Consider the following 57671-nt stretch of genomic DNA (forward strand, 5'->3'; position numbering starts at 1 on the left):
GCCCGCCGGCTGGGGCGACCACGGCCAGCCGCTCGACTGCTCCTACCCCACCGCCGACATGGCCTGGCCCGGCGCGCTCTTGCTCATCAGCGCCGCCGCCACCGCGACTACCCACCACCGCGAGCCACCCCGACCGCCGGCGCCGCCGGTCGATGAGGAGGACGACCCGCCACCCTTCTGATTGCCGCGCCGTCGCCGCTCACGGGCAGGCGGGTCGCCGGGCGCCACCGGTCGGCGGTGGCGGACGCGCCGGCACCTTGCGACACACAGTGCCCTGCGGCCTCCCGGTGACGGTGGAGCCAGGACGGGACGGTGTGCCGAAAGAGGTCCGGAGGAGGCCGCGGAGGCCGCGGAGGCCGCGGAGGCCGCGGAGGCCGCGGAGGCCGCGACGAGATGGCTCGCCCCGGAGCCCTGCTGCTGCCGGCCGGCGTCGCCCCGGACGTCCCCCAGCGGACACCGCGGGCGGCGAGGGCCGGGGCAGATCCGTGCTTGAGGGGGTCCGCAGGGAGGCCGCGAGGGCCACGACGAGGCGGCTCGCCCCGGCGCTCGGCTGCGGCCGGACTGCCCTCGAACCGGACGTTCCTCAGCGGCAGCCGCAGGCGGCGAGGGCCGCCGCGATGTCGTCGACGGCCCCGCGCGCCGGCTCGGTCGCGGGGACGGCGTCGGCGAGGACGGCGAAGACCAGGAGGCGGCCGTCGGCGTCGACGACGCCCCCGGCGAGGGCCGTGACACCGGTGAGGGTGCCGGTCTTGGCCCGCACGGTGCCGCGGGCGGCGGGGTCGTCCCGCAGCCGGCCCGTCATCGAGCCCGAGAGGCCGGCCACGGGCAGCCCGGTGAGGACGGGACGGAGCGCCTCCTCGCGACCGGCCACGGCGAGCAGCTGGACGAGCGCCGTCCCGGTGAGGGCGCTGCCGTCCCCGAGGCCGCTGCCGTCGGCGAGTCGGACGCCGTCCACGTCGACGCCGAGGGCCGCCACCCGGGCGACGACGGCCTGCGCCGCCGCGTCGGGGGTGACGGGACCGCCGTCCGCCCGGGCGACGAGCAGGGCGAGGACCTCGGCGGCGGTGTTGTCGCTCGCGAGGAGGACGTCCTCGACGACCTCGGCCAGCGGCGCCGAGCGGACCGCGCCGAGCACCGGGGCGTCGTCGGGGAGGGCGGCGGGGTCGGTGCGGGCGGGGTCGCCGACGACCTCGACGCCCCGCTCCGCGAGGAGGTCCCCGAGCCGGGCGAGGGCCGCCAGGCCCGGGTCGGGGGTGCGGGGCGCGTACTCGCGCTCGTCCAGCCGGCCGGCGTCGACCGCGACGCCGGTGACGTCGGCCGCGAAGCCGCCCCCCACGTCACCGTCGGTCCAGCCGGACGGGCGGACCGGACCCGTCGGGGCGAAGGGGTCGGCGAGGCGGAGCGCGACCGGGCGGGCGGGCCGCGCCGACGACGCGGCGACGGCGTCCGCGAGGTCGGCGAGCCCGGCGCGCCCGGTGACGGCGTCGCCGTCCCCCGCACCCGCCGAGAGCAGGACGTCGCCGCCCGCGACGAGGGCGAGCACGGGCACGCCGTCGGCGCCCGCGCCCGCGCCGACGACGGTCGTGGGCAGCGTCGTCGTCCCGCCCACGGCCGCGAGGGCGGCCGCCGCGGTGAGGACCTTGGCCGTCGACGCCGGCTGGTGGGGCACCGCGGCGCCCTCGTCGAGCAGCACCTCGCCGCTCGCGGCGTCGGCCACGACGACCGAGCGCGAGGGCCCGAGCTCCGGCGCGGCCACGAGCGGGGCGAGCACCGCGGCCAGCGCCGCCGGGTCCGGGGCGGGCGCGTCCGTCCCGGCGGCGGCGGCGAGGACGGGACCGGCGGCGGCCGGCGGCAGCGTCGCGCCGGGGGCGTCGGGCCACGGGTCGGGGTCGGGCGGGGGCGACGTCGTCAGCGGGCCGGGGACGAGGTCGGCGACGTCGGCCGCGGCGAGCCCCCCGGCGGCGACGACGAGCGCGAGCAGGACACCGAGCACCCGGGGCGCGCGTCGACGACGACGTCGGCGCGGTGCCGCCTCGCCGGAGGGTCCGGCGGGGCGCGACCTCGACGTGCTCACGCCACCTCCTCGGGGGGGCCGGACGGGCGATCCCTCGGACCGCGTCGCCGCCCGTGCGGGTCGTGCGCGGCGGGGCCGGCGCCCGCGCGGGCCCGGGCACGGGGGGCGGTGCGCCACACTACGCAGCGAGCACCAGCAGCCGATCGCAGCCGGGAGGGCACGCACCGTGGAGTTCGACGTCACCATCGAGATCCCCAAGGGCAACCGCAACAAGTACGAGGTGGACCACGAGACGGGACGGATCCGCCTGGACCGCACCCTCTTCACCGCCACGCGGTACCCGGCCGACTACGGCTTCGTGGACGGCACCCTGGGCGACGACGGCGACCCGCTCGACGCGCTCGTCATGCTCGACGAGCCCACCTTCCCGGGCTGCGTCGTGCGCGCCCGCGCGGTCGGGATGTTCCACATGCGCGACGAGGCCGGTGGCGACGACAAGGTCCTCTGCGTGCCGGCGGGCGACCCCCGCCTCGAGCACATCCAGGACCTCACCGACGTGGGCGAGTTCTACCGCCAGGAGATCGACCACTTCTTCCGGATCTACAAGGACCTCGAGCCGGGCAAGTCGGTCGAGGGCTCGCACTGGGTCGGCCGCGCCGAGGCGGAGGCCGAGATCGAGCGCTCCCGTACCCGGCTCGCCGAGAACGGCGGCCACTGACACCACCGCCCCGCCGTCCGGCGGGCACCCCGACCGCCCCGCAGCCGCCCGTCGGCGCGGGGCGGTCGTGCGTCCGGGCCCGACCCCGGCGGAGAGAGGTCCGGTCGTCAGGTCCGGTCGGCCCGGTCAGACGTCGTTGAAGCGGCCCAGGAGCCGCGCGAGCGTGCGGACGTCCTCGACGTCCCACTCCGCCAGCCGGTCCCGCATGAGCCCGCGCCGCTGGTCGCGCTGCACGGAGAAGCGTTCGCGGCCCTCCGCGGTGAGGCGGACGAGCGAGGCCCGGCGGTCGACCGGGTCGTCGGTCCGCTCGACGAGGCCGAGCGCGACGAGCTGCGTCAGCTGGCGCGACGTCGTCGGCTTGCCGATGCCGAGGAAGGCGGCGAGGTCCGTCGTGCGCTCGGCGCCGACGGACGACAGCCGCAGGAGGATGCCGTACGCGGCGGGGTCGAGCGACGGGTCCAGCGCCGTCGTCACCGACCGCCCGTAGAGGCGCGCCCGGCGCACGAGGAGGCCGATCTGCGCCTCCATGTCGGCGACGGCGGCCTCGTGCTCCTCGGAGAGCGCCGAGCCGGCGAGGGGGCCGGCGCCCTGCTCGCCGGGGCCCGCGTCGCCGGCGTCGCCCGCGGTCACGGCCGGCCTCCCCGGGCCGTGCGCAGCCGGCGCGGCAGCGTGGTCCGCGCGGCCCACACCTCGACCGGCCAGCCCGCCCCGCGCGCCGCGCGCAGCAGCGGCACGTCGGGCGAGACGGCCGTCGGCAGGCCGACCGCGCGCAGCAGCGGCAGGTCGGAGTGGCTGTCCGCGTAGGCGTACGAGCGCGAGAGGTCGAAGCCGTGGACCTCGGCGTAGCGCACGACCCATGCCGCACGGCCCTCGCCGACGAGCGGCGGGGCGGTGAGGTGACCGGTGGCGCGGCCGTCGGCGTCCACGGCGAGCCGGGCGGTGACGACCTCGTCGAAGAAGGGCGCCAGCGGTCGGGCCAGCTGCTCGACGGCGCCCGTCAGCAGGACCGTCCGGTGGCCGGCCGCGCGGTGCTCGGCGACGCGGCGCAGCGCCGCGTCGCTCGCCCGCTCCAGCAGCGCCGGGGCGAGGGCCTCGTCGGCGAGCCGGTCGAGCAGCGCCACGTCCGCCCCGCGGTACCGGCGGTAGACCTGCCGGAGGAAGTCGCTCCGGTCGCGGCGCTCCGCCATGAGCATCGACGGGAGCCGGCCGGCCAGCGACGCGACCTCGCGGGCGGCCCGCACCCCGCCGAGGCCCGGCAGGCGCGTCCACAGGTACGTCTCGACGACGTTCGCGGTCAGCAGCGTGCCGTCGAGGTCGAAGACCGCGAGCACGTCGGTCGGCGGCGCGTCCGGCGCCGCGGGGACGAGCGCGCGGCGGACGCCCGCCGGCCCCCGCTTCGCGCGCAGCCGGCGCAGCTCGTCCTGCTTGCGGACGGGCTTGGTGACGCTCGGCACGTGGACGTCGCGCATGTAGTGCGTCCAGTCGACGACGGCCGTGTCGAAGCCGAGGGCAGGCACGTCGGCCGGGTCGAGCGAGCGGTGCAGCGCCAGCGTGGCGTCGTCGACGAAGTGCAGCTCGGACTGCGTGTACGGCAGGTACAGGTCCGAGTACTGGCGCAGCGTCCGCAGCCGGGTGCCCAGCCGGTCGAGGTCGCGGCTCCAGCCGCGCACGCGCTCCGAGCGGGGCACGTAGGTCAGCACCTTCTCGGCGCTGCGGTGCAGCCCCTCCCCGAGGGCGAGCCGGCGCTCGACGCGGGCGGCGCCGGGGAACTCCCACGTCGGCAGCGGGCCGGAGGGCTCGCCCGTGTCGAAGGGGTGCGCGAGGAAGTGCTCGCGGACCAGCTCGTAGAGCCGGCGGAAGGTCAGCGGGTTCCGCGCGCCCGAGGACACGTGGAAGTACTGCGGCGAGCCGGGCTCCGGCGTCGTCGCGCAGACGGCGACGAGGGCGTTGACGACGTGGTCGACGGGGACGACGTCGATCGTCGCGTCGGGCGCCGCCGGGACCTCGGGGAGCTCGCCGCGGCCGTAGGCCATGATCAGCGGCTCGGCCATCTTGAAGCCCTCGATCCACCCCGGGTAGGGGTGCTCGAGCGCCGACTCGACGATCGAGGGGCGCACGACGCTGACGGGCAGGGTCGCGCCGGCCTCCTCGACGACGCGCTCCCCCAGCGCCTTGGTGAAGGTGTAGACGTCCGTCCAGCCGAGGCTGTGGCCGCGCTGGCGCCCGGCCTCGCGCTGCTCGGCCAGCACCCACTCGCGACGGCGACGCTCGGCGTCCGCGGCCACGGTGAGGGGCCCGGCGCGCCCGTGGAGGGCCTGCGCCTCGGCGTTCAGCCGGGCGAGGACGTCAGGGGTGCGGCTGTCCTCCTCGACGCGGACGGCGAGGCGCTGCGCCGCGGCGAGCTCGACCCGCCAGTCGACGGTGTGCTCGACCGGCGCCTCGGGCACCGGGCCGCGGCGACGCCCGGAGACGTACGCCGTCGACACGTGCACGTAGTGGACGGGACCGCGGTCGCCCCGCCCCGGGCCGGGGGCACCGGCCTCGACGACGCGGTCGAGCAGGTGCTGCGTGCCGACGACGTTGGCCGCGAAGGCCTCCTGGATCGGCGGGGCGAAGCTCACCTCGCCGGCGCAGTGGACGACGACGTCGAGGTCGCGGGGCAGCGCCGGGACGTCGGAGAGGTCGCCCTCGATCACCTCGACGCGGGCGGCCAGGGCCTCGGCACCGCCGGCGGCCTCGACCGCGGGCGCGAAGGTGCGGCGCCGCAGGAGGCGGGCGACGCGGTCGGCGGCGGGCTGCCCGGCCTTCGGCCGGACGAGCACGACGGGGCGCACCCCCGGCACCTCGACGAGCAGCGTGCGCAGCAGCGCCTCGCCGATGAAGCCGGTGACCCCGGTGACGAGGACGCGACGTCCGTCGAGGGCGTCCGTGAGGCGCACCTGCGCGCTCCCTCCGCTCGTGGCCACCCGGGCGACCGCCGCCCGGGCCGACGGGGCCGGGCCCCGCGGTCGTGCCGCGGGCCGTCCCGGCGCGCGGGTCCTCGCGCCGGCCGTCAGACCGGCGCCGACCCTACGGGAGCCCGAGACCCGCCCGGCGCACGCCGCGGCCGGGGAGGCGGGCCCCCGTGCCGGGCCGCCCCCCGCGCGTCGTCGTCCGCCGTCGCCCCGCCCGCCGGGGGCCGGCTCCCGGGGCCGTCACCGCCCGCCGTCAGGCGTCGTCGCCCAGCTCGGCGAGGGCGGCCTCCCAGCGCCGACGACGCTCGTCGTCGTCCTGCTCCCACCAGGGCGTGCCCCGCTCTCCGAGACCGGTCTTCGCCGCCTGCACGCGGGCGCGCGCGCGACCTACCGCCTCCTCGTCGCCCGACCTGCGGCCGGTCCGGACGCCGCTGCGGCCCACGCCGAGGTGGTGCAGCAGCCGCGCGCGGACGTCGTCCGGGAGCCCGGGGTCCTGCGCGCGCCAGCGGCGGCCGTCGACGACGAGCCACCGCCCGTCCTCGGTGCGCGTGACATCCCGGCCCATGCCGCCCATCGTGGGTCCGCGCCGCGGGGGCGGCCCGCCCGGGGGGCGCCGCTCGTCGGGCGGAGGGCCGGGGCCCGTGCCTACCGTGGCGGCGCAGGGGCGCCCGGCGCCCGCAGCGCGTCCGCCGGTGGCGGGCGCCGACCCGAGGAGATCCCCATGGCAGGACAGCTGGAGGGCGTGCGCGTCGCGTTCCTCGCCGCCGACGGCGTCGAGCAGGTCGAGCTCGTCGAGCCCCGCAAGGCCCTGGAGGCCGAGGGCGCGACGGTGCACCTGCTCTCCCCCGGCACGGACGCGATCCAGGCCATGAACGGCGACATCGAGCCCGCCGACACCTTCACGCCGGACCGCGCCGTGGCCGACGCGTCGGTCGACGAGTACGACGCCCTCGTGCTGCCCGGCGGCACGGTGAACCCCGACAAGCTCCGCATCGAGGAGGCCGCGGTCTCCTTCGTGCGCTCCTTCGTCGAGGCCGGCAAGCCGGTCGGGGCCATCTGCCACGGCCCGTGGACGCTCGTCGAGGCCGGCGTCCTCCAGGGCCGCCGCGTCGCGTCGTGGCCGAGCCTCGCCACCGACATCGCCAACGCGGGCGGCACCCGCGTCGACGAGGAGGTCGTCGTCGACGGCACGCTGGTGTCGAGCCGCAACCCCGACGACATCCCGGCGTTCAACGCCAAGCTCGTCGAGGTCTTCGCGGGGGCCCGGACCCCCGCCTGACCCCTCGACCGCCCCCGAGGGCCACGCAGGACCCACGACGACGGCGCGCCGCCCCTCCCGGGCGGCGCGCCGTCGTCGTCCCGCCGCCGCACCCGACCGTCAGCCGGGGCGGGCGTCCTCGACCGTCGAGACGACCCGCACGAGCGAGGGCGCGGGCGGGCTCGAGCCGAAGCCGAAGCGCACCGGCGGCTCGACGGGTGCCAGCGCGCCGAGGTCCTCGCCGTCCCACGTCGCCCGGGCGGCGACGACGGCGCGGACGTCCCGGGCGCCGTACCACTCGCGCCGGCCGCCGCCGGCGCTCCCCCGCGTCCGCACGCCCCGCAGGACGACCCGGGCCACGGGGTCCACCGCGGCGGCGAAGGCGGGGGCCGCCGCGAGCGGGCCGGGGACGCAGCGCAGCAGGAGGCCCAGCGGCGTCCGGCCGCCGAGGACCAGGCGGACGGAGAGCGGGCCGGCGTCCACGACCCACTCCGCCCCGGGCCGCACGGGCGGCGTCGTCACCACGACGTCGACGACCCGGGCCTCGTCGAAGGTGTAGACGCCCGTGACGTAGTCGGCGACCTCCTGCGTCGGGGCGAGGAGGACGCGGTGCCCGTCCGGGCGCTCGACCATGACGTCGGTGAAGGCGCCCGCCGCCCCGGCGCCGAAGGGCGAGCGGTGCCAGTGGCCGACGACGACGCGGGTGCCGCCCGTCGTGCCCAGGCCGGCGATGGCCCCCGTGAAGCGCCGCCGGGCCGGGGCGCCCGCGCGGCTCACGGCGTCGCCCCGGGGGCGCCGTCGCCGGCCGGCGCGAGGAGGGACCGGCTGCGGCGCAGCAGCAGCGCGAGGACGAGCGCCCCGAGCAGGCAGCCGCCCGCCAGGACGGCCACGCCGACCCAGCCGGCACCCGTCCACGCCGCCCCGGCCGCCGTGCCGCCGACGGAGGAGCCGGCGTAGTAGGCGACGAGGTAGGCCGAGGCGGCCTGCGCGGTGGCCCGCCCGCCCACGGCCGCCCGGGCCGCCACCCAGCCGCTCGCGACGCCGTGGGCGGCGAAGAAGCCCGTCGTGAGGACGGCGAGGCCGAGGACGAGGACCCACAGCGGGCCGGGCGCCGTGAGGGCGACGCCCGCCACGGCGACGGCCACGGCGACCGGCACGACGGCACGACGGCCGAGGACGTCGGCGAGGCGGCCCGCCGAGGTCGACGACACCGACCCGAGGGCGTAGACGACGAAGACGAGGCCGGCGAGCGCCGGCCCGAGGTCGTACGGCGGGCCCGCCAGGCGGAAGCCGACGGCGTTGAAGACGGCCATGAACCCCGCCATGAGGAGGAAGGCGAGCCCGTAGAGGGCGAGCAGCGCCGGGTCGGTGAGGACGCCCCGGGTGCGCCGTCCGAGCTCGCGCACCCCGGCGGGCGCGGGCACGAAGCGCCGGGACGGCGGCAGCACGCGTCGGACGACGAGCGCGCACCCCAGCGCGAGCAGCGCCGTGACGCCCGTCGCCAGCCGCCAGCCGCCGAGCTCGGCGAGGCCCGACGACGACAGCCGCCCGACCATGCCGCCGACGGCGTTGCCGCCGACGTAGAGGCCCGTGGCCCAGCCGGCCGCGGACGGGTGGACCTCCTCGCGGAGGTACGCCACGGCGACGGCGGGCAGGCCCGCGAGCGCCAGCCCCTGCACGCCCCGCAATACGACGAGCACGTGCCAGGTGGGGGCGAGGGCGCACGCCAGGCCGAGGACCGAGGCGGCGAGCAGGGAGCCGTGGACGAGCCGCGTGCGGCCGACGCGCTCGGACACCGGCGCCGCGAGCAGGAGGCCGAGGGCCAGGCCGGCGGTCGCCGCGGAGACGGCGAGGGTCGACGTGCTCGCGCTGACGCCGAGGTCGGCCGACAGCAGCGGCAGCAGCGGCTGCTGCACGTAGAGCAGCGCGAAGGTGACGAGCGCGGCGAGGAAGAGCGCCGTGGACGCGCGGCGCAGCCCCGGCTCGCCGCGGCGGTAGCCCTCGGCCCCCGACGTCGCGGCGGGCCCGCCCCCGGGCGGTGCGGCGGGCGCGGGGCGGCGGCGGGGCACGCCGCGACGCTAGCCCCGCCGCCGGGCGACGGCCCGGCGGTGGCGCACGGCGGCCGCGCCGAGGCCCTGCGGCGGCCCTGCGCGACGGCCCTGCGCGACGGCCCCGCGGGCGTCAGTAGCGGATGGCGTCGACGACGCGCGCCCGCACGGCGACGACCGCCGGCACCAGGCCCGCGAGCGCGCCGACCCCGACGGCGGCGACGAGCCCCTCGACGGCCGCCCGGACGGGGAAGGGCGGGACGTCCGACAGCGAGAGCCCGTAGCCGCCGAGGAGCTCGAGCGGGAGGTTGGAGACCACCCCGACGGAGACCACGACGGCGGCCGCGCCCGCCAGCGTCGTCGCGACGACGCTCTCGAGCAGCACGGCCGTGAAGACGCGTGCGGAGGTGGCGCCGAAGCTGCGTCGGACGCCGATCTCGCGCACGCGCTGGCGGACGGTGACGAGCCCGACGTTGAGGACGCCGAGCCCGCCGAGCAGCAGCGCGAAGAGGCCGGCCCCGCGCACGCCGTAGGCCAGCACGAGGTCGAGCACCTGCAGGCCCTCGGCGCTGTCGCTGCGGTAGGCGTTGACGTAGGTGCCGGGCACGGCGCCCGTCAGCTCGGCCTGGGCCAGCGAGACGACGGCGTCGGCATCGTCGTCCGGGACCCACAGCTCCCGGGTGACGCCGGAGCCGTCCTGCCCCACGGGCAGCCAGCGCTCGGCGTGGTCGGCGAGCAGGAAGGCCGACGGGTAGTCCTGGCCGTCGTCGACCACGCCGACGACGACGGCGGTCACCGGGGTCTCGCCGCCGAGGACGACGGCCGGCAGGCCGCCGGGGTCGGCGGCGGGGCCGACGGCGTCCGCGAAGGCACGGTTGACGACGAGCGGCGGCGCGAGCCGGTCGACGTCGTCGTCGGCGAACCACCGGCCGTCCTCGACGACGACGCGGTGGATGAGGCCGTACGCCGGGTCGACGGGCGTCATCTGGACCAGCTGCGTCCCGCCGGGGAAGCGCACGGGCGCCTGCGTGCCCCAGCCGCCGGACGTCGACCAGCGCACCTCGTGGCGGTCGACGAAGGTGTCGAGGGCGGCGGTCGCGACCGCCCGGTCGAGCTCGACCCCCTCCGGGTAGATCTCGACGAGCACCGTCGCCGGCCGGCCGCCGATGCGCTCGGTCTCCTCGGTGACGAGCTGCCGGCCCATCGCCCCGACCGCCGTGACCGTGGTGAGGGCGAGGACGGCGAGGAACACCCCGACGAGGGACAGGACGACGCGGACGCGGTGCACGCGCACCTCGCCCCAGGCCTCGGCCAGGACGCCGACCAGCGCCGTCACGGGAGCACCGGCTGACGGGCGGTCGTCCCGGTGCCGTCGACGTCGTCGGCCTCGACGCCGTCGTCACCGGGGGGCGCCGCCGGGCGCGCCACCCCGTCCGGCGCGCTGCCGCGGACCGCGGTGGCGCCGGCCACCTCGTCGCGCGGGACGGGCGTGAGGACGCCGCGCTCGAGGCGCAGCACCCGGTCGGCGCGGGCCGCGACCGACAGGTCGTGCGTGATGGTGACCAGCGTCGTGCCGCGGTCGGTGACGAGCGCCTCGAGGAGGTCCATGACGGCGGCGCCGGTCTCCACGTCGAGCGCGCCGGTCGGCTCGTCGGCGAGCAGCACGCGCGGCGCCCGGACGAGCGCGCGCGCGACGGCGACGCGCTGCTGCTCGCCCCCGGACAGGCTCTCGGGGACGGCCTCGAGCCGGTGCCCGAGACCCACGCGCGCCAGCGCCTCCTCGGCGCGGCGTCGCCGTCCCCAGAAGGCGCGCCCGCGCGCGTAGAGCAGCGGGGCCGCGACGTTCTCGACGGCCGTCCGCCGCGGCAGGAGGTTGAACTGCTGGAAGACGAAGCCGAAGGAGGCCCCGCGCAGCCGCGCGCGACGGCGGCCGGACAGCCCGGCGGCGTCGAGCCCGTCGAGCAGGTACCGCCCGGACGTCGGGGTGTCGAGGAGACCGAGGACGTTGAGGAGCGTCGACTTCCCGGACCCCGAGCGCCCGACGACGGCGACGTGCTCGCCGGGCTCGACGACGAGGTCCACGCCCGTGAGCACGTCGAGGACGCCGCCGTCGGGGAGGTCGACCCGGCGGCCGACGCCCTCGAGGCGGAGCTCGCCCGCCCGGGCGGGCACGGCGGGCCGGCGCCTCACCGCGGCCGTCCGACGAGGGCGCGGGCACGCCTCACCCGTAGGGCCCGAAGCCGTAGGGGTCCTCCGCCGCGTCGTCCTCGCCCGGGACGAACTGCAGCACCGCGGTGCCCTCGGCGAGCCCCTCGGTGACCTCGACGAGGGCGCCGTCGGTGAGGCCGAGGCCGACCGGCGTCTCCACCGGCTCCCCGCCCGCGGGGTCGACCACCCAGACGAGGCCCTCGGCGACGGTGCCGCGGACGGCCGTGACCGGGAGGACGACGACGTCCTCCGCGGTGCCGGCGGTCAGCGTGACGTCGGCCTGCAGCCCGGCGAAGGCGACCGCGTCCGCCGGCACGCGGCAGGTGATCTCCGCCCCCGTCGGCGTGCTGCCCGCCCCCGCGTAGGGGTCGAGGAAGGGGTCGACGGGCGCGGGCGCGGCGTCGCCCTCCTCCGGCGTGCCGGTGCGGACGTCGGTGCAGGCGAAGGGCGCCGGTCCGCCGGGGACGGTGACGACCGCCTCGGCGGGGGGCTCGAGCAGCCGGAACTGCTGCTCCTGCGTGAGCGGGGCCGAGACCGAGAGCGTGCCCGGGGAGACGGCGGCGACGACGTCGCCCACGGAGACCACCTGGTCCTCGAGGACGGCGAGGGAGGAGACCGTGCCGTCGCTCGTGGCGCGGACGACGACGGTGACCTCGCGCGGTTCCTGCGGGACCGTCGTCGTCGTGCCGTCCGGGAGGGTCTCGGTGCGGTCGGGCCGCTCCTCGAGGGTCTCGACCTCCACGAGCGGCGCGCCGACCTCCACCTCGTCGCCCACCTCGACGCGGAGGTCGGACACCTCGCCCGAGCCGGTGCTGCGGACCTCCGTGGCCGGGTCGGCCAGGACGGTGCCGGCGAGCTCCACGGTGTTCGTCACGGACCCGCGCTCGGCGGTGACCTCCGGCGGCGTGAGGACGACGGACGGCTCCTCGGCCGTGGTCCCGCCGAGGACGGCGGCCCCGCCGCCGAAGGCGAGCCAGGCCAGCGACACCGCGATGACCGCCCAGACGAGCAGCCGCAGCGTCGGGAACACGACGTGGCGCAGCACCCGCATGCGACCCCCCGGTGGCGTGGGCGCCCCCGCTGGCGCCGTCCGGACCGTACCGGCCGCGAGGGGCGTCCCGGGGCCCGTCCGGCGGGGACGCGCCGGGCCTCAGGCGGCGGCGCGGGCCAGGCCGGCGACGCGGACGAGCGCGAGGACGGCGCCGGGGCCGACGAGGGCGGGGCCGGCCCACCACTGGCCCAGGAGCGCCGAGACGAGGAGCGCGAGGACGGCGCCGACGAGCGCGGCCACGACGACGACCGGCAGCGCGCGGACGCCGTTGCCGGACTCGACCTGGGCGCCGACGAGCCGGCCGCCGAGCGCGCCCGTGGCCCCGCCCACGGCCGCCGACAGCGCGACCGCGGCGGCGAGGAGCAGGAGCCACCCCTGCGTGTCGCCGGCGACGACGAGGAGGACGGTGCTGACGACGCCGCCGACGGCCCCGAGGAGGGCGCCCGCGCGGGCGCCCCGGCTGACGAGGACGGGCGTGTCCCGGGCGGCGGTGCTCACGGGCGTCCCCCCGCGTCGGGCCCGGTGCCGGGCGCGGCGTCGTCGGCCCGGACGGGCTCGACGAGGTGCGGCCCGTCGTTTGCGACGTTGCCGACCTCGGGCCCCACGACGTGGGGGACGAGGTGCGGCTCGGGCAGCGCGGCGACCATGGCCCGCACCTCCTCGGCCTCGGTGGTGGTCGTGTCCAGCCAGGCGGAGCGGGCGTCCGCGGGCACGACGAGCGGCGTGCGGTCGTGGATGGCGCCGAGCGCGTCCGTCGCCGCGGTCGTGACGACCGACACCGACCAGAGCCAGCGCAGGGGGTCGTCGTCCCCCCGCGAGCGGTCCCGCCACAGCTCGTAGACGCCCGCGAAGGTCAGCAGGGCCGCGTCGGGGTCGCGGAGGAACCACGGGGTCTTGCGGCGCGTGCCCGAGCCGGGCTCGGGGGCCTGCCACTCGAAGTAGCCGTCGGCCGGCACCAGGCAGCGGCGGCGCACGGCCGCCGTCCGGAACGCCGAGCGCTCGGTGAGGGTCTCGGCGCGGGCGTTGATCATCCGCGCGCCGGTCGACGGGTCCTTGGACCACGGCGGCACGAGGCCCCACCGGGCCGTCCGGAGCTGGCGCCGCGGGGCGGCGTCGGCCGCGTCGGCGGCCTCGGCGCCGGGGCGCGGCGGGCGCTCGACGACGACGCGGACGTCGTCGGTCGGCGCGACGTTCCAGGAGGGCGGCAGCTCGGGGCCCACCACCTCCTCGACGGCCAGCTCGTCGACGACGGCGGCGTCCCGCACCGAGCTCGCGTAGCGACCGCACACGCGGGCCAGTCTGCCCGGGGGCGTCCCGCGCCGCCGCGCCGAGCACGAGGGGCGGGGGCGCGGGCCGGGCGGCCGACGGGGCGGCGGGGCCGTGAGGGGGACGACGCCCGCGGCCCCTCAGCCCGGGGCCCGGGCCGCCGACCGGGAGGCCAGGAGACCGTCCGGGCGGGCGGTGCGCGAGGAGGACCGCGTGGTGACGAGGACGGCCGTCGGGCCCGTGCTGCCCGAGGCGGAGGCGCCCCCGGTGGGGACCCTCCTCGACGTCGTGCCGCCGGACGGGCGGCCGGACGCCACCGGCCGCACCGGCGCCCGGGCGCTCACCGCCCGCGTCCTCGCGACCGCCCCCGACCACCTCGTGCTCGCGACGCCCACCGACGTCCTCGGCACCCCCGTGCCGGTCGTCCTCGGCGCCGACCTCGACCTCGTGTGGTCCGAGCACGGCGACGTCGTCGGCGTCGCCGTCCGCGTGGGGCACGTCGACGACGGCACCTGGGGCGCCGTCGCCACCGCCGGCCCGCAGCGGGTGCAGCGGCGCGACGCCGTCCGCGCGCCCGTGCAGCTGGCGGCGGTCCTCTCGCGCGACCCGGCCCACCGCGGCGAGGAGCCCGCCCCCGCGGACGACCCCGGGGCCCCGGCGACGGGCGGCGGCGCGCGGCCGGTGCTGCGGACGGTCGTCGAGGTGCCCGTCGACGACCTCAGCGAGAGCGGCGCCCGGTGCGTCGTCGACCCCGTGGCGCTGCGGCTCGAGCACGGGGCCCGGGTGCTCCTCGAGCTGCCGCTCGACGGGCTGCGCGGCCCCCTCACGGCCCGCGTCGTCCACCGGCGCTTCCGGCCGCGCGGCCGCGGCGTCCTCGTGGGCCTGCGCTTCGTCGACGTGGCGGACGCCGAGGCCGACGTGGTGCGCCGGTACGTCTTCGCCCGGCTGCGCGAGCTGCGGCGGCGCGGGGCCGTGTGACCCGGGCACGGCGCCGACGGACGGCGACGACGGGTCCGGACGCAGGAGGACCCCCGGCTCGCGAGGAGCCGGGGGTCCGGGTGGGGCCGCCTGTGGGAGTCGAACCCACGACCTACGCATTACGAGTGCGTCGCTCTACCGACTGAGCTAAGGCGGCCTGCGCGCCCGCCGGGCGCGACAGCAGAGGATGCTACCGGTCGCGGGGCCGTGCTCTCGACCCGTGGTGCCGCGCACCGCCCGACGTCCTCCGACCAGCGCCGCCGGCGGCGCGCCCCGGCCCGTCAGCCGGCCTCGCTCCTCCGCCCCGCGGGCACCGCCCGGCCGCTGCCGGCGAAGTCGGTGTCGCGGGTCTCGCGGGAGACCAGCAGCGCCACGAGCGTCACCGCGCCGACCACCGCGAGGTACGCGCCCACCCACGGCAGGCCGCCGACGCCGAGGAGCCAGGCCGCGAAGTAGGGGGCGAGCGAGGCGCCGAGGATGCTCGCGAGGTTGTAGGCGAGCGAGGCGCCCGTGTACCGGACGGCCGGCGGGAAGAGCTCGGGCAGCAGCGCGCCCATGGGGCCGAACGTCAGGCCCATGAGGCCGAGCCCGACGAGGAGGAAGAGCAGCACACGTCCCTGGCTGCCGTCGCCGAGGACGAGGGGGAAGGCAAGGCCGAAGGCGATGATCGCGACCGTCGTGAGGAGCAGCGGCCCGCGACGGCCGAAGCGGTCGGCGACGAGGCCGGCCACGGGCACGAGCGCGCCGAAGGCGAGGACGCCGACGAGGAGGAGGACGAGGAACTCCTCGCGGGAGTAGCCGAGCCCGCCGTCGGCGGACGGCGTCGTCCCGTAGGTCAGCGAGAAGACCGTCATGAGGTAGAAGAGCGTGTACGTCGCGAGCATCGCGCCCGTGCCGATCAGCAGCGGCCGCGGCGACCGGCGGACGACCGCGGCGAGGGGCAGCCGCTCGCGGGACTCGGTGGCCGCCACGCGGGCGAAGACCGGCGTCTCGGCGAGCTGGAGCCGCACGTAGAGGCCGACGACGACGAGCAGCGCCGACAGGACGAAGGGCACGCGCCAGCCCCAGGCGAGGAAGGCCTCGTCGCTCATGACGGCCGACAGCCCGAGGAAGACGCCGTTGGCGACGAAGAAGCCGATGGGCGCGCCCATCTGCGGCGCGGAGCCGTAGAGCGCCCGGCGGTGCCGCGGGGCGTTCTCGGTGGCCAGCAGCGCCGCGCCGCCCCACTCCCCGCCGAGGCCGAGGCCCTGGCCGAAGCGCAGGACGCACAGGAGCACCGGGGCCCAGACGCCGATCGAGGCGTACGTCGGCAGGAGGCCGATGAGGACGGTGGAGACGCCCATGACGAGCAGGGAGGCGACGAGCGTCGCCTTGCGGCCGACCCGGTCGCCGAAGTGGCCGAAGAGGGCGGAGCCGAAGGGGCGGGCGACGAAGGCGATGGCGAAGGTCGCGAGCGACTGCAGCTCGGCCGTGCCCGTCCCGTCCTGGGGGAAGAAGAGGACCGGGAAGACGAGCACCGCGGCCGTGGCGTAGATGTAGAAGTCGTAGAACTCGATGGCCGTCCCGACGAGGCTGGCCGTGACGACCCGGCCGCGGGGGTTGACCTGCGCCTCCGGGTCCGGCACGGCCCGCGGGGGGTCGACGGGGGCGGGCTGCGGCGTGGCGGGGGTGCTGCTCATGACGTCCTCTGCTGCTCGTGCGGTCGCCCGCACGCTAGGTCGCCATCCGCTCGGCGAGACGACGGTCTCGCGATGTGGATGCCCCGGGCACCCGCGGGCCGACCGTCAGGACGTCGCGGTCGCCGTCCGGCGGCGCGCCAGCCACCCGGGCACCTGGTCGCCCGGCATCGGCCGGGCGACGACGAAGCCCTGGACGACCTCGCAGCCGAGCGCCTGCACGCGCTGGCGGGCCACCTCGCTCTCGACGCCCTCGGCGACGACGCGCATGCCGAGGTCGTGGGCGAGCAGGACGATCGAGCGGACGACGGTCGAGTCGGTCGCCTCGCGCTCGAGCCGGCGCACGAAGGACTGGTCGATCTTCACCTCGTCGACGGGCAGCCGCTCGAGGTAGGCGAGCGACGAGTGGCCCGTGCCGAAGTCGTCGACGCTCACGCCGACGCCGAGGCGGCTCAGCGCCGACAGGACCTCGAGGCTGCGCTCGGGGTCACTCATGACGCCGCTCTCGGTGATCTCCAGCACGAGGGCGGACGGCGGCGTCCCGGTCGCGGCCAGCAGCGCCGCGACCGAGTCGGGGAGCGTGAGGTCGGAGATGTCGCGGGCCGTGACGTTGACGGAGACGTCGAGCTCGTGGCCCTCCGCCGCCCACGAGGCCCGCAGGCGGAGCGACTCCTGCAGGACGGCGAGCGTGAGCCGGCCGAGGTGGCCGGTGCGCTCGGCGATGGCCACGACCTCGGCGGGCGGGACCCACCCGTAGCCGGGGTGCCACCAGCGCAGGAGCGCCTCGACGCCCGTCACGACGCCCGTCCGGGCGTCGGTCTGCGGCTGGCACCACACCTCGAAGCCCCGGCGCTCGATGGCCGTGGGCAGCTCGCCCGCCAGCGCGAGGCGGCGGTGGACGGCGTCGGTGTCCTCGGGGACGTACGTCGCGACCCCGCTGCCGGTCGACTTGGCGGCGTACATCGCGACGTCGGCGTGGACGAGCAGCTCGTCGGTGTCGCGGGCGCCCGGCGGGATCGGGGCGACGCCGAAGCTCGCCGTCGTCGTGAGGGTGAGGTCCTGCATCGGCACGGGCGCGACCACGGTCGTGAGGAGGCCGCGCGCCCGGCGGAAGGCCTCGGCGGCGCTGACCCCGGGCAGGAGGACGGCGAACTCGTCCCCTCCGAGCCGTGCCACGGTCCCCGGCGGGCAGCCGTCGCCGGCGGCGGACGACGCCGCGACCGAGTCCCGCAGCCGTCGCCCGGTCACCTGCAGCAGCTCGTCCCCGGCGCGGTGGCCGAGCGTGTCGTTGACGTCCTTGAAGTCGTCGAGGTCCATGAGCAGGACGGCGCCGCCGCGGTCGTCGGCGAGGGCGCGGGCGACGGCCTCGTTGAAGGCCCGCCGGTTGGGCAGCCCCGTCAGCGCGTCGTGGAGCGCGTCGTGCTCCCGCTCGGCGGCCACGCGGCGCAGCCGGTCGACGAGCCGGGCGCGCTCCAGCGTGACGGCCGCGTGGGCGCTGAGGGTCTCGAAGAGCTGGAGGTCCTGCTCGCCGAGGTCCTCGTTGCCGAGGTGGCGGTCGGTGACGAGGAAGACGGCGCGGTAGGTCTCCGAGACGAGGTGGACGGCGATGCCGTCCCGCGGCGCCCCGGCGACCGGGCTGGGGTGGCCGGCGCCGAGCACCACAGGGGTCCCCGTGACCGCGGGCGCCCACCAGGCGCGCGCCACCTCGTCCGGCCCCACCTGCCGGCGCTCGAGCTCGCCGCCGCGGCGCAGGGACAGCGCGGTCCCGAGCCGCCAGTCGTCGCCGAGGTCCTCGGCCCCGCGGAGGACGACGAGCTCGGCCCGTTCCGTCCTCAGCAGCCCCGACGCCTCGCGCAGGACCGACGACAGGGCCTCCGGCAGCTCGGCGGAGGTGCCCGTCGACCCGACGAAGCGGTAGAGCGCCTGGACGCGGGTGTACCCGTCGACGAGGGAGATGTAGTGGCGGTAGCCGACGCCCACGGCCGCGAGGACGACGACGAGGACGAGCAGCGCCAGGGGCCGTGCCTCGATCAGCACGACGACGAGGACGGCGGCGGCCGTGTTGATGACGGCGGCGAGCAGGCCCGTGCGCGCCCACTCGGGGACGCCGAAGGTCGGCGGTCGTCCCTCGGAGACGGCGATGGCACCCGTCACGGCGACGGCGGCCACGACCTCGGTGCCCATGACGGCGAGGAAGGAGGCCAGCCACGCCTGCGGCTCGGCCACGTCCGCGCCCTGGCGGACCAGCTCGTAGACGAGGACGCCGGCCCCTGCCTCGACGACGAAGAGGGCGGTGTTGAAGGCCAGCTTGGGTCCGCGCTGGCCGCTCGCGACGGCGGCGACGGTGCCGCCGACCACGTAGGCCAGCAGGTACTCCAGCGGGTTGAGGTACGCCAGGCCGATGACGGCCGGCACCTCGCGGAACGTGAAGGTGTGCGCCCCCTCGACGGAGGGCAGGCGGGCCACGACCCGCTCCCCGACGAGGAAGAGCACGACCATGACCGGCAGCGGCCAGCCGATTTCGGGCTCCGGCCGCTCCGGCAGGAGGGCGACGACGGCGAGCACCGCGCCGACGACGGCGAGCACCGCCGTGAGCATCCAGATCGACGCGCGGGGCGACCGGGGCGGGCGGCGGGCGCGGCGGGACGACCCGACGTCGGCCGCGGGTCCCGCCATGTGCCACCTCCTCGGCCCCCGGGGGGCCACGGGCCGGCGCCGCCCTGCGGCGGCGCCGGCCCGGTCAGCCGTGCGTCAGTCCCAGCGGTGCGCGTCCGCGCCCTTGGCGTCCCAGCGGTGCGCGTCGGTGGCCTTGGCGTCCCAGCGGTGCGCGTCGGTGGCCTTGGCGTCCCAGCGGTGGGCGTTCGTGCCCTTGGCGTCCCAGCGGTGGGCGTTCGTGCCCTTGGCGTCCCAGCGGTGGGCGTTCGTGCCCTTGGCGTCCCAGCGGTGCGCGTCCGTCGCGGTCTTCGCGTCCCAGCGGTGGGCGTTCGTGCCCTTCGCGTCCCAGCGGTGCGCGTTCGTGCCCTTGGCGTCCCAGCGGTGCGCGTCCGTCACGGTCTTGGCGTCCCAGCGGTGGGCGTTCGTGCCCTTCGCGTCCCAGCGGTGCGCGTCCGTCGCGGTCTTGGCGTCCCAGCGGTGCGCGTCCGTCGCGGTCTTGGCGTCCCAGCGGTGCGCGTCCGTCGCGGTCTTGGCGTCCCAGCGGTGCGCGTTCGTGCCCTTGGCGTCCCAGCGGTGCGCGTTCGTGCCCTTCGCGTCCCAGCGGTGCGCGTCCGCGGCGCCCTTGGCGTCCCAGCGGTGGGCGTTCGTGCCCTTGGCGTCCCAGCGGTGCGCGTCGACGGCGACCTTCGCGTCCCAGCGATGCGCGTCGGTGGTGGCGGCGCCCGCCGGGGCGGCGATGCCGAGGACCCCGGCGGTCCCGAGGACAGCGGTCCCGACGAGGGTCGCGAGGAGGCGACGAGCGGAACGACGTGCGCGCGAAGAAGTCATGACCCGGCTGTCGGCGTGGTGAGCGCTCATCTGAAACTCCTCGTGAGTCCGGCCACCCGGTCGGGCGACTCGCTGTGAGTGATCATCAAACATCGAGAGTGAGCATGACGACACCCCTCCGGGTGACGCGGTCAGGCACCGCAGGTCGCACCATCACCCGGGAGGACGCCCTCGAGGAGGTAGGCGTCCACCGCGCCGTCCACGCAGTCGTCCCCGCGGAGGTAGGCGGTGTGGCCCTCGCCGTCGTAGGTGAGCAGCGCCGCGGAGCCCAGCTGCTCCGCCAGGCGCTCCGACCAGACGTACGGCGTGGCGGGGTCGCCCGTGGTCCCGACGACGAGCGTGGGCAGCGCGTCGGGCGCCTCGACGGGGGCCGGCGTCCGCGTCGGCGGCACCGGCCAGTCCACGCACGTGGCGCCCCCGCCGACGAGGGACCCCAGCGTCGGGGCCACCTCTCCCAGCTGCTCCGTCAGCTCCTCGGCCTCCTCGGTCGTGACGCCGGGCCGGTCCAGGCACGAGACCGCCACGAAGGCCTCGAGCGTGTTGCCGCGGTAGGTGCCGTCGGGCAGCCGCCCCGCGTAGGCGTCGGCGAGCTGCAGCAGGCCGCCGCCCTCGCCGTCGAGGGCGTCGGCGAGCGCCGTGCCGAGGAGCGGCCACGTCCGGTCGTCGTAGAGGGCCGCGACGACGCCCGTGGCCGCGAGCGGGCGCGTCAGCGGGCGGTCGGGGTCGCCCGTCGGCAGCGGCGCGTCCCGCGTGCTCTCGACGAGCCCGGCGACCGCGCTGAGCCCCTCCTCGGGGCTCCCCTCCAGCGGGCACCCGTCGACGTCGCCCTCGCCGCAGGCGGTGACGAAGGCGGTGAGGGCGCGCTCGAGCCCCTCGGCCTGGGCGAGCGCCACGGCGGCGGCGCCGTCGGCCGGGTCGAGGGCGCCGTCGAGGACCAGCCGTCCCGCGCGGGCGGGGAACTGGCGGAGGTACTCGGCGCCGAGCAGCGTCCCGTAGGACCGCCCGACGTAGGTGAGGCGCTCGTCGCCGAGGACCGCCCGGAGGACGTCGAGGTCGCGGGCGGCGTCGACGGTGCCGACCTCGCCGAGCAGCGGGCCGGCGTCCTCCGCGCACCCACGGGCGAAGGCGGCCTCGCGCGCCGCGACCTCCTCCACGCCCTCCGGCGTCGACGTGTCGACGTCGGTGGACAGGTACTCGTCGAGCGCGGCGTCGTCGAGGCAGTCGACCGGGTCGGAGCTGCCGACCCCGCGGGGGTCGAAGCCCACGACGTCGTAGCGCTCGCGCACGGCCTCGGAGACGGCGGCCGAGCCGTCGGCCCCGACGAGGTCGACGCCCGACGCCCCGGGGCCCCCGGGGTTGACGAGCACCGAGCCGAGGCGGTCGTCCTCGTCGCCGGCGGGGACCCGGCTGACGGCCAGGTCGAGCAGCTCGCCGTCGGGGGCGTCCCAGTCGACGGGCACGGCGACGGTGGCGCACTCGAGCACCTCGCCGCACGGCACCCACGCGGGCTCCTGCCCGTAGACGTCGGCCAGCGCCGGGTCGAGCGCCGGGTCCTCGGCCGTCTCGGCGACGGGACCGGGCGACGGCAGCTGCGTCGACGGCCCGCCCTCCGGCTCCGGCGCACCGCCGCAGGCGGCGAGCAGCGCCGCGACGCCGAGCGCCGCCACCGCCCCGCGCGCCCGGCGGGACCCGGCAGCCGCGGTGGTCCCGCGGGCCCGGCCCGTCATCGCGCGTCCGCCTGCTCGGGAAGGAGCTGCACGCACAGGGCCTCCAGGGTGAGCAGCGGGTTGGCGTTGGCCTGCAGCCGCTCCCGGGCCGTGCCGACGGCGTCCATCCGGCGCAGCGTGACCTCCGGCCCCTCGCGCCCGGCGAGCGCGCGCAGGTCCTCGAGCATCGAGGTGTTGACGAGCTCGACGTCGGCGCCGAGCTGGAGCAGCAGGACGTCGCGGTAGACGGACAGCAGGTCGAGCAGCGCCCGGTCGAGGACGTCGCGCCGCAGCCGGGTGGCGCGGCGCTTCTGGTCCTCCTCCAGGGCCTTCACCTGGCCCCGCAGCGCGGGCGGCGCCGGACGGCCGGGCTCCACGCCGAGGGTGTGCAGCAGCTCGGCGCGCTCGCGCGCGTCGCGCTCCGCCGTCGCGTCCTTGGCCTCCTCGGCGGCCACGTCCGCCAGCTCGCCGGCGCGCACGACGGCGTCGGCGGTGCCGCGGAGGTCCAGCGGGGTGCGCACGACGTCGCGGCGCCGGTTGCGGGCGCCCTCGTCGCGCGCGAGCCGCCGGGCGAGGCCGACGTGGCTCTGTGCCGCCCGCGCGGCGTAGGCCGCCATCGCCGGGTCGACGCCGTCCCGCCGCACGAGGAGCTCGGCGACGGCCGGGACCGGCGGCACCCGCAGACGCACCGGGCGCGACCGGGAGCGGATCGTCGGCAGGACGTCCTCGGCGCTGGGCGTGCACAGCAGCCAGATGGTGCGCGGCGGCGGCTCCTCCACGGCCTTGAGCAGCACGTTGGTCGTGCGCTCGAGCATGCGGTCGGCGTCCTCGACGACGACGACGCGCCAGCGGCCGCCGGAGGGGCGGCGCTGCGCGTGCTGGACCAGCTCGCGCACCTCGTCGATCTTCAGCGTCAGCTTCTCCGTCGCGACGACGCGGACGTCGGCGTGCGTGCCCGCCAGCACGGTCCGGCAGTCGTGGCAGACCCCGCAGCCGGTGCCCGTCTCGCAGAGCAGGGCCGCGGCGAAGGCGCGGGCGGCCACCGAGCGGCCCGAGCCGGGGGGGCCGGTGAAGAGCCACGCGTGCGCGGGGCCGTCACCGGCCGGGTCGGCGGCACGCCGCAGCACCTCGACGACCTCGTCCTGGCCGACCAGCTCGTCCCAGACGCTCACCGGGGACCCGTGCCGCCCGGCTCGTCCGTCCCGCCCTGCCCGTCGGGACCGTCCGGCACCTCGCCGCGGCGCTCGGCCCGGCGGGCGAGGCGCCGCTCGTCCCGCTCCTCCTGCCAGGAGAAGAGCTCGTCGGCCAGCGCCCCCTGGCCGTCGTAGCGGCTCCGGCGCGCGCGGCCGGCGGGCGCCCCTCCGCGGGACGCCGCCGCCCGGCGCCGGGCCCGCTGCTGGGCCTCGCGCCGGCGGTCCGCCGCCTGGAGCTCCTGCAGCCCCGGCCGGCCGTCGGCCCCCGGGGCGTCGACGACGGGCAGGGCCGCGGTGCCGGTGCCGGCCGCCCCCTCCCCCGCGGGGGCCACCCGCTCGGTGGCCGCCCGCCGCCGGGACGCCTCGCGGCGCTCCTCCTCGGCGCGTGCCTCCTCGGCCTCGCGCCGCGCCATGAGCTCCGCCTGCTGCCGCTCGCGCTCGGCCGCCTCCGCCGCGGCCGCCCGCTCGCGCGCCGCCCGCTCGGCCAGCCGTGCCTCCTCCTCGGCCCGCCGCCGGGCGCGCTCGGCGTCGGCCCGCTGCTGCTCCGCCAGCGCCAGCGCCCCGGTCCGCGCGTCGCGCTGGGCCTGGGCGACCTCGACCGCCGAGCGCTGCACGGCGTCCGGCAGCCGGTCGAGCCGCTCCTGCGGCAGGCGCACCGACAGCGGCGCCGGCGGCGGGGCCGGCGGCGCCGCCGGGGGCGCGGCGACGGGTCGCCGGGCGTCCCCCAGCCTCCGGGCGGTCGCGACCGCCGCCTCGGCCGAGCGCACCGACGTGCCGGCCCTCCGCCCCGCCCGCTCCTGCTGCGCCGCTGCCCGCTCGGTCTCCACGCGCTCCCTCTCGGCCTGCTCCGCCCGCACCCGCTCCGCCTCCCGCCGCTCGTCCTCGAGCCGCCGCCGCTCCTCCTCGAGCCGCCGCTGCTCGGCCTCCTCGGCCGCACGTCGCGCGGCCTCCTCGTCCCGGGCCCGCCGCTCGTCGTCGAGCCGTCGGGCCTCCCGGCGTCGCTCGTCCTCGAGCCGTGCCTCCTCGCGCCGCTGCTCCTCGAGCCGCTGCTGCTCGGCCTCCTCGGCCGCCCGGCGGGCGTCGTCCGCCGCCTGCTCGCGCCGCGCGTCGGAGGCGCCCCGCGGCGCCGGGGCCGGCACGACGTCGACCGGCTCGGTGGCCGGGCCGCCCAGCCCCTCGACGGAGCGCCGCCCCACCGGCGACGAGCCGGCCGCCACGACGGGCACGACCGCGGTCGGCGGCGCCGTCGGGGCCGCCGGGGCCGGGGCCGGCGCGGGCGGGGGCTCGTCGGGCGGGCCGCCCCGGCCGTCGTCCGGGGGGTCCTCGTCGGGGCCGGCGTCGTCCGGGCCGTCGTCCGGGCCGTCGTGCGGGCCGTCGTGCAGGACACCCCCGGCGCCGTGGTCGCGCGGCGTGCCGGGGCCCTCGGCGTGGTCCTCGCCGAGCACCGGGACGAGCGGCGCGACGGCCGCGCGCACGCGGCGGGCCACCGCCTCGGTGCTCCCGTCGGCGTCGACGACGACGTAACGGCTGCCGCCGGCCCGCGCCAGGTCGAGGAAGAGCGACCGGACGCGCTCGTGGAAGGTGGCCGGCTCGCCGTCGAGACGGTCGGCCGCGCCGCGGCCCTCGCGCCGTGCGGCAGCGGCCGCCGCGGTGAGGTCGAGGACGACGACACGGTCGGGCAGGAGGCCCTCGGTGGCCCACCGCGACAGCTCGGCGACCTCAGCGGCGGGCAGCGCCCGGCCGGCCCCCTGGTAGGCCAGGGAGGAGTCGACGTAGCGGTCGGTGACGACGACGGCGCCCCGGGCGAGCGCCGGCCGCACGACCTCCGCGACGTGCGCCGCGCGGTCCGCCGCGTAGAGCAGCGCCTCGGCGCGCGGCGGGACGGCGGGGGCGCCGGGCGAGGGGTCGAGCAGCAGGCCGCGCACCCGCGCGCCCAGCGCGGTGGCGCCCGGCTCCCGCGTGACGACGACCTCGACGCCGCGGGCGCGCAGGGCCTCGCCGAGCAGGCGCACCTGCGTGGACTTCCCCGCGCCGTCGCCGCCCTCGAGCGCGAGGAGGACCCCGGGCAGCCCGTGGGGGGCGGCCGTCGGGGGGGCGGACGGGGCCGGGGAGCCGCCGGCGGAGGGGGGCGCGACGGTGCCCGCGCCCGTGCCGACCTCCGAGGCGCGCGCCAGGAGGGCCGGCAGCAGCGGCCCGGCCGGGCGGTCGGCGAGCGGCCGGACGACGACGCCCGCCGCCACGAGCGCGGCCAGCCCGACGAGCACCATGACGACGCCCGCGCCGTCGACGTCGAGGTCGCCGGCCGCCCCGAGCGGGAAGCGGACGGGACCGAGCACGGCCGCGAGGAGCGGCGCCAGCACGGCGACCGCCCCGAGCACGAGGCCCTCGGCCGTGCGGCGGGCGGCCGGGGCGACCTGGCCCCCGGCCCCGTCGACGGGCGGCAGGCCGCGGGAGGCCACGACCGCGGCCCCCGCGCACGCCCCCGCCACGGCGAGGAGGACGGCGGACACGACGAGGTCGGTCGTGGGCCCGGCGACGAGGACGGCCACGGCGGCGCCCCCCGCGGCGAGGGCGAGGACGCTGCCGGGCGCGGACCCCGCCGCGGGCCAGCGGACGGCGACGGCGGAGCCGCCCAGGCCGCCCCCGGCGAGCGCGAGGAGGAGCAGCGCGCTGCCGGCCGACCCGGCGCCGAGCGCGGTGGCGTGGACGGGCGCCAGCGCGGCGGCGACGACGACGGGGGCGAGCGCGGCGCAGCGGGCGGCGCCCCGCGCGGAGGCCACGACGGCCCGCAGCGCGGCGAGGAGCTCGCGGGCGCCCGCGCCGGCCGCCGCCGGCGTCGTGGTTCCCCGGTCAGGGTGCGCGGCGCCCCGGTCCACCGCGGCCGGGCTCGCCGCCCGGCGGTCCCGCGCGGCGAGCACGAGCCCGCCGACCGCCACGAGGAGCAGCACCGGGCCGGGCGGGGCCAGGACGCCGACCGCGGCGTCGAGCCCGCGGCCGAGGGCGCCGAGGACGACGGCGAGGGCGAGCACGGGGAGCGCGGCGGCCACGACGAGGGCCTCGCCGCCGACGGCGCCGCGCGCGGGCGGGCGCACGGCCTCGGCGAGGAGCACGAGCAGCGCCACGAGGACGACCGGCCAGGCGCCGGCCGTGGTGGCCAGGACGACGAGGACCAGGAGCGCCGCCACGCCGCGGACGACACCGGCGACGACGGGCGGCAGGGCCGCGGCCCGGGCGAGGACGCCGGCCGGCAGCAGCGCCGCCGGGCCGAGGCGCGCCAGGAGGACGAGCGCCACGCCGAGCGCGGCCGCCGCCGTGCCCGACCGGCCGCCGACGGCCACGGCGGCGCCGGCCGCGCCGACGAGCCACAGGACGTCGAGGGCCCCCGCGACGCCGGCCGCGGGAAGGACGCCGGGGCGGCGGACGGGCAGCCGGGCCGCGGGCACGCCGGGCGCCTCCGGGGAGGTGCCGCGGCCGGGGCGCGGCGCGGCGGGCCTGCCGCCCCGCGGGACGGGCCGGGGCGGCGGGGCGGAGGTCACGTCGCGAGGGTAGCCAGGGCCCCCGACGGTCCCCCGGCCCCGCGCCGTCGCCGTCGCCGCCCCGGGGCGCGCGGCGGGTGCGACGCTGTGCGGCGATGAGCACCCCGACGTCCGCGCGCCCGCCCGTGGCCCCCTCCCGCCCCCCGACGCCGCTGGTCGCGGCGCTGGAGGACCTCCGCGACGCCGCGGGGCCCGGCGGCCCCGAGCCGGACGACCTCCTCGCCGCCTTCACGGCCTGGACCGACGGCCGCGGCATCACCCAGTACCCCGCGCAGGAGGAGGCGCTGCTCGAGCTCGTCACGGGGGCCGACGTCGTCCTCGCGACCCCCACCGGCTCCGGCAAGTCCCTCGTCGCCGCCGGCGCCCAGGCCTTCGCGCTGGCGCAGGGCCGCCGGTCCTTCTACACGGCGCCCATCAAGGCGCTCGTGTCGGAGAAGTTCTTCGACCTGTGCGCGGTCTTCGGCGCCGACCGGGTCGGCATGCTCACCGGCGACGCCAGCGTCAACGCGGGCGCGCCCGTCGTGTGCTGCACGGCCGAGATCCTCGCCAACCTCGCGCTGCGCGAGGGCGAGGGCGCCGACGTCGGCCTCGTCGTCATGGACGAGTTCCACTACTACGGCGACCCCGACCGCGGCTGGGCCTGGCAGGTGCCGCTGCTCGAGCTGCCGCACGCGCAGTTCCTCCTCATGTCCGCGACGCTCGGCGACGTCACGGCCATCCGCGAGGACCTCGCCCGGCGCACGGGCCGCCCGAGCGCCCTCGTCAGCTCGGCCGAGCGCCCCGTCCCGCTGCACCACTACTACGCGGAGACACCGGTCCACGAGACCGTCGACGAGCTGCTCCAGACGCAGCAGGCGCCCGTCTACGTCGTCCACTTCACGCAGGCGGCGGCGCTCGAGCGCGCCCAGGCGCTCACGAGCGCCAACGTGGCCACCCGCGCCGAGCGGGACGCCATCGCCGCGGCGCTCGGCGGCTTCCGCTTCACCACCGCCTTCGGCCAGACGCTGTCCCGGCTCGTGCGCCACGGCGTCGGCGTCCACCACGCGGGGATGCTCCCGAAGTACCGGCGGCTCGTGGAGCAGCTCGCGCAGGCGGGCCTGCTCAAGGTCATCTGCGGCACCGACACCCTCGGCGTCGGCATCAACGTGCCCATCCGCACCGTCCTGCTGAGCGCCCTCGGCAAGTACGACGGCACCCGCACCCGCCTGCTGACGGCGCGGGAGTTCCACCAGGTCGCCGGCCGCGCCGGGCGGGCGGGCTACGACACGGCGGGCACGGTCGTCGTCCAGGCGCCGGAGCACGAGGTCGAGAACCTCCGGGCGCTCGCCAAGGCCGGCGACGACCCCAAGAAGCGCCGCAAGGTCGTCCGCCGGCAGCCGGCCGAGGGCTCGGTGGCGTGGACCCGCGCCACCTTCGACAAGCTCGTCGCCGCGGAGCCGGAGCCCCTGCGCAGCCGCTTCGCCGTCTCGACGTCGATGGTGCTGGGCGTCCTCGCCCGTCCGGGCGACCCGGCGGCCGCCATGCGCCGGCTCCTGCGCGAGAACCACGACCCCCGCCCCCGCCAGCAGCGCCACGTCCTCGAGGTCGTCGGCATCGTCCGGGCGCTGCTCGCCGCCGGCGTCGTCGAGCGGCTCGACGAGCCGGAGCCGGACGGGCGCCGCTACCGCCTCACCGTCGACCTCCCCCGGGGCTTCGCGCTCGAGCACCCGCTCTCGACCTTCGCCCTCGCGGCCGTCGAGCTGCTCGACCCCGCGTCGCCGACGTACGCCCTCGACGTCCTGTCCGTCGTGGAGTCGACCCTCGACGACCCCCGCGCCGTCCTCGTCGCCCAGCAGCACAAGGCCCGCGGCGAGGCCGTCGCGCAGATGAAGGCCGACGGGCTCGAGTACGAGGAGCGGATGGAGCGGCTGGAGGAGATCACCTGGCCCAAGCCGCTGGAGGAGCTCCTCGAGGCCGCGCTCGAGACCTACCGCGGCAGCCACCCCTGGGCGTCCCGGGCGCGGCTGTCGCCGAAGTCGGTCGTCCGCGACCTCTACGAGCGCGGCATGACCTTCCGCGAGCTCGTCTCCTTCTACGGGCTCGTCCGCGCCGAGGGCGCGGTGCTGCGCTACCTCACCGACGCCTACCGCTCCCTGCGCTCGGGCGTCCCGGCGGAGGCGCGCACCGAGGACGTCGTCGACCTCGTCGAGTGGCTGGGTGAGCTCGTGCGGCAGGTCGACTCCAGCCTGCTCGACGAGTGGGAGCACCTCACCGACCCCGACCACGACCCGGCCGTCGACGAGGTGCGCGCGCCCACGGGCACGCCCGCCCGTCCGGTCACCGGCAACGAGCGGGCCTTCACCCGCATGGTGCGCAACGCCCTCTTCCGCCGGGTGGAGCTGGCCGCGCGACGCCGGACGTGGGAGCTGGGCGAGCTGGACGCCGCCACGGGGTGGGACGCGGCGGCCTGGGCCGAGCAGCTGGACGCCTACTTCGCCGAGCACGACGACATCGGCACGGGTGCGGACGCCCGAGGCCCCAAGATGCTCCTCGTGCGCAAGGAGCCCACGGTGTGGCACGTCCGCCAGGTCTTCGACGACCCCGCCGGCGACGGGGACTGGGGCCTGTCGGCCGAGGTCGACCTCCCCGCGAGCGACGAGGAGGGCGCGGCGGTCGTCCGGGTGGTCGAGGTGGGGCGGCTGTGAGCGAGCGGGCCGCCCCCCGGCCCCCCGACCACCCCGGACGGCGGGCGTCCGACCGCACCACGGACGCGGTGGCCGCGGCGCCCGCCTCGGGGGTGGTCGACTTCGCCTCCGCCGCCGCGGTCGTCATCGCCGACCTCCGCGAGCACGTCGGCATGGACTCGTGGCTCGTGGCGCGGCGACGCGGCGAGGAGTACGTCGTCCTGGCCGCGGCCGACGACGACCCGTACGGCAACCACGTCGGCCTCGTGCGGCCCTGGGACGAGACCTACTGCGCGCGCATGGTCGACGGGTCGGCGCCCCCGGTGGCGCCCGACGTGGACGAGGCCCCCGGCTACGCCCGGATGCGCGACGTCGTCGGCTTCCCGGCGGGCTCCTACCTCAGCGTCCCGCTGCACGCGCCCGACGGCGAGATGCTCGGCACGCTCTGCGCGGCCGGGAGCACCCGGCGGGGCGACGAGCTCGTCGCCGCGATGCCGCACATCCGCGCCCAGGCGGGGCTGCTCGCGACCGTCCTGTCCCACGAGCTGCAGCTCGAGCGCGAGGTCCGCCGGCGCGAGCGCGCCGAGTCCGCCGCGGCCACCGACGCCCTCACCGGCGTGGCCAACCGCCGCGCCTGGGACGCCGCCCTCGCCGCCGAGGACGCCCGGGCCGACCGGTACGCGACGCACGCGGCCGTCGTCGTGCTCGACCTCGACGCGCTCAAGGGCGTCAACGACGCCGACGGCCACGCCGCCGGGGACGCCCTCCTCCGCCGCACCGCGGACCTGCTGAGGGCGCGCGTGCGCAGCAGCGACCTGCTGGCCCGGCTCGGCGGCGACGAGTTCGGCGTCCTGCTCGTCGAGACCGGGCCCGAGGCCGCGCGGGCCGCCGCCCGGCAGCTCGCGGAGCACCTCGGCGCCCACGGCATCGCCGCCTCCGTCGGCGTCGGCTCGCGCGACGGCGAGGACCTCCACGCCGCGTGGCGGCACGCCGACGCCGAGATGTACCTCGACAAGGCGCGGCGCGGCCCGGCGCCCCGGCGGGCCGGCTCCCGGCCCGCCGGGCGGCGGGGGCCCGCGACGGGTCCGACGCCCGCCGTCGGCGGCGCGGTGCCGGCGACGCTGTCGAGCGTCGACGCCCTCCTGGCGCTCGTGCGGGACCAGCTGGGCATGGACGCGGCCTACGTCACCAGGGTCGAGGGGGCGGAGCGCACCTTCCGCAACGTCAGCGCCCGGGCGTCCGTGGACCTCCGCGCGGGTCAGCGCGAGCCCGTCGCCGGCTCGTACTGCGAGCTCGTCGTCGACGGGCGGCTCGAGGAGGTCGTGCCCGACGCCGTGGCGCACCCTGCCGTGGGACACCTCCCCGTGACGGCGGCCTTCGACATCGGCGCCTACGTCGGTGTCCCGCTCCGCCGGGCGGACGGCAGCCTCTACGGGACCCTCTGCACCCACTCCCGCGCCGCCGACCACCGCCTGCGGCCCCGCGACGCCGAGGTGCTGCGCAGCGTCGGGCGCGTCGTCATGGACCTCGTCGAGGAGGAGGACCGCCGGGAGGACGGGCGGGCCGAGCTCCTCCAGGCCCTCGACGACCTCGCCGAGGCCGGCGGGCCGCGGACCGTGCTGCAGCCGGGCGTCGAGCTGGGGACGGGGCGCGTCGTCGGGGCGGAGGCCCTCAGCCGTCTCCCCGGGCCGGACGGCTCCCCGCAGACGTGGTTCACCCGGGCCGAGCGCGCCGGCGTGGGGCTGCGCCTGGACCTCATGTGCCTCGAGGCCGCGCTCCGGCACGTGCACCGCTGCCCCGGGCCGATGGGCGTCAACGCCGCCCCGAGCACGGTGCTCACCCCCGCCTTCACGCGGCTGCTGGGCGAGGGCCCCCTGGACCACCTCACCGTCGAGCTCACCGAGCACGAGCGGGTGGAGGACTACGCCTCGCTCGCCGCGGTCCTGCGCCCGCTGCGCGTCCGGGGCCTGCGCGTCGCCGTGGACGACGCGGGCGCCGGCTTCGCGAGCATGCGGCACGTCGTGCAGCTCGAGCCGGACGTCGTCAAGCTCGACATGAGCATCGTCCGGGGGATCGAGCGCTCGCCGGGGCAGTCGGCGATGGCGAGGGCCCTCGTCCGCTTCGCGGAGGACACCGGCGCCGCGGTCATGGCCGAGGGTGTCGAGACCGAGGCCGAGCGCGCGCACCTGCTCGACCTCGGCGTGGGCTACGGCCAGGGCTTCCTGCTGGGCCGCCCGGTGCCCGCGGAGGACTTCGGCCGGGGCTGAGCGCCCCGGCCGCAGGCCCCGGGTCAGCCGGCGCCCGGGGCGTCGTCCATGACGACGCCGAGCTGGTGCAGCGCCTGCTCCAGCACGTCGAGGACGGCGAGGGTCGAGGACAGCGGCCAGACGGGGCTCTCGGTGAGGCCCTGCGCCAGGCACTCCTGGACGTGCCGCAGCATCGGGCCGTAGCCGCGGCCGACCTGCGCGTGCGCGACGCGCCGCGGCTCCTCGCCGGTCCGGTGGACGACGAAGGCGTCCGGCCGGTGCAGGGCCCCGCCCTCGGTGAGGACGTGCCCCTCGGTGCCGACGACGGCGCCGCGGCGTGGCGGGGCGCCGACCATCGTCGTGTGCAGCGCGGCCGTCGCGCCGGTCGGGTGGGAGAGCAGCAGGGTCGCCTCGGCGTCGACGCCGCTGGGGGCGAGGGTCCCCCGCGCCACCACCTCGTCCGGCGCACCGAGGACCATGTGCGCGAGGGAGACCGGGTAGACGCCCATGTCGAGCAGCGCCCCGCCGCCGAGGGACGGCTCGACGAAGCGGGCGGTCCCCGGCGGCACCCGGAAGCCGAGGTCGGCCGCGACGTGCCGCACGTCGCCGACGACGCCGTCCGCGAGCAGCCCCAGCACCTCCACGACCGCGGGCTGGAAGCGCGTCCACATGGCCTCCATGCAGAAGAGGCCGCGCTCGCGGGCGAGGTCGACGAGCTCGCGGGCGCCGGCGGTCGTCGTCGTGAAGGACTTCTCGACGAGGACGGGCTTGCCGGCCCGCAGGGCCGCCCCCGCCACCTCGCGGTGCAGGCCGTGCGGCGTCGCCACGTAGACGACGTCGACGTCCGGGTCCGCGAGGAGGTCGGCGTAGCTGCCGTAGGAGCGGGCGACGCCGTGCTCGGCCGCGAAGGCCGCCGCGCGCTCGGCGCCGCGGGAGGCGACGGCGAGGAGCTCGGCCCCCTCGACGGCGGCGAGGTCCCCCGCCACGGTCGCGGCGATGCCGCCGGTCGCCAGGACGCCCCACCGAGTCATGGCGCGAGCCTACGGACGGGCCGGGGCCGCGCCGCGGCGGCGCACCGGCGCCCGCCCGCGGAGGTCGGGGCGGGCGCCGGGGCGGTGGTCAGCCCTTCGCGGCCGGCTTCTTCGCGGCCGGCTTGCGGGCGGCGGGCTTCTTCGCCGCGGGCTTGCGCGCCGGCTTCTTGGCCGGGCCGCGGTCGCGCTTCTCCTGGAGCAGCTCGGCCGCGCGCTCGGGGGTGATCGACTCCACCTCGTCGTCCTTGCGGAGCGTGGCGTTGGTCTCGCCGTCCGTGACGTAGGGCCCGAAGCGGCCGTCCTTGACCACGACCGGCTTCCCCGAGACGGGGTCGTCGCCGAGCTCGCGCAGCGGCGGGGTGGCGGTGCGGCCACGGCCGCGCTTGGGCTGCGCGTAGAGGGCGAGCGCCTGCTCGAGCGTGACGTCGAAGAGCTGGTCCTCCGACTCCAGCGAGCGGGAGTCGGTGCCCTTCTTGAGGTACGGGCCGTAGCGGCCGTTCTGGGCGGTGATCTCGGCGCCGTCCGCCGGGTCCGTCCCGACGACGCGCGGCAGCGAGAGCAGCTTGAGCGCGTCGTCGATGGTGATCGTCTCGAGCTGCATGCTCTTGAAGAGGGACGCCGTCGGCGGCTTGACCTTGGCGGGGGCCTTCTTGCGCCCCTTCGCCGGGGCCGCCTCCGCGGCGGGCTCCTCCTCGACGACCTCGGTGACGTAGGGGCCGAAGCGGCCGGCGCGCGCGACGACGGCGCGGCCGGTGCCGGGGTTGACCCCCAGCTCGCGGTCGCCCTCGCCCTGCGTGGCGAGCAGCTCCCGCGCCCTCTCGGGCGTCAGCTCGTCGGGGGCGACGTCGTCGGGCACGGACGCGCGCTGCGGCTCGCCGTCCTCACCCGGCACCTCGAGGTAGGGCCCGTAGCGCCCGACGCGGAGGGTGATGCCCTCGCCGATCGGCACGGAGTTGATGTCGCGGGCGTCGATGTCGCCGAGGTCGTCGACGAGGGGCTTGAGCCCCTCGGGGGCCGCGTCCCCGGCCGGGCCGGCGGGCCCCCCGGACGTGGCCGCCGCGGCGCCGCCGGCGGGCCCCGAGGGGCCGAAGTAGAACTGCGACAGCCACGCCCGGCGCTCGACGGCGCCGGCGGCGATCCGGTCCAGCTCCTCCTCCATCGACGCCGTGAAGCGGTAGTCGACGAGCTGGGCGAAGTGCTCCTCGAGCAGCCGCGTGACGGCGAAGGCCAGCCACGACGGGACGAGCGCGGAGCCGCGGTGGGTGACGTAGCCGCGGTCGGCGATGGTGGAGATGGTCGCCGCGTAGGTCGAGGGGCGGCCGATCCCCAGCTGCTCCAGCGCCTTGACGAGGCTCGCCTCGGTGTAGCGCGGCGGCGGCGACGTCACGTGGTCGTCGGCGACGACGTCGGAGAGGTCGACGGGCTGCCCCCGGACCAGCTCGGGCAGGCGGCGCTCGGCGTCCTCGCCGCCGTGGCGCTCCTCGTCGCGGCTCTCCTCGTACGCGGCCATGAAGCCGCGGAAGGTGATGACGGTGCCGGACGCCGACAGCTCGACCGGCTGACCGGCCACGCCGGCGGCCGTCGTCGCCTCGGTCGCGGGCGTCGTGGCGCCGAGGCGCACCGACGCCGTCGAGCCCCGCGCGTCCGCCATCTGGCTGGCGACGGTGCGCTTCCAGATGAGCTCGTAGAGGCGGAAGTCGTCGCCGCGCAGCTCGCCGGAGACCTGCGCCGGGGTGCGGAAGCTGTCGCCCGCGGGGCGGATCGCCTCGTGCGCCTCCTGCGCGCCCTTGGCCTTGCTCGTGTAGGTCCGCGGGCGGTCGGGGACGAACTCGGGGCCGTAGAGGTCGGCGGCCTGGCGGCGGGCGGCGCCCACGGCCTCGGAGGACAGCGCCACCGAGTCGGTGCGCATGTACGTGATGTAGCCGTTCTCGTACAGCGACTGCGCCGTGCGCATGGTCTGCCGCGCGTTCGAGCGCAGCTTGCGCGAGGCCTCCTGCTGCAGCGTCGAGGTCGTGAAGGGCGCGGCGGGGCGGCGCGAGTACGGCTTGGTCTCCACGGAGGTGACGACGGCGCCGAGGTCGGCGGTCTCCCCCAGCGCGGTGGCGAGGGCGCCGGCGACGGCCCCGTCGAGGACGACGGCGTCGCCCGTGAGGCGGCCCGTGTCGTCGAAGTCGCGGCCGCTGGCCACGCGACGGCCGTCGACCCGGGTGAGGCGGGCGCGGAACGCCTGGCCGTCGGTCTCGTCGGCGGCGACGGCCTGGGCGGTGAGGTCCCAGTACTCGGCGGCGCGGAAGGCCATCCGCTCGCGCTCGCGCTCGACGACGAGGCGGGTGGCGACGGACTGGACGCGGCCGGCGGAGAGGCCGGCGCGGACCTTGCGCCACAGGACGGGCGACACCTCGTAGCCGTAGAGGCGGTCGAGGATGCGCCGGGTCTCCTGCGCGTCGACGACGTTGGTGTCGAGCTCGCGGGTGGACTCCAGCGCCCGGGCGATGGCCTCGCGGGTGATCTCCTTGAAGACCATCCGGTGCACCGGCACCGACGGCTTGAGGGTCTCCAGCAGGTGCCAGGCGATGGCCTCGCCCTCGCGGTCGTCGTCCGTGGCGAGGAAGAGCTCGTCGGCGTCCTTGAGGAGGCGCTTGAGCTCGGTGACCTTCTTCTTCTTGTCCGCGTCGACGACGTAGTAGGGCTCGAAGCCGTTGTCCACGTCGACGGCGAAGCGCCCCAGCGGGCCCTTCTTCAGCTCCGCGGGCAGCTCGCTCGGCTGCGGGAGGTCGCGGATGTGGCCGACGCTCGCCTCGACGTCGTACCCGTCGCCGAGGTACCCGGCGATCTTCCGCGCCTTCGTCGGCGACTCGACGATGACGAGCCGCCGGGTCCCGCCGGACGTGCGGGTTGTCGCTGCCACGGTGCCCTACCTCCTCGCGCCTGGGCCGCCCTCGACGCGGGGGGTGGCGGCCCGTCGCAGACCGTACGCGCCCCGGACGGGTGGTCGCTCACCGCTTCCACCGGTCCCCGCGGCGGCCGGCGGGCGCGCCGGGGCCGCGCGGGGCGTCAGGCGAGCCGCAGGAGCCCGTCGGCGACGAGGCCCCGCGCCGCGGGCAGGACCTCGGCCGCGACCTCCTCGGCGGGGCGGCCGAGGAGCTGGGCGACGGCGCCGACGAGCACCCCGAGGGGGAGGTCGCCGTCGCAGGCGCCGACGACGCCGGCCACGGCCGTGCCCACGCGGACGGCCCGGCCGAAGCCGCCGCCCTGCCGCAGGAGGACGACCTCGGGGTCCGCGGCGCCCGGCCGGGCGTGGCGCTCCTCGGTGACGTCGGGGGCGACGACCAGGTGGCGCCGGGCCAGCGCGGCGTCGTCGAGGCCGGCGAGCTGCTCCTCGGCGGCGAGCACGTCCGCGACGTGGGCACCGAGGGCCCCCGAGCCCGTGCCGGGCACCTCCTCGAGGCGGCGCAGGCGCGGCCTCGAGGGGTCGACGGGCCGGCGCAGGACGACGAGGCCGAGGCCGACGGCGTCGACCCGGCGGCCGGCGAGGTCGTCGAGCCAGGCCCCGACGAGGGCGTCGAAGGCGGCGCCCTCGCGCTGCCCGCCGTCGCGCACCCAGGTCTCGGCGTACGCCGCGGGGTCGAGGAGGTCGCGCTGGACGACCCAGCCGTCGAGGCCCGAGGCGTCGAGCCAGGCGCCGACGCGGTCGGTCCACGGCTCGCCGTCGCGGTGCTCCCAGTTGCCGAGCATCTGCGCCGTCCCGCCGGGGGCGAGGACGCCGCCGACGTCCTCGACGAGGTGCTGCACGAGAGCGTCGCCGACCATCCCGCCGTCGCGGTACTCGTAGGCCGGGACGCCGTCGGTGCGCGGCGTGATGACGAAGGGCGGGTTGGAGACGACGAGGTCGAAGGCCTCCCCCGCCACCGGCGCGAGGAGGCTGCCGCGACGCAGGTCCACCGTGCCGCGGCCGGGGGCCGCCCCGTCCTCCCCCGGGCGGTCGCCGCCCGCGCCGCCGTCGAGGGCCAGGGTCAGCGCGGCCACGCGCAGCGCCCGCGCGGAGACGTCCGTGGCGACGACGGAGCGGGCGTGGCGCCGCAGGTGCAGCGCCTGGACGCCGCAACCGGTGCCGAGGTCGAGGGCGCGGTCGACGGGCTCGCGGACGACCGCGCGGGCCAGCGTCGTCGAGGCGCCGCCGACGCCGAGGACGTGGTCGGTGCGCAGGGGCCCGCCGGTCGCCGTCTCGCCGAGGTCGGAGGCGACCCACCAGTCCGCACCGCCCGCCGCGTCCACCGCGGCGTAGGGGCGCAGCTCCAGCCGGGCGCGGGCCCGGCCGCCGGGCACCGCCTCGAGGAGGCCCAGGCGGCCGGCGCCGTCGAGGCCGCACCGCGGCAGCGCCGTCGCCAGGACGTCGGAGGGCACCTCGAGCCCGAGGACGAAGGCCCCGACGAGGGCGGCCAGCGGGTCCCCGGCCCCGACCGCCGCGGTGACGACGCGCCGGGCCGCCAGCGGCTGCTCCCGGTGGAGCGCCGCGTCGGCGACGAGGCCGAGGAGGGCGGTGACGGCGTCGACGCGGTAGCCGTCGCCGCCGACCGCGGCCAGGTCGGCGCGCAGGTCCGCGACGAGGCGGGGGTCGGGCGCGGGCACGTCGTCCGCGGACGGCCCGGCGCTCACCGGGACGCCCGCAGCAGCACGGTGGTCGCGGCGGTCAGGAGGGCCGCGCCGCCGACGACGGCCGACGCACCGCCGGCGTAGGAGAGGACCTGCAGGAGCCCGCCCGCCTGCTCTGGGGCGCTCCACACGACCACCGTGGGCCCCGCGCGGAGCGACGCGGCGACGACGACGAGGGCCGCCGTGCCCGCCAGCAGCCCCAGCGCACCGACGACGACGAGGACGCGGGTCGCGGCGGGGCGGGGCGCGCGGGAGGGCGCCGGCGTCGTGCGGGCGGGCAGCCGGCGGAGCACCGCGACGACGCCGCACGTCCAGGCGGCGACGACGAGGAGGGCGGCGACGACGTCGCTCGGCCGGTGCCACCCGGCCACGAGCGTCGAGACGCCCATGCTCGCCGCGACGACGGCTCCGGCGACCGCGGCGGCCCCGCGCAGGCGCGGGGGCGCCACGAGGACGAGCGCGACGGCGAGGGAGGCCGCGACGGTCGTGTGGCCGCTCGGCAGGGAGTTCTCCGCCCCCAGGCCGAGGGCCGGGCGGGGCAGGAGCGCCTTGAGCACCTGGGTGGCCACGTTGCTGCCGGCCACGACGACGACGGCGGCCGCGGCCGCGCCCCAGGCGCGGCGAGCGACCGCCACGGCGACGGCGACGAGCATCCCGACGACGAGCGACCCCTCCGAGACGACCGACAGGACGCCGCGCGCCTGGGCCTCGAGGAGGCCGCGGGTCTGGCCGGAGCCGGCGAAGGCCACCTCGTCGACCACCTGGCCCTGCGCGCTGCGCACGAAGACGGCCCAGCACAGCAGGGCGCCGACGAGGGCGGCGAGGGCCGCCAGCGCCGGCCGCAGGGAGCCGGCGCGCGCCGGGAGAGCTCCGTCGCCCTCCACGGCCGTAATGCCGGCTCCCGGGAGAGCGGTCAGTCCTCCGTGCCGGTGGAGGCGGCGACGGCCTCCTCGACGGAGTCGTGGATGGGGAAGACCTTGGTGAGGCCCGTGATGCGGAAGACCTTGAGGATCTTCTCCTGGACGCAGACCAGGCGCAGCGAGCCGTCGTGCGCGCGGACGCGCTTGAGGCCGCCGACGAGGACGCCGAGGCCGGTGGAGTCGAGGAACTCCACGCCCTGCATGTCGACGACCAGGTGGTACTGGCCGTCCGCGACGAGGTCGTTGAGCCGCTCGCGCAGCTGCGGCGCCGTGTAGACGTCGATCTCGCCGCCGACGGCCACGACCGTGCGCCCGCCCTGCTCGTGACTGGTGACGGACAGGTCCACGTGTGCACTCCAGACGTCTGGTGACTGCTGCCGCCCGTGCGGGGGCGCACCGGTGGAGACCGGTGCAGCGCATTAGATCATCCGACGCCCCGCCACGCCCGGCCTCGGCCGCTGTCGGTGGCGTCGTGCACCCTCCCGGCGTGGGCCCGGGACGGGGTCCGGGACGCAGGACGGCGGGAGGTCCGGGGTGGGCGCGACGAGGGACGGGACGCCGTCGTCGTCCGCGCGCGCCGGGGACGCCGGGGCCGCGGTGCCGCGGGCGCTCGAGGTGCTGCTCTCCGACCCCGCCGCCGCGGCGGGCCGCGGCCCCGCGGGCGGTCCCGGGCGTCCCCCGGGTCCCGGCGCCGTGGGCCCCGACGGGCCGGGCGGCCGTGCCGCACGGGTCCGGCACGTGCACCGGCGTCCCGCGCAGGAGGGACGGCGCACGACCTGGCCGGCGTGGGCCGACCCGGAGGTCGTCGCCGCGTGGCGCGGGCGCGGGGTCGCGGCGCCGTGGGAGCACCAGGCACGGGCGGCGGACCTGCTGCACGCCGGCCGGTCGGTCGTCCTGGCGACGGGGACGGCGTCGGGCAAGTCGCTCGGCTACTGGCTGCCCGCCCTGACGGCGGCCCGTGGGCACGGGAGCGCCGCCACCGCCTGGCTCGGCGGCGCCACCCTCTACCTGTCCCCCACGAAGGCCCTCGCCGCCGACCAGCTCGCCGCGCTCGAGGCCCTCGCCGTCCCCGGCGTCACGGCCGCCGTGTGCGACGGCGACACGCCCGCCGAGGAGCGCGCGTGGGTGCGCCGGCACGCCGACGTGGTGCTCACCAACCCCGACATGCTCAGCCGCTCGCTGCTGCCCGACCACGCGCGCTGGCGCCTGCTCCTGCGGCGGCTGCGGTACGTCGTCGTCGACGAGGCGCACGTCTACCGCGGGCTGCTCGGCTCGCACGTCGCCGCGGTCCTGCGGCGGCTGCTGCGCGTGGCCGCGCTCCACGGCTCGACGCCCGCGGTGGCGCTGGCCAGCGCCACGACCGCCGCGCCGGGCCGCACGGCCGAGCGGCTCGTGGGCCGCCCGGTCGAGGTCGTCGAGGAGGACACCTCCGCGCGGGGCGCCCTGTCGCTGCTGCTGTGGCAGCCGGCGCCGCTGCCGCGGCCCGCCGACGACGGGTGGGACGCCGCGCCCGGCCAGGGGGCGGACGCCGGTCGCGACGGGGCGTCCCCGTCCGGGGCGCCCGGGGCGCCCGGGGCGGTCGAGGAGGTCGCGCGCCGGTCGGCCACGGCGGAGGCGGCCGAGCTCCTCGGCGACCTCGCGGCCGCGGGCGTCCGCACCCTGGCCTTCACGCGCTCCCGCGCCGCGGCCGAGGACGTCGCGGTCGGCGCGCGCCGTCGGGGCGGGACCCGCGCGGTGGCCGCGTACCGCAGCGGCTACCTGCCGGAGGAGCGCCGGGCCCTCGAGGCGGACCTGCGCTCGGGGCGGCTCGTCGGCCTCGCGACGACGTCGGCCCTCGAGCTCGGCGTCGACGTCGCGGGGCTCGACGCCGTCCTCGTCGCGGGGTGGCCGGGCACCCGCGCCTCCCTGTGGCAGCAGGCCGGCCGCGCCGGCCGGGCCGGGCAGGACGCCGTCGCCGTGCTCGTGGCGCGGGCCGACCCCCTCGACACCTACCTCGTCACGCACCCGGAGGCCGTCGTCGGCGCCCCGGTCGAGGAGGCGGTGCTCGACCCGGCCAACCCCCACGTCCTGGCGCCGCACCTCGCGGCCGCCGCCGCGGAGGCCCCGCTCACGCCCGAGGACCTCCCCCGCTTCGGCGACCCCGCGCTCGTGCGGCGGCTGCTCGACGCCCTCGTGCGGCGGGACCTCCTCCGCCGGCGGGCGGCCGGCTGGTTCTGGGTCGGCGAGGGGCGGCCCGCGGACGGCATCGACCTGCGCGGCTCCGGGGGCGACCCCGTCGTCGTCGTCGAGGCCGCCACCGGTCGCGTCGTGGGCAGCGTGGGCGCGGGGACGGCGCACGCGACCGTGCACCCGGGGGCCGTCCACGTGCACCAGGGCCGGCACTTCGTCGTCGAGGAGCTCGACCTCGCGAGCGCGACGGCCGTCGTCAGCCCGACCGGGCCGGAGATCTCGACGTGGGCGCGCGACGTCAGCGACGTCCGCCTCCTCGAGGAGACCGACCGGCGGACGTGGGGCGAGGACGTCGTCGTCGCCACGGGGACGGTCGAGGTGACGAGCCAGGTCGTGTCCTTCCAGCGCCGCCGCGCCGTCGACGGCAAGGTCCTCGGCTCGGAGCCCCTCGACCTGCCCGCCCGGGTGCTGCGCACCCGGGCCGTGTGGTGGACGGCGACGCCCGACCTGCTCGAGGCCGCCGGCGTGCACCCCGCCGCCTGGCCGGGCGCCCTCCACGCCGCCGAGCACGCCGCCATCGGCCTGCTGCCGCTCGTGGCGACCAACGACCGCTGGGACGTGGGCGGCGTCTCGACGGCGCTGCACGCGGGCACCGGGCTGCCGACCGTCGTCGTCCACGACGCCGCCCCGGGCGGCGCCGGCTTCGCCGCCCGCGGCTTCGCGGCCGCCCGCACCTGGCTCACCGCGACGGCCGACGCCGTCGCCGCCTGCCCCTGCCGTGCCGGCTGCCCCGCCTGCGTCCAGTCCCCCAAGTGCGGCAACGGCAACGACCCCCTCGACAAGGACGCCGCGGTGCGCGTCCTGCGGGCCGTGCTCGCCGCGGCCGACGCGGACGTGCGTCCGACCGCCGGCTGACCCGCCCTCGCCGCCCGACGACGCCCGACGTCGCCCGTCGCCCGTCGCCCGCACCGTGCCCCCCGCCGCTGCTCGCCGGCTCCTCCTCCAGCACGTCGGCGCCCTTCTGCCGTCCGCCGGCCACCCCGTCGGCACATCGGTGACTTTCCGCGTCCGCCGGCCACCCCGCCGGCACATCGGCGCCCTTCCGCCGAGACCCGGCCACCCCACCGGCACATCGGCGCCCTTCTGCCGTCCGCCGGCCACCCCACCGGCACATCGGCGCCCTTCCGCCGAGACCCGGCGGCCCCACCGGCACAACGGCGCCCTCCCGCCGAGACCTGGCGGCCCCACCGGTACAACGGCGCCCATCCGCCGAGACCCGGCTGCCCTGCCGGCACATCGGCGCCCTTCCGCCGAGACCTGGCGGGCCCACCGGCACATGGGTGGCCTTCCGCCGTCCGCCGGCCACCGCGCCGGATCAGGGCGCCCTCGTCCCTCCCGCCCGCCCGGCCGGTCCGCACCGGCACACCGGCGCGCTCGTGCCGCGCCCCGGCCCGGCGGACCGGGCGTGGGCCGTCACGGCGCCGTCACCGGGGCCGGCCCCGTCCGCGCGGACCCCCGGGCGGGGCCGAGGCCGGCGAGGACGCCCCGGACGTCGACCCGCACCTCGACGACGACCTCCTGGCCGGCCGGGGTGCACCGGGCCAGCGCGGCGCCGCCCGCCGCCGCGACGGACGCCGCGGCGGCGCAGGGGTCGCCGGCTGTCCGGCCGAGGAGCACGTCGGCGGCCGCGAGCGCGGCGAGGTCCGCGACGCCCGCCGCCCGGTGCCGGGCGACGACGGCCGTGCCGAGCACCGCGACCGCCGTCGCCAGGAGCAGGGCCGCGAGGACCACCGCGAGGACGAGGACGGTGCCCGCGCCGTCGTCGCCCGCGGGCCGCCGCGGGACGACGGGACGACGCCGCACCGGCCGGAGAGCCGTCCGACTCCTCGTCGCGCAGGGTGCTGCGGCCGTCACGGGGCACCCGACGGCGGTCCGTCACCGGCCGCTCCGGCGACCCCGCCGACCGCCCCCTCGCCGGCGCCCACCTCGACCGCCGCCGTCGAGCGGCCGACGACCGGCAGCGAGGGCGTGCCGGGGAGCAGGAGCTCGACCCGGGCCCGCACGACGACGACGGCCCGGCCGCCGCCGACCGCGGAGGAGGTGCCGGCGCCCGGCCCGGCGACGGCGCCGGCCGCCGCCGCCACGTCGGCCGGCGACGCCCCCCGGGCCGCGGCCCGGGCTCCGGCGGTGGCCGCGTCCACCACCCGGACCTGCGCCTCCACCGCCCGCCCGACCGACAGGACGGCGGACAGGGCGACGACCACCGCGACCAGACCGAGCGCGAGCTCGGCGGTGACGCCGCCGGCGTCCCGTCGGGCGGGGCCACCCCGCCCGACCAGGCCGCCCCGCGCGACCAGGCCACGCCGCCCGACCGGGCCACGCCCGACGGCCTCACGCGCCGCGTCCTCCCCGGGCGCGGCCCGGTCGGGCGGGCGGGTCACACCGAGCCCAGGGCCCGCTGGACGATGCCGAGGAGCAGCCCGCGGACCTGGTCGCCCGCGAGGATGGCGAGCAGCAGCCCGGCGAACCCGCAGGCGGCGAGCGTGGCGATCGCGTACTCGGCCGTCGCCATGCCGGCGTCGGCCGTGGCGGTGACCGCGGCCCGCCGCGCGGGGACGGGCGCCCGCCCGACCGGCGCGGCGGGACCCGCGGTGGGTCCCGCCGTCGTGGTGGTCGACGACGGGGACGGGGGTGCGGTGCTCATGGGGGCCTCCTCCTGCGGCCGCCCGGTGCGACCGCCTCCCCGATGGTCGACGGGCGACGCGGCACCCGTCCCGGCCCGCGGCCGACCTGTGGGTCGGGGCCGCTGGGGGCCCGGTGTGGACGACCGGGCGACGCCGCTCACGGGGCCAGCACCCGTCCGGCCAGGGCGAGCACGACCGGCACGACGCCGACGAGCGCGAAGGCCGGCAGGGCGCAGACGCCGAGGGGCAGGACGAGCCGCACGCCCAACGCCGCCGCGCGGCGCTGGGCCTCGCGGGCCCGACGGCGGCGCAGCTCGGTGGCGGCGTCGCGCAGCAGCGCGGCCCCCGGCGCCCCCGCCCGGGCGGCCAGGCCGAGGGGGCCCACGAGCGGGCGGAGGGTGGCGGGGGCGCCCGCCCACGCCTCGTCCCACGGCGCGCCGAGCCGCAGCAGCCCGCAGCGCCGGCGCAGCTCCTCCTCGTCCGCCGTCGGCGCGCCGTCCCGGGTCGCCGCGGTCGCCCGCACGGCCGCCCCGAGCGCCGGGCCGGGCGGTGTGCCCGCGTCGAGCGCCGCGGCGACGAGGTCGAGCAGCAGCGGCACGTCGAGGCCGTCGCCCTCCTCGCCCCGACGGCCGCGCCACCTCCACCGGCTGGCCGCGGCAGGTCGCTCCGACGTCCCGGGGGCGACGAGCCGGGGCAGCCGCGGGTCCTCCGCCGGCGCGAGCACGACGACCCCCGCCGCGAGGACGAGCAGGGCGACGACGGCGCTCACGGCGACGGCGGCCGGCGGGCCGCCGCGACGAGACGGCGCACCCACACCAGGCCCGCCCCGGCGAGCATCAGGCCCCCGACGGCGCACGCGCGGCCGAGCGGCGTGCCCACCAGGACGGCGAGGGGCGCCGCCCCCGCCAGCGTGCCGAGGACGAGCCCGAGGAGCGGGAGCGCCAGGAGGACGCGGGCCGTCGCCCGGGGCGCGGCGAGGGCGGCCGTCCGCGCGTCGTCGGCGTCGGCGTCCTCGCGCAGCGCCGCCGCCAGGCGTCGCAGCACGAGGGCCGGGGGCGCCCCGGTGCGCTCGCAGACCTCGACGGACGCCGCGGCCGCCGCGACCGCCCGCCGGCCCGTGGCGTCGTCGAGCCCCGGCAGGCGGGCCCGGAGCGCGGGGGCGCAGGGCTCGCCCCGCGCGGCCGCCGCGGCGGCCGCGGCCCACGCACCCGCCGGGCCGGGACCGCAGGCCTCGACGAGGTGCCGCCACGCCGTCGGCGCCGCGGGGCCCGCCCGGAGGAGGACCGCGAGCTGGGCGAGGTCCGCCCCCGCCGCGGCCCCGACGCGCACGGCCTCGCGCCGTCGGGGCACGGCGGCGACGAGCCGGCGCACGGCGACGCCGCCGGCCGCGGGAGGGCGTCCGGGCCCGGCCGCCGGGCCCACCAGCCGCTCGAGCCGCGCGACCGCCCGGCCCCGGCCCGGGCCGGCGAGCAGCACGGCCGCGCCGACGAGCGCGGCCACGACCACGGCGCTCACGACGGCGTCCCCCCGGGGCCCCGGCCGCCGTCGCCGCCCGCCGCGGCCCGCTCCTCGGCCGGGTCGAGCCCGAGCCGCCGCGCCAGGACGGGCCACGCGGGTCCCGCCCCCGCACGGTCGAGAGCCGGCTCGACGACGAGCTCGTCGCCGCGGCGGCCGACGACCGCCACCTCCTCGAGCCGCCGTCCCGCCGGGCCGCGCCGCACGTGCAGGACGACGTCGAGGGCGCTGGCCGCCTGGGCGGCGAGCGCGCGCCCGTCGAGGCCGCCGAGGGCCGCCAGGGCCTCGAGGCGGGCCGGCACGTCGGCGGCCGCGTTGGCGTGGACCGTGCCGCAGCCGCCCTCGTGCCCGGTGTTGAGCGCGGCCAGCAGGTCCCGCACCTCGGCGCCGCGGCACTCCCCGACGACGAGCCGGTCGGGCCGCATCCGCAGGGCCTGGCGCACGAGGTCCGCGAGGCCGACCGCACCGGCGCCCTCGACGTTGCCGTGCCGGGCCTCCAGCCGGACGACGTGCGGCAGCGCGGGCAGCAGCTCGCCGGCGTCCTCGACGAGCACGACGCGCTCCGCGGGGTCCGCCAGCCCGAGGAGGACCGACAGTACGGTCGTCTTGCCCGCCCCCGTCCCGCCGGACACGAGGAAGGCGAGCCGACGGCGCACGAGCGCGCGGAGCACCGGCGCCCACGCCGCGGGCACCGCGCCGCCGGCGACGAGCCGCCCCAGGTCGAGCGCGCGGCGGCGGGGCACGCGCAGCGAGATGACCGTGCCGCCGGGCGAGACCGGGGGCAGCACCGCGTGGAGGCGGACGCCGTCGGGCAGGCGCGCGTCGACGCACGGGCTCGCGTCGTCGAGACGCCGTCCGGCGCCCGCGGCGAGCCGGACGGCGAGGGCGCGCACGGCCGCCTCGTCGCCGAGGTCCACCCGCGCCCGGCGCAGCCCGTCGCCGCCCGGGCCGCCGTCCCCGTCCACCCACACCTCCCGGGGGCCGTTGACGAGGACGTCCGTGGTCCCCGGCGCGTCGAGCAGGACCTGCAGGGGCCCGGCCCCGACCAGCTCGGCGCCCAGCCGCGGGCCCGCGGCGAGCAGGCCGTCGGTGCCGAGCGGGCGTGGGTCGGCCGTCAGCGCCCGGGCCACCTGCAGCGGCGTGGCGCCCCCGTCCTCCGCGACGAGGGCGGCCCGCACCCGCGCCAGCAGGCCGGGGTCCACCGCGGCCGGGTGGGCCGTCGCCGCGGTCACCGGGTCCCCACGACGGCGCGGGCCGGCAGGCGGCCCGGGACGCCGGGCCGCCACCCCGGGCCGGGCGGCGCCGGGGCCCCCGACGCCGGGGTCGCGGCCGGGGTCGGGGCCGGGGCCGGTCCGCGTCCCGTCCGCGCCCGTCGGGCCGGCGGCGGCCCGGACCGGCGACGGCCCGGGGGCCCGACGAGACCCGCGACGTCCTCGAGCACCTCCTCGGCCGCCCGCAGGAGCGGTACCGGCCGCCGGTGCGGGGGCGCCGCGCCCCGGGCCAGCCGGGCGGCGAGCGGTCCGTCGGCCGGCAGGGCGCGGACCGAGAGGGAGCCGAGCGCCCGGCCCAGCTGGGCGGGCGTCGCCGTCGCGGGCGCCCCGTCCCGCACGAGCAGGTGCACGGGCGGGAGGCCGGGCCCGAGAGCGGCCAGCAGGCGGGCCGCGGCGACCCCGGCGCCGACGTCCGCCGGCAGCACGACGAGGAGCGGGGGCCCGCCGCCCGCGCCGGCCACCGCGGCGCGCACCACCGAGGGGTCGCGGGGGAGGTCGAGCACGACGACGTCGTGGCTGCGCCGCGCCGCCGCCACCACCGCCCGCGCCGCCTCCGGGGGGACGGACGGGCCCGCCCCCGGCCGGCCGGGGGCGAGCACGTCGACACCGGCGGCGTGCGGCAGCACGCCGTCGAGGAGGTCCGGCCGGAGGGTCCCGCGGACGCCGGCGAGGTCCGGCCAGCGCAGGCCGGGCTCCTCCTCCACGCCGAGCAGCACGTCCGCCCCCGGTCCGAGCGGGTCGAGGTCCGCGAGCAGGACCGCGGCGGGGCGTCGACCGCGGTCGACGCCCGCCGCGGCCAGGGCGAGCGCGACCGCCGTCGTCGAGGCCCCCGCACCGCCGCACCCGCCGACGACGGCGACCACGGCCGCGTCGGCCGGCCGCCCGTCCGCGGCGAGCAGCAGCTCGTCGACGAGCCGCCCCTCGTCGCCGGGCAGGACCAGCACGGCGACGGCCCCCGCCTCGAGCGCCCGGCGCCAGACGCCCTCGTCGGCCGGGGCGGCGGCGACGACGAGGCGCCGCGCCCCGGCCACCGGCGGGGCGGCCGTCCGGGCCAGGACGTCGTCGCCGAGGAGCTCGAGCCGGACCCCCCCGCCCGGTCCCGTGACCGCCGGCGCACCGACGCCCGTCGGGCGGTCCCCGCCGTGACCGACCGCCCCCGGCCCGACCACCTCGCACGCGGCGCCGGCCAGCGCGGCGCACCGCCGGACCTGCTCGGCCAGCCACGCCGACCCCGTCACGAGCTCCGCGCCCGGGCGCCCCCGGGCACCCTCGCCGACCGTCGCCACGCCCCACCTCCCGTCCCCGCCCGCGGGCGGGCCCGGCGGGCCGCACGGACCGCCGGGGCCAGCAGAGCCGTCGCGGACGGTCGGCGTCCGACCGCGCGGCGCGCCGGTGGACGGGCCCGCCGCGGTGGCGCCTGTGCGCGCCGCCCGCTCACCCCACCGAGGACCCACCCTCCCGGGCGCACCCGTCCGGCCCTCGCGCCTCGGGGCACCTGCCTACGCTGCCCCCGTGCCGACGACGCCGGAGCCGCAGGCCGTGGCCCTCTTCGACGTCGACCGGACCCTCCTCGCCCGCTCGAGCGTGCTGGCGCTCGCGGGGCCCCTCCACGCCGCGGGCCTCCTGCCCCTCGCCGGCCTCATGAGGGCGCTGCGGGAGCAGCTGGTCTTCACCCGTGGCGGCGCCGACCACGCCCGGATGGAGCGGGGCCGTCGCCTCGTCGCGGCGCAGGTGGCCGGGTGGGACCGCCGCACCGTCGTCGAGGTCGTCGAGGCGGCGCTGCACAGCCACCTCGCCCCGCTCGTCTTCGCCGAGGCCCGGGCGCTCGTCACGGAGCACCGCCGCCGCGGCGACGCCGTGGCGCTCGTGACGACCGCGGCCGTCGAGGTCGCGGAGCCGATCGCCCGCCTCGTCGGCGCCCAGCACGTGCTGGCCTCCCGCCTCACCGCGGTGGACGGCCGCTGGACGGGCGACCTGGACGTCTACGCCTACGGGCCGCACAAGGCGGTGATGGCCCGGGACCTCGCCGACGAGCACGGCTACGACCTCGCCCGCAGCACCGCCTACTCGGACTCGGTGACGGACCTCCCCCTGCTCGAGCTCGTGGGGCGGCCGCACGCCGTCAACCCGGACCGGGCGCTGCTGCGGGCGGCCCGGGGGCGGCAGTGGCCGGTCCTGCGCTTCGCGCCGCTCCCGCGCCGCGGGCGGGGGGCGGCGTGAGCCGCGACAGCATCGGCGACGAGGAGCGCTCGCCGTGGCGGGCGCCCCTCCCCGGGACGCCGTCCTCGCCCCCCGAGGCCCCCTCCGCCCCCTCGACGCCCCCTCCCGCGGCGCCGCCGGTCCCCCCCGGCCCGACGGAGGTCGGGGACGGCGTGACCGACGACCTCGACGGTCCCCTCGCGGACCCCGGCCGCACCCCGCCCGCCGACGACGGGCCGCGGGGCGCGCGGGCGCTCCTGCGCCCGGGCGGCCGTCGTGCGGTCGGGCTCCTCGTCGTCGGCGCCCTCCTCGGGGCGGCGGGCACGGGTCTGGCGGTCCGCGCGCGGGACGCCGACCGCGTGGCCCTCGCCGCCGGCGAGTCCTGGGCCAGCGGCCTGGTGCCGGGCGGCGCCGAGGACCTCATCCAGGTGAACCTCGTGCTCGTCAACACCGGCGACGAGGACGTGGAGGTCGTCGGCGGCGGCGTCGGCCGCGACGAGAGGGTCGAGGGGGAGGTCAGCCAGCTCCGGCCGGGCCGGGCGGTGCCGGACGGCGGCGCCGTCGTGCCCGCGGCCGGGAGCGCCTACCTCAACCTGTCCGTGACGGCGTCCTGCGACGACCTCCCGGCCTGGGAGCCCTGGGTCCGCGTGCGCACGGCGGGGGGCGGGACACCCGTCGTCGACCTGCCGAGCGTGGACACCGGCATCGGCTTCGGCGGCGTGGGGGGCGACCCCCTCTCGCAGGCGTGCGTCGACCTCCCGCCGACGACGACCCCGTCCGTGGTGGGGACCGAGGTCGGGGACGGCGGCGTGCTGACCGTCGTCGTCGACAACGCCACCGACGTCGCCTACACGGTCGTCGTCGACGACCCGGGGCCGCTCGGGGTGGCCCTGGAGGCGGGCGGCGGCGGTGCCGTCGTCGGGCCGGGGCAGACGCCGGTGCCGCTGACGGTCGACCCGCCCGACTGCGACGCCGCGCTGGCCCTCGGCGCGGACGCCCTCGCGCCCGTCCTCGTGGCCCGCAGGAGCGACGACGCCGGCACCGGTCCCGGGGAGTCCTTCCTCTTCCTCGACCCCTACAGCACGGGGACCGGCCTCGGCGTCGCCCTGGGTCGTGCCTGCCCGGACGACCCCGCGAGCGCCCCGGTCGGCGACGGCGAGGGCCGCTGACCGTGACCGCGGCCCTCGTCGTCCTGGTCGTCCTCGTCGTCCTCGGCGCCCTGCTCACCACCACCCGGTGGTGGGACGTCGACCACGACCGCCGCGGGGCGCCGCTCGTCGTCCGCGCCCAGGCGCTCGTCCCGCTCGTCGGCCCGGCCGCGGCCGGGGCGCTGGCCGTCGGCCTCGTCACGGGCGCCGGGCTCCTCGCCGTCCTCGCCGGGGCGCTGCTGGCCGTCCACGTCGTCCTCGCGCTGCCGGCCTGGTGGGCGGTCGCGCCCGACGAGCGCCGGGCGACGGCGGAGGGCGACGAGGTCGTCGTCCTCGCCGTCAACACCTGGTACGGCCGGGCGGACGCCGCCGCCACGGCGTCGCTGCTGCGCCGGGTCCGCCCCGACGTCGTCGCGCTCGTCGAGGTGTCGCCCGCCGGGCTGTCCCGTTTGGAGGGCGCCGGGCTGGCCGACGAGCTCCCGCACCGGGTCGGGCGGGCGGCCGACGGCGGCGTCGGCACGGTCGTCCTCTCCCGCTGGCCTCTCGCGGTCCCCGCCGTCCTCGGCCCCCTCGGACGGCTCCCGCTCGAGGGCACCGCCGCGCCCGGCCCGGGCCAGGACCCCAGCAGCGACAACCCGCTCGTCGAGGTGGCCGTCCCGGGCCGCGCGCCGCTCGTCGTCCGCGCCGTCCACCCCTACTACCCCGCGACCGACGACGTCGGCGCGTGGCGCCGCCAGCTCGGCGCCCTCGACCGGTGGGCGCGCGAGCACGTCGCCGCGCGTCCGGGGCCCCTCGTCGTGCTGGGCGACCTCAACGCCACCGCCGACCACGCGTGCCTGCGCCGCCTCCTGGCGCCCGGCGGGCCGCTGCGCCTCGCCGCGCACGAGGTCGGCGGCGGGCGGCGGCCCACGTGGCCCTCGCCGGGCCGGTGGCCGGGCCTTCCCGGTCTCCACGGCCTCCTGGCCATCGACCACGTGCTCGTCCACGGCGTCCACGTCGTCGCGGCCGGCACCGCGCCCGTCGCGGGCACCGACCACGCGGCCGCCTGGGCCCGCCTGCGCCTGCCGGCCGCCTGACCCGCGCCCGGCGTCACCCCTCGCCGCGTCGCACGCAGCGCTCGACCTCCCGTGCCCGGCGCGCGGCCCCGGCGGCGGCCCGCGCGCCGTCGTCGCGGCGTGCCTGCTCGGCGGAGGTGCGCCGGGCCGCCCCGAGGTGGTCCGGCCGCTCCCACGGCGGGACGGCGGACCGCGGCACGGCCGTGACGACGCCGACGACCGCGGTCCCCGTCTCCAGCCCGACCTCCGACGACGCGGTGACGGCCCTCCCGGGGGACGCGGCCGCGGCCCGGGCCACGGCGCCCCCCGTCCCCGCCAGCCCGACGGCCGCGACGCCGCCGAGGGCGGCCCCGGTGTCGTGCTGGACGAAGTGGCCGAGCGCCGCGTCGGACGCCCCGCCGACCACCGCCGCCGCCCGCGAGCCCACCTGCGCCGGCGCGAGCGGCACGGGCGCGAGCACGGTGGAGACGGCCGCCGACCCGCGCGAGACGGCGGCGTAGCCGGCCGCGTGGACGTGGACGTGCTCGCCCACCCCGTCCTCCCACACCTCGCGCCGCAGGCGCGCGACGGGCGTCCGGCCCGGCCGGACGGTGCCGCCGTCCGCGGCCACGACGTCCGAGCCGTCCTCCGCCCCGACGGGACCGCCGCCCTGCCCCGCCCACGGCGCCCGGAGCCCCTCGGCCGTCGCCGCGGCGAGGCGCTGCGCCGCCCGCCCCTCCTCCTCGGCGTAGCGCTCGTGCAGCTGCCGGGCCTCCGCCGCCACGCCCGCGGCGACGGCCGCCGCCGCGTCGAGCCGCGCCGTCGCGCCGGCCACCTCGCGCGCGCGGGCCAACGGGTCCACGGCCGGCCCCCGGCCGCCGCCCACGAGCCGCTGCGCGACGGCCACGGCACCGGACACCCGCCCCACCTCCTGCGTGGCCGCGGCCATCCGGACCTCCAGCAGGTCGGCCTCCCGCTGCAGCCGCGCGAGCGCGGCGCCCCAGGCGTCGACGACGTCGGCCGCCCCGACCACGCCCACGGCGACGAGCCGCAGCGCGCTCGGCAGCGCGGCCACGCGCTCGCGGTGGGCGCGGGAGGCCGGTCCCTCCCACGCGCCCGCCTCCTCCCTCGCCGCGTGCCCCGCCGCGTCCAGCCGGGCCGCCAGCCCTCGCAGCGCCGCCGCGAGGGACCGGCAGCCGGCGACGTCGCCGGGGCAGGGGTCGAAGCCCAGCGCCGGCAGGTGCCGCGCGGTCACGGCGCCCCGCCGTCGGCCGGGGCGGGCGGGCCGAGCACGGCCGGGGTCGCGGCACCGTCCGGGTCCGGCCCGGCGACGGGGCCGGGGAGCCCTGGCGGTGTCGGTCCGAGCGGGACCGGCGGCGCCGGGGGCCCGAGGACCGCCGGGACGAACGACGCCGCCACGGCGGCCTCGCAGCCGTCGTAGGCCGCGGCCGCCGCCCCGAGGTCCGCCGCGGCGACGTCGGCCAGCCGCCGGAGGGCCCCGACGTGGGTCGCCCAGTCCGCCTGCGCCCGCTCGACCTCCCGGACGAGGCGACGGCCGCCGAGCACGGACGGCGCCAGCGCCGTCCCCCGGGCGGCGACCGCGGCGAGGTCCTCCGCCGTCGTCACGAGAGCGGCCCGGACGGCCAGGAGCCGCTCCCCGTCCACGACGACCCGTCCGGCACCCGCCCCCACGGCTCCCCCTCCGTCCCGCCCCGGCGGGCGACGTCCCGGGCCACCGCCCGGACCGCGCCGCACGCTAGGACGACGGGCGGGTCTCCCGCCGGGGCCCGCCTGCCGCCTGTGGACGACGGTCGTCCGCACGCCGCCCGGGTGCTCCCGCGGACCGCTACCGGCGCGCCGCGGTCGTGCCGCCCCGGACCGTCGGAGGCCTGTGGCACCCTGCGGCCCACCGGGTCCGACGACGGCCCGGGTCCCACGACGCCGGCAGAGCCGCCGGCCCGCGCAGGAGGCACCGATGCCCCGACCGCACGAGGAGCCGGCGAGCGGCGACGCCGCCCGGCCCGGGGGGCCCTCGCGGCCCGCCACCGCGGAGGAGGTGCAGCAGACGCCCGAGTTCGCGGCCCTGCGCCGCAGCTTCCGCCGCTTCATCTTCCCGATGACCGCGCTGTTCCTGTCCTGGTACGCGCTCTACGTCCTGCTCGCCGCCTTCGCCCCCGGCTTCATGAGCCAGCGTCTCGGCGGCAGCACCATCACCGTGGGCCTGCTCTTCGGTCTGGGGCAGTTCGTCTCGACGTTCGCCATCACGATGATCTACCGCTCGTGGGCGGACAAGAAGTTCGACCCCGAGGCCGAGCGCCTCCGGGAGCGCATCGAGGGGGCGGCGGTCTGATGGGCGTCCTCGCAGCACCGACGACGCTCGACGTCGGCTCCCCGGTCCTCAACATCGCGATCTTCCTCGTCTTCGTCGTCGTGACGCTCGCGATCGTCCTGCGGGCGAGCAAGAGCACGAAGACCGCGGCGGACTACTACGCCGGCGGCCGCAGCTTCAGCGGCCCCCAGAACGGCTTCGCCATCGCCGGCGACTACCTCTCGGCGGCGAGCTTCCTCGGCATCGCCGGGGCCATCGCCGTCTACGGCTACGACGGCTTCCTCTACTCCATCGGCTTCCTCGTGGCGTGGCTCGTGGCCCTGCTGCTCGTGGCCGAGCTCCTGCGCAACACCGGGCGCTTCACGATGGCCGACGTCCTCAGCTTCCGGCTGCGGCAGCGCCCCATCCGCATGGCGGCGGCGCTGGCCACGCTGGCCGTCTGCTTCTTCTACCTCATCGCGCAGATGGCGGGCGCCGGCGGCCTCGTCGCCCTCCTCCTCGGCATCGAGGGGCAGGCGGGGCAGTACGTCGTCGTCGCCGTCGTCGGCCTCGTCATGATCGCGTACGTCCTCATCGGCGGCATGAAGGGCACCACCTACGTCCAGATGGTCAAGGCGGTGCTGCTCATCGCCGGCGCCCTCGTCATGACCGTCTGGGTCCTCGCGCGGTACGGCTTCGACCTGTCCGCCGTGCTCCAGGCGGCGGTCGACACGTCGGCGTCGCAGGGCCTCGAGGACGCCGAGCGGCTGCTCGGGCCCGGGCTCCAGTACGGCGCCAGCACGACGACGCTCGTCAACTTCCTGTCGCTGTCGCTGGCCCTCGTGCTCGGCACCGCCGGCCTGCCGCACGTGCTCATGCGCTTCTACACGGTGCCCACCGGCAAGGAGGCCCGCCGCAGCGTCGTGTGGGCCATCTGGCTCATCGGCCTCTTCTACCTGCTGACGCTCGTCCTGGGCTACGGCGCAGCGGCTCTCGTGGGCCGCGAGGACATCCTCGCCGCCCCCGGCGGCGTGAACTCGGCCGCGCCCCTCCTGGCCTTCCAGCTCGGCGGCACGGTCCTGCTGGGCCTCATCGCGGCGGTCGCCTTCGCGACGATCCTCGCCGTCGTCGCCGGCCTCGCCATCACCGCGGCGACGTCCTTCGCGCACGACATCTACGCCAGCGTCATCAAGAAGGGCACCGTCTCCCCGGACGGCGAGCTCAAGGTGGCGCGCCGCACCGTCGTCGTCATCGGCGTCGTGGCGATCCTCGGCGGCATGGCGGCCATCGGCCAGAACGTCGCCTTCCTCGTGGCCCTCGCCTTCGCGGTGGCGGCCAGCGCCAACCTGCCGACGATCGTCTACTCGCTCTTCTGGCGCCGCTTCACCACCCGCGGCGCGCTGTGGAGCATGTACGGCGGGCTCGTCAGCACGATCGTGCTCATCGCGTCGTCGCCGGTCGTCAGCGGCCGCGTGGACCCGGTCACCGGCGCCTCGACGTCGATGATCCGCGACACGTCCGTGGACTTCTCGTGGTTCCCCCTCGACAACCCCGGCATCGTCTCCATCCCGCTGGCCTTCTTCCTCGGCTGGCTCGGCACGGTCACGAGCAGGCCCGAGGCCGACCACGAGGCCAAGGCCGCCCAGATGGAGGTGCGCGCCCTCACCGGGGCGGGCGCCGAGAAGGCCGTCGACCACTGACGGACCCCGGCCGGTCGGCCCCCTGCCCGCCGGGGGGCCGACCGGCCGGACCCGCGCCACCATGGCGCGGTCCCGGGGCCCCGCCCCGGCCGCCCGACCCGCACCAGCACCGACCCGCGCCCCGCCCGGGCGCGCCCGCGAGGAAGGACACGCCGTGCCCGACGAGGCCACCACGCAGGAGACCTACCCGCCGCCGCCGGACCTGGCGCGCGACGCCGTCGCGCAGCCCGAGCTCTACGCGCGGGCGGACGCCGACCGGCTGGCCTTCTGGGCCGACCAGGCCCGCACGCTGCTGGACTGGGAGACCGACTTCACGCAGACGCTCGACTGGGACCGGGCGCCCTTCGCCCGCTGGTTCGTCGGCGGCCGGCTCAACGTCGCGCACAACTGCGTCGACCGGCACGTCGAGGCCGGGAACGGCGACCGCGTGGCGATCCACTGGGAGGGCGAGCCCGGCGACCGCCGCACCATCACCTACGCCGACCTCGCCCGCGACGTCCGGCGCTGCGCCAACGCGCTCGAGGGCCTCGGCGTGAAGGCCGGCGACCGCGTCGCCCTCTACCTGCCGATGATCCCCGAGGCCGTCGTCGCGATGCTCGCGTGCGCCCGCATCGGCGCCCCGCACAGCGTCGTCTTCGGCGGCTTCAGCGCCGACGCGCTGCGCAACCGCGTCGACGACGCCGAGGCGGTCGTCGTCGTCACCGCCGACGGCGGGTACCGCCGCGGCGCCGCGGCCCCGCTCAAGGCCAGCGTCGACGAGGCGCTCGGCGACCCGGCGCGCGGGGGCCGCTCCGTGCGGTCGGTCCTCGTCGTCCGCCGCACCGGCCAGGACGTCGCGTGGACCGAGGGCCGCGACGTGTGGTGGCACGACGTCGTCGACGGCGCGAGCGAGGAGCACGAGGCGCAGGCCTTCGACGCCGAGCACCCGCTCTACATCCTCTACACGTCCGGCACGACGGGGAAGCCGAAGGGCATCCTCCACACGAGCGGCGGGTACCTCACGGGCGCGGCGTACACCCACCGCAACGTCTTCGACGTCCGGCCCGAGACCGACGTGTACTGGTGCGCCGCCGACATCGGCTGGGTCACCGGCCACAGCTACATCGTCTACGGGCCGCTCGCCAACGGCGTCACGCAGGTCATGTACGAGGGCACCCCGGACACGCCCACGCGCGAGCGGTGGTGGGAGGTCGTCGAGCGGTACGGCGTCACGCTGCTCTACACGGCGCCGACGACGGTCCGGACCTTCATGAAGTGGGGCGCGGACCTGCTCTCGGGCCACGACCTCTCGTCGCTGCGCCTCCTCGGCAGCGTCGGCGAGCCGATCAACCCCGAGGCGTGGGGCTGGTACCGCCGCCACGTCGGGTCGGACCGCACGCCCGTCGTCGACACGTGGTGGCAGACCGAGACCGGCTCGATCATGATCTCGCCGCTGCCGGGGATCACGACGACGAAGCCCGGCTCGGCCCAGCGCCCGCTGCCGGGCATCAGCGCGGCCGTGCTCGACGACACGGGCGCCCCGGTGGCCGACGGCCAGGCCGGCTACCTCGTCCTCACCGAGCCGTGGCCCTCGATGCTCCGCGGGATCTGGGGCGACGACGACCGCTACGTCGAGACGTACTGGTCCCGCTTCCCCGGCAGGTACTTCGCCGGCGACGGCGCCCGGCTCGACGAGGACGGCGACGTCTGGCTGCTCGGCCGGGTCGACGACGTCATGAACGTCTCGGGGCACCGGCTGTCGACCGCCGAGATCGAGTCGGCGCTCGTCAGCCACCCGAGCGTCGCGGAGGCGGCCGTCGTCGGCGCCGCCGACGACACGACGGGCCAGGCGGTCTGCGCCTTCGTCATCCTCCGCGCCGACGCCGCCCGCGCGGTGAGCGGCGAGGGCGACGAGGCGGACGCCGCCGCGCTCGTCAAGGAGCTGCGCGACCACGTGGCCCGCGAGATCAGCCCCATCGCCAAGCCGCGCCAGGTCCTCGTCGTCGCCGAGCTGCCGAAGACGCGGTCGGGGAAGATCATGCGCCGCCTGCTCCGCGACGTCGCCGAGGGCCGCGAGGCGGGCGACGTGACGACGCTGGCCGACAGCTCCGTCATGGGCACCATCCGCGCCGGGCTGCAGGGCCCGGCCGCCGACGGCTGAGCACCTCCCGACGCAGCAGGACCCCGTGGACGCCGTCCGCGGGGTCCTGCTGCGTCCGGGCCCCTGTCCCCGCTCCCGCCCGGTGCGTCCCGACCCGGCCCGCTCCTCCCGGGGCGCGCGCCACCGCCCGGCTGCGTAGGCTCGCCGCCCGGAGATCACGTGCGCAGCCGCGGGGTCCCCGCACGGCCTCCCGGCCGTGCGGAAGTACCGCCCGTCGCGCCGCCCGTGCCGCACCACCTGGAGGACCCGTGGCCCACCTCGCATCCCAGAGCCAGAACCGCCCGCAGACCGGGTCGACCCGCCCGGCCGCCCCCGCGGCGCCGGCGCAGGAGCGCTCCGTGGGGCAGCTCGTCGTCGCGGTCAAGCGCGACCTGCTCGCGCTGGTCAAGAGCGAGGTCGCCCTCGCCAAGGCGGAGATCGCGGGCGAGGCGAAGACCGCCGGCATCGGCGCGGGGATGTTCGCCGGGGCGGCCCTCTTCGGCTTCCTCGCCCTCGTCTTCCTCCTCGTCGCCGGCTCGCTCGCCCTCGCGCTGGTCCTGCCGACGTGGGCGGCGTTCCTCGTCGTCGGCGGCGTGCTCCTCCTGCTCGCCGGGCTGCTGGCGCTCGTCGGCAAGAGCCGCGTCTCCAAGGTCGGCACGCCCGAGCGCACCGTCCGCACCGCCCAGGGCAGCATCGCCGCCCTCAAGGGCCAGCGCTGACCCAGGGCCCGGCGGGGACGGGCGACGACGGGCTCGACCCGGTCCTCGTCCCCGGGCCGTGGGAGCACCGGCTCGTCCCCGCGGGCGGGGCCCGGTTCCACGTCGCCGTCGCCGGCCCGTCCGCGCCCGCGACGGCACCGCTCGTGGTGCTCCTGCACGGCTTCCCGCAGCACTGGTGGGCCTGGCGTCACCAGATCACCGCCCTCGCGGACGCCGGGCACCGCGTCGCCGCCATGGACCTGCGCGGCAGCGGGGCCAGCGACAAGACGCCCCGCGGCTACGACACGACGACGCTGGCCGCCGACGTCGGCGGCGTGGTGCGGGCGCTCGGCGCGTCCCGGGCCGTCGTCGTGGGGCAGGGCCTCGGCGGGCAGGTCGCCTGGGCCATGCCCGCGCTCGAGCCCGCCACGACCGTCGCCGTCGGCGTCCTGTCCGCCGCGCCCCCGACGGCGGCCCCCCTGGCCGCCCTCGCGCCGCGGCACGTCGTCAGCCACCGGCACACCGTCGGCCTGCAGCTCCCGCTCGTCGCCGGGCGGCGCCTGCGGGGCGAGCTCGTCCCCGAGCTGCTGGCCCGCTGGGCGGGCCCCGGGTGGCCCGGGGCCGCCGAGGCGCAGCGCTACGCCGCCGCCATGTCGACCCCGTGGGCCTCCCGCGCCGCCGTCGAGCGGCACCGGTGGGAGGTCCGCTCCCCGCTCCGCCGGGACGGCCGCCGGCTGCGGGCGGCCCTCGAGCGGCCGCTCTCGGTGCCCGTGCTCCAGCTCCACGGCGAGCTCGACGGCCTCCTGCCGCCGCGGGCCGCCCGGCCGCCGGCCGCCTGGGCCGGTCCGCAGCACCGCTTCGAGGTCCTGCCCGGGGTCGGCCACTTCCTCGCCGAGGAGGCACCCGCCGTCGTGACGGCGCGGCTGCTGGCGTGGCTGGCCGAGGTCCTGCCCTCCCGCTGACCCGCGCGGGACGCCCGCGGCGCGTCAGGCCGGCACGCACTCCCCGGTGCTCACCGCGGCGTCCGCCGTCGTGGCCGCCTCGAGCACGGGCGCGGCCTCGGCGAGCGTGAGCGCGTACCCGGTGCTCGCGTCGTCCACCGACCGGGCGAAGACGACGCCGACGACCTCGCCGTCGAGGCTGACGAGCGGGCCGCCGGAGTTGCCCGGCTGGACGCCGGCGCGCAGCGAGTAGACCTCGCGGACCACGCCCGGCTCGCCGTAG

At 79.0% G+C, this 57671-nt stretch carries 47 protein-coding genes and 1 tRNA gene (1 of these 48 running past the window's edge); 15 read left to right on the forward strand and 33 right to left on the reverse strand.

What is annotated here, in order from left to right; all coding sequences use genetic code 11:
- On the forward strand, positions 1-181 hold a 181-nt coding region (locus EDC03_RS17465), incomplete at its 5' end, for a hypothetical protein (protein ID WP_158674183.1).
- A 402-nt stretch (positions 182-583) separates the two neighbouring features.
- Here EDC03_RS17465 and dacB read toward each other — a convergent pair.
- Positions 584-2074, reverse strand: coding sequence for a D-alanyl-D-alanine carboxypeptidase/D-alanyl-D-alanine endopeptidase (gene dacB / locus EDC03_RS03290; protein WP_158674184.1), 1491 nt, complete (start codon positions 2072-2074; stop codon positions 584-586).
- A gap of 166 nt (positions 2075-2240) precedes the next feature.
- Here dacB and EDC03_RS03295 point away from each other — a divergent pair, with 166 nt between their 5' ends.
- Positions 2241-2732 carry an inorganic diphosphatase gene (locus EDC03_RS03295; protein ID WP_123378821.1) on the forward strand — a complete coding sequence of 164 codons (492 nt, stop codon included), beginning with the start codon at positions 2241-2243 and terminating at the stop codon, positions 2730-2732.
- Between the two features lie 126 nt (positions 2733-2858).
- Here the strand turns inward: EDC03_RS03295 and EDC03_RS03300 are convergent, their stop codons facing one another.
- The 3 genes from EDC03_RS03300 to EDC03_RS03310 all read right to left on the reverse strand — a co-directional run bounded on the left by EDC03_RS03300 (position 2859) and on the right by EDC03_RS03310 (position 6251).
- Positions 2859-3362, reverse strand: coding sequence for a MarR family winged helix-turn-helix transcriptional regulator (locus tag EDC03_RS03300; protein ID WP_199719910.1), 504 nt, complete (start codon positions 3360-3362; stop codon positions 2859-2861).
- The gene (locus EDC03_RS03305) at positions 3359-5698 is read right to left on the reverse strand and encodes an HAD-IB family hydrolase (protein WP_241967009.1); all 2340 of its coding nucleotides are present in this window, start codon (positions 5696-5698) and stop codon (positions 3359-3361) included. The genes EDC03_RS03300 and EDC03_RS03305 overlap by 4 nt, the downstream gene beginning before the upstream one ends.
- Positions 5699-5939: 241 nt before the next feature.
- Positions 5940-6251, reverse strand: a complete 312-nt coding sequence (locus EDC03_RS03310) for a biopolymer transporter Tol (RefSeq protein ID WP_123379246.1) — start codon at positions 6249-6251, stop codon at positions 5940-5942.
- A gap of 156 nt (positions 6252-6407) precedes the next feature.
- Between EDC03_RS03310 and EDC03_RS03315 the strand changes: the two genes are divergently transcribed.
- The gene (locus EDC03_RS03315; RefSeq protein ID WP_123378823.1) at positions 6408-6965 is read left to right on the forward strand and encodes a type 1 glutamine amidotransferase domain-containing protein; all 558 of its coding nucleotides are present in this window, start codon (positions 6408-6410) and stop codon (positions 6963-6965) included.
- 99 nt (positions 6966-7064) lie between these two features.
- Here EDC03_RS03315 and EDC03_RS03320 read toward each other — a convergent pair whose 3' ends face one another.
- From EDC03_RS03320 to EDC03_RS03350, 7 genes are all read right to left on the reverse strand, one after another.
- Positions 7065-7721, reverse strand: a complete 657-nt coding sequence (locus EDC03_RS03320) for a hypothetical protein (RefSeq protein ID WP_123378824.1) — start codon at positions 7719-7721, stop codon at positions 7065-7067.
- Positions 7718-9013, reverse strand: coding sequence for an MFS transporter (locus EDC03_RS03325; RefSeq protein WP_123378825.1), 1296 nt, complete (start codon positions 9011-9013; stop codon positions 7718-7720). The genes EDC03_RS03320 and EDC03_RS03325 overlap by 4 nt, the downstream gene beginning before the upstream one ends.
- 112 nt (positions 9014-9125) lie before the next feature.
- Positions 9126-10328: an ABC transporter permease gene (locus EDC03_RS03330; protein WP_123378826.1), complete on the reverse strand. Its 1203-nt coding sequence runs from the start codon at positions 10326-10328 to the stop codon at positions 9126-9128.
- Positions 10325-11182, reverse strand: coding sequence for an ABC transporter ATP-binding protein (locus tag EDC03_RS03335; protein WP_241967010.1), 858 nt, complete (start codon positions 11180-11182; stop codon positions 10325-10327). Before EDC03_RS03335 ends, EDC03_RS03330 begins: the two co-directional genes overlap by 4 nt.
- A gap of 31 nt (positions 11183-11213) precedes the next feature.
- Positions 11214-12251: an efflux RND transporter periplasmic adaptor subunit gene (locus EDC03_RS03340; protein ID WP_123378828.1), complete on the reverse strand. Its 1038-nt coding sequence runs from the start codon at positions 12249-12251 to the stop codon at positions 11214-11216.
- Between the two features lie 99 nt (positions 12252-12350).
- Entirely contained in the window at positions 12351-12749 is a 399-nt protein-coding gene (locus tag EDC03_RS03345) for a hypothetical protein (RefSeq protein ID WP_123378829.1), read from the reverse strand.
- Positions 12746-13540, reverse strand: coding sequence for an SOS response-associated peptidase (locus tag EDC03_RS03350; RefSeq protein ID WP_123378830.1), 795 nt, complete (start codon positions 13538-13540; stop codon positions 12746-12748). The genes EDC03_RS03345 and EDC03_RS03350 overlap by 4 nt, the downstream gene beginning before the upstream one ends.
- Before the next feature lie 190 nt (positions 13541-13730).
- Here EDC03_RS03350 and EDC03_RS03355 point away from each other — a divergent pair, with 190 nt between their 5' ends.
- Positions 13731-14495: a flagellar brake protein gene (locus tag EDC03_RS03355; protein WP_148057998.1), complete on the forward strand. Its 765-nt coding sequence runs from the start codon at positions 13731-13733 to the stop codon at positions 14493-14495.
- 81 nt (positions 14496-14576) lie between these two features.
- On the opposite strand, the gene EDC03_RS03360 is transcribed toward EDC03_RS03355, so the two are convergent.
- From EDC03_RS03360 to tmk, 7 genes are all read right to left on the reverse strand, one after another.
- Positions 14577-14652, reverse strand: a tRNA-Thr gene (locus EDC03_RS03360).
- A 124-nt stretch (positions 14653-14776) separates the two neighbouring features.
- A complete protein-coding gene (locus tag EDC03_RS03365; RefSeq protein ID WP_123378832.1) occupies positions 14777-16174 on the reverse strand; it encodes an MFS transporter in 1398 nt (465 codons plus the stop codon).
- Between the two features lie 105 nt (positions 16175-16279).
- A complete protein-coding gene (locus EDC03_RS03370) occupies positions 16280-18847 on the reverse strand; it encodes a putative bifunctional diguanylate cyclase/phosphodiesterase (RefSeq protein ID WP_123378833.1) in 2568 nt (855 codons plus the stop codon).
- A 75-nt stretch (positions 18848-18922) separates the two neighbouring features.
- Positions 18923-19684 (reverse strand): hypothetical protein, encoded by a 762-nt coding sequence (locus EDC03_RS03375; protein ID WP_123378834.1) that lies wholly within the window; start codon positions 19682-19684, stop codon positions 18923-18925.
- 101 nt (positions 19685-19785) lie between these two features.
- On the reverse strand, positions 19786-21381 hold the full coding sequence (locus tag EDC03_RS03380; protein WP_123378835.1) for an alpha/beta hydrolase: 1596 nt from the start codon (positions 21379-21381) through the stop codon (positions 19786-19788).
- Entirely contained in the window at positions 21378-22532 is a 1155-nt protein-coding gene (locus tag EDC03_RS03385) for a DNA polymerase III subunit delta' (protein ID WP_123378836.1), read from the reverse strand. The genes EDC03_RS03380 and EDC03_RS03385 overlap by 4 nt, the downstream gene beginning before the upstream one ends.
- A complete protein-coding gene (gene tmk / locus EDC03_RS03390; RefSeq protein ID WP_123378837.1) occupies positions 22529-26089 on the reverse strand; it encodes a dTMP kinase in 3561 nt (1186 codons plus the stop codon). The genes EDC03_RS03385 and tmk overlap by 4 nt, the downstream gene beginning before the upstream one ends.
- Before the next feature lie 95 nt (positions 26090-26184).
- Between tmk and EDC03_RS03395 the strand changes: the two genes are divergently transcribed.
- Together EDC03_RS03395 and EDC03_RS03400 are read left to right on the forward strand one after the other, a co-directional pair.
- Positions 26185-28773 carry a DEAD/DEAH box helicase gene (locus EDC03_RS03395; protein ID WP_123378838.1) on the forward strand — a complete coding sequence of 863 codons (2589 nt, stop codon included), beginning with the start codon at positions 26185-26187 and terminating at the stop codon, positions 28771-28773.
- Positions 28770-31019, forward strand: coding sequence for an EAL domain-containing protein (locus EDC03_RS03400; RefSeq protein ID WP_123378839.1), 2250 nt, complete (start codon positions 28770-28772; stop codon positions 31017-31019). Before EDC03_RS03395 ends, EDC03_RS03400 begins: the two co-directional genes overlap by 4 nt.
- Before the next feature lie 23 nt (positions 31020-31042).
- Here EDC03_RS03400 and EDC03_RS03405 read toward each other — a convergent pair whose 3' ends face one another.
- From EDC03_RS03405 to EDC03_RS03425, 5 genes are all read right to left on the reverse strand, one after another.
- Positions 31043-32029: a Gfo/Idh/MocA family protein gene (locus EDC03_RS03405; RefSeq protein WP_123378840.1), complete on the reverse strand. Its 987-nt coding sequence runs from the start codon at positions 32027-32029 to the stop codon at positions 31043-31045.
- 88 nt (positions 32030-32117) lie between these two features.
- Complete coding sequence (topA, locus tag EDC03_RS03410) at positions 32118-34937, reverse strand: type I DNA topoisomerase (protein ID WP_123378841.1); 2820 nt, start codon at positions 34935-34937, stop codon at positions 32118-32120.
- A 146-nt stretch (positions 34938-35083) separates the two neighbouring features.
- Positions 35084-36685 (reverse strand): DUF7059 domain-containing protein, encoded by a 1602-nt coding sequence (locus tag EDC03_RS03415; protein WP_199719911.1) that lies wholly within the window; start codon positions 36683-36685, stop codon positions 35084-35086.
- Positions 36682-37566 (reverse strand): phosphatase PAP2 family protein, encoded by an 885-nt coding sequence (locus EDC03_RS03420; protein ID WP_123378842.1) that lies wholly within the window; start codon positions 37564-37566, stop codon positions 36682-36684. The genes EDC03_RS03415 and EDC03_RS03420 overlap by 4 nt, the downstream gene beginning before the upstream one ends.
- A 29-nt stretch (positions 37567-37595) precedes the next feature.
- A complete protein-coding gene (locus EDC03_RS03425; protein ID WP_123378843.1) occupies positions 37596-37949 on the reverse strand; it encodes an STAS domain-containing protein in 354 nt (117 codons plus the stop codon).
- Between the two features lie 187 nt (positions 37950-38136).
- On the opposite strand from EDC03_RS03425, the gene EDC03_RS03430 reads away from it, so the two are divergent.
- Positions 38137-40686, forward strand: a complete 2550-nt coding sequence (locus tag EDC03_RS03430) for a DEAD/DEAH box helicase (RefSeq protein WP_241967011.1) — start codon at positions 38137-38139, stop codon at positions 40684-40686.
- 558 nt (positions 40687-41244) lie between these two features.
- On the opposite strand, the gene EDC03_RS03435 is transcribed toward EDC03_RS03430, so the two are convergent.
- The 7 genes from EDC03_RS03435 to ssd all read right to left on the reverse strand — a co-directional run bounded on the left by EDC03_RS03435 (position 41245) and on the right by ssd (position 46527).
- Positions 41245-41634, reverse strand: coding sequence for an Rv3654c family TadE-like protein (locus EDC03_RS03435; protein WP_199719912.1), 390 nt, complete (start codon positions 41632-41634; stop codon positions 41245-41247).
- 47 nt (positions 41635-41681) lie between these two features.
- On the reverse strand, positions 41682-42212 hold the full coding sequence (locus EDC03_RS03440; protein WP_123378845.1) for a TadE family type IV pilus minor pilin: 531 nt from the start codon (positions 42210-42212) through the stop codon (positions 41682-41684).
- Positions 42209-42475 carry a DUF4244 domain-containing protein gene (locus tag EDC03_RS03445; protein WP_123378846.1) on the reverse strand — a complete coding sequence of 89 codons (267 nt, stop codon included), beginning with the start codon at positions 42473-42475 and terminating at the stop codon, positions 42209-42211. The genes EDC03_RS03440 and EDC03_RS03445 overlap by 4 nt, the downstream gene beginning before the upstream one ends.
- Before the next feature lie 137 nt (positions 42476-42612).
- Positions 42613-43224, reverse strand: a complete 612-nt coding sequence (locus EDC03_RS17470; protein WP_158674185.1) for a type II secretion system F family protein — start codon at positions 43222-43224, stop codon at positions 42613-42615.
- Complete coding sequence (locus EDC03_RS17475; protein ID WP_158674186.1) at positions 43221-43970, reverse strand: type II secretion system F family protein; 750 nt, start codon at positions 43968-43970, stop codon at positions 43221-43223. The genes EDC03_RS17470 and EDC03_RS17475 overlap by 4 nt, the downstream gene beginning before the upstream one ends.
- Positions 43967-45202 carry a TadA family conjugal transfer-associated ATPase gene (locus EDC03_RS03455; protein ID WP_241967012.1) on the reverse strand — a complete coding sequence of 412 codons (1236 nt, stop codon included), beginning with the start codon at positions 45200-45202 and terminating at the stop codon, positions 43967-43969. The genes EDC03_RS17475 and EDC03_RS03455 overlap by 4 nt, the downstream gene beginning before the upstream one ends.
- A complete protein-coding gene (gene ssd, locus EDC03_RS03460) occupies positions 45199-46527 on the reverse strand; it encodes a septum site-determining protein Ssd (RefSeq protein ID WP_158674187.1) in 1329 nt (442 codons plus the stop codon). The genes EDC03_RS03455 and ssd overlap by 4 nt, the downstream gene beginning before the upstream one ends.
- Before the next feature lie 226 nt (positions 46528-46753).
- Here ssd and EDC03_RS03465 point away from each other — a divergent pair, with 226 nt between their 5' ends.
- From EDC03_RS03465 to EDC03_RS03475, 3 genes are read left to right on the forward strand one after another with little or no spacing between them, the layout of a single operon-like run.
- Positions 46754-47461 (forward strand): HAD family hydrolase, encoded by a 708-nt coding sequence (locus EDC03_RS03465; protein ID WP_158674188.1) that lies wholly within the window; start codon positions 46754-46756, stop codon positions 47459-47461.
- Positions 47458-48609 (forward strand): hypothetical protein, encoded by a 1152-nt coding sequence (locus EDC03_RS03470; RefSeq protein WP_123378848.1) that lies wholly within the window; start codon positions 47458-47460, stop codon positions 48607-48609. The genes EDC03_RS03465 and EDC03_RS03470 overlap by 4 nt, the downstream gene beginning before the upstream one ends.
- A 2-nt stretch (positions 48610-48611) precedes the next feature.
- Positions 48612-49664 carry an endonuclease/exonuclease/phosphatase family protein gene (locus EDC03_RS03475; RefSeq protein WP_123378849.1) on the forward strand — a complete coding sequence of 351 codons (1053 nt, stop codon included), beginning with the start codon at positions 48612-48614 and terminating at the stop codon, positions 49662-49664.
- A 13-nt stretch (positions 49665-49677) separates the two neighbouring features.
- On the opposite strand, the gene EDC03_RS03480 is transcribed toward EDC03_RS03475, so the two are convergent.
- A complete protein-coding gene (locus EDC03_RS03480) occupies positions 49678-50877 on the reverse strand; it encodes a hypothetical protein (protein WP_123378850.1) in 1200 nt (399 codons plus the stop codon).
- Positions 50874-51314, reverse strand: a complete 441-nt coding sequence (locus tag EDC03_RS03485) for a hypothetical protein (protein WP_123378851.1) — start codon at positions 51312-51314, stop codon at positions 50874-50876. The genes EDC03_RS03480 and EDC03_RS03485 overlap by 4 nt, the downstream gene beginning before the upstream one ends.
- A gap of 283 nt (positions 51315-51597) precedes the next feature.
- Here EDC03_RS03485 and EDC03_RS03490 point away from each other — a divergent pair, with 283 nt between their 5' ends.
- The 5 genes from EDC03_RS03490 to EDC03_RS03510 all read left to right on the forward strand — a co-directional run bounded on the left by EDC03_RS03490 (position 51598) and on the right by EDC03_RS03510 (position 57409).
- A complete protein-coding gene (locus EDC03_RS03490) occupies positions 51598-51972 on the forward strand; it encodes a DUF485 domain-containing protein (RefSeq protein WP_123378852.1) in 375 nt (124 codons plus the stop codon).
- Positions 51972-53630, forward strand: coding sequence for a solute symporter family protein (locus EDC03_RS03495; protein WP_123378853.1), 1659 nt, complete (start codon positions 51972-51974; stop codon positions 53628-53630). The genes EDC03_RS03490 and EDC03_RS03495 overlap by 1 nt, the downstream gene beginning before the upstream one ends.
- A gap of 61 nt (positions 53631-53691) precedes the next feature.
- Entirely contained in the window at positions 53692-55770 is a 2079-nt protein-coding gene (acs, locus tag EDC03_RS03500) for an acetate--CoA ligase (RefSeq protein ID WP_123378854.1), read from the forward strand.
- A 248-nt stretch (positions 55771-56018) separates the two neighbouring features.
- Positions 56019-56468, forward strand: coding sequence for a phage holin family protein (locus EDC03_RS17480; RefSeq protein WP_158674189.1), 450 nt, complete (start codon positions 56019-56021; stop codon positions 56466-56468).
- A gap of 143 nt (positions 56469-56611) precedes the next feature.
- Positions 56612-57409: an alpha/beta fold hydrolase gene (locus EDC03_RS03510; RefSeq protein ID WP_241967014.1), complete on the forward strand. Its 798-nt coding sequence runs from the start codon at positions 56612-56614 to the stop codon at positions 57407-57409.
- A 24-nt stretch (positions 57410-57433) separates the two neighbouring features.
- Here EDC03_RS03510 and EDC03_RS03515 read toward each other — a convergent pair whose 3' ends face one another.
- Positions 57434-57671, reverse strand: partial view of a MarP family serine protease gene (locus EDC03_RS03515; protein WP_158674190.1) — the final stretch only. Its footprint extends 1007 nt past the window's final position; the window shows 238 of its 1245 coding nt (coding positions 1008-1245); the start codon falls outside the window, past its right edge; its stop codon occupies positions 57434-57436.

This window comes from Pseudokineococcus lusitanus, assembly GCF_003751265.1.
Lineage (GTDB): Bacteria > Actinomycetota > Actinomycetes > Actinomycetales > Quadrisphaeraceae > Pseudokineococcus > Pseudokineococcus lusitanus.

Excerpts from the sequence above, each read along its gene's own strand:
- EDC03_RS03310 (WP_123379246.1), bottom strand. The coding sequence starts at position 6,251 with ATGGGCCGGGATGTCACGCGCACCGAGGACGGGCGGTGGCTCGTCGTC.
- EDC03_RS03315 (WP_123378823.1), top strand. The coding sequence starts at position 6,408 with ATGGCAGGACAGCTGGAGGGCGTGCGCGTCGCGTTCCTCGCCGCCGAC.
- EDC03_RS03340 (WP_123378828.1), bottom strand. The coding sequence starts at position 12,251 with ATGCGGGTGCTGCGCCACGTCGTGTTCCCGACGCTGCGGCTGCTCGTC.
- EDC03_RS03365 (WP_123378832.1), bottom strand. The coding sequence starts at position 16,174 with ATGAGCAGCACCCCCGCCACGCCGCAGCCCGCCCCCGTCGACCCCCCG.
- EDC03_RS03370 (WP_123378833.1), bottom strand. The coding sequence starts at position 18,847 with ATGGCGGGACCCGCGGCCGACGTCGGGTCGTCCCGCCGCGCCCGCCGC.
- EDC03_RS03375 (WP_123378834.1), bottom strand. The coding sequence starts at position 19,684 with ATGAGCGCTCACCACGCCGACAGCCGGGTCATGACTTCTTCGCGCGCA.
- EDC03_RS03380 (WP_123378835.1), bottom strand. The coding sequence starts at position 21,381 with ATGACGGGCCGGGCCCGCGGGACCACCGCGGCTGCCGGGTCCCGCCGG.
- EDC03_RS03395 (WP_123378838.1), top strand. The coding sequence starts at position 26,185 with ATGAGCACCCCGACGTCCGCGCGCCCGCCCGTGGCCCCCTCCCGCCCC.
- EDC03_RS03405 (WP_123378840.1), bottom strand. The coding sequence starts at position 32,029 with ATGACTCGGTGGGGCGTCCTGGCGACCGGCGGCATCGCCGCGACCGTG.
- EDC03_RS03445 (WP_123378846.1), bottom strand. The coding sequence starts at position 42,475 with ATGAGCACCGCACCCCCGTCCCCGTCGTCGACCACCACGACGGCGGGA.
- EDC03_RS03490 (WP_123378852.1), top strand. The coding sequence starts at position 51,598 with ATGCCCCGACCGCACGAGGAGCCGGCGAGCGGCGACGCCGCCCGGCCC.
- EDC03_RS03495 (WP_123378853.1), top strand. The coding sequence starts at position 51,972 with ATGGGCGTCCTCGCAGCACCGACGACGCTCGACGTCGGCTCCCCGGTC.
- acs (WP_123378854.1), top strand. The coding sequence starts at position 53,692 with ATGGCGCGGTCCCGGGGCCCCGCCCCGGCCGCCCGACCCGCACCAGCA.